Annotated in this window: 48 protein-coding genes (2 of these 48 cut by a window edge); 41 read left to right on the top strand and 7 right to left on the bottom strand. The window is 34.3% G+C overall.

Going from position 1 to position 57,671, the window contains the following annotated elements; all coding sequences use genetic code 11:
- The 27 genes from BCR21_RS17215 to BCR21_RS14655 form a co-directional block, all read left to right on the top strand.
- Positions 1-156, top strand: the 3' portion of a protein-coding gene (locus tag BCR21_RS17215) for a hypothetical protein (RefSeq protein ID WP_139125672.1). 48 nt of this gene lie to the left of the window's left edge; only the last 156 of its 204 coding nucleotides appear in the window; its start codon lies off the left edge, out of view; its stop codon occupies positions 154-156.
- A 277-nt stretch (positions 157-433) separates the two neighbouring features.
- Positions 434-2,356: a BglG family transcription antiterminator gene (locus BCR21_RS14780; protein ID WP_069647229.1), complete on the top strand. Its 1,923-nt coding sequence runs from the start codon at positions 434-436 to the stop codon at positions 2,354-2,356.
- A complete protein-coding gene (locus tag BCR21_RS14775; RefSeq protein ID WP_069647228.1) occupies positions 2,353-2,799 on the top strand; it encodes a PTS sugar transporter subunit IIA in 447 nt (148 codons plus the stop codon). The genes BCR21_RS14780 and BCR21_RS14775 overlap by 4 nt, the downstream gene beginning before the upstream one ends.
- A 21-nt stretch (positions 2,800-2,820) precedes the next feature.
- Positions 2,821-3,138, top strand: a complete 318-nt coding sequence (locus tag BCR21_RS14770; protein WP_069647227.1) for a PTS fructose transporter subunit IIB — start codon at positions 2,821-2,823, stop codon at positions 3,136-3,138.
- Positions 3,139-3,163: 25 nt separating this feature from the next.
- Positions 3,164-4,207: a PTS fructose transporter subunit IIC gene (locus BCR21_RS14765; RefSeq protein ID WP_069647226.1), complete on the top strand. Its 1,044-nt coding sequence runs from the start codon at positions 3,164-3,166 to the stop codon at positions 4,205-4,207.
- Between the two features lie 6 nt (positions 4,208-4,213).
- Positions 4,214-6,823: a glycoside hydrolase family 38 N-terminal domain-containing protein gene (locus BCR21_RS14760; protein ID WP_069647225.1), complete on the top strand. Its 2,610-nt coding sequence runs from the start codon at positions 4,214-4,216 to the stop codon at positions 6,821-6,823.
- Between the two features lie 1,472 nt (positions 6,824-8,295).
- Entirely contained in the window at positions 8,296-8,541 is a 246-nt protein-coding gene (locus tag BCR21_RS14755) for a hypothetical protein (RefSeq protein ID WP_069647224.1), read from the top strand.
- Positions 8,542-8,557: 16 nt separating this feature from the next.
- The gene (locus tag BCR21_RS14750) at positions 8,558-8,821 is read left to right on the top strand and encodes a hypothetical protein (RefSeq protein WP_069647223.1); all 264 of its coding nucleotides are present in this window, start codon (positions 8,558-8,560) and stop codon (positions 8,819-8,821) included.
- A 249-nt stretch (positions 8,822-9,070) separates the two neighbouring features.
- On the top strand, positions 9,071-9,427 hold the full coding sequence (locus BCR21_RS17055) for an LPXTG cell wall anchor domain-containing protein (protein WP_069647222.1): 357 nt from the start codon (positions 9,071-9,073) through the stop codon (positions 9,425-9,427).
- A complete protein-coding gene (locus tag BCR21_RS14740; protein WP_084013337.1) occupies positions 9,428-10,237 on the top strand; it encodes a WxL domain-containing protein in 810 nt (269 codons plus the stop codon).
- A gap of 150 nt (positions 10,238-10,387) precedes the next feature.
- A complete protein-coding gene (locus BCR21_RS14735; RefSeq protein WP_069647221.1) occupies positions 10,388-13,240 on the top strand; it encodes a hypothetical protein in 2,853 nt (950 codons plus the stop codon).
- A 283-nt stretch (positions 13,241-13,523) separates the two neighbouring features.
- Positions 13,524-14,303 carry a WxL domain-containing protein gene (locus BCR21_RS14730; RefSeq protein ID WP_069647220.1) on the top strand — a complete coding sequence of 260 codons (780 nt, stop codon included), beginning with the start codon at positions 13,524-13,526 and terminating at the stop codon, positions 14,301-14,303.
- Between the two features lie 94 nt (positions 14,304-14,397).
- Positions 14,398-15,471 (top strand): WxLIP family cell surface protein, encoded by a 1,074-nt coding sequence (locus BCR21_RS14725; RefSeq protein ID WP_069647219.1) that lies wholly within the window; start codon positions 14,398-14,400, stop codon positions 15,469-15,471.
- Positions 15,472-15,487: 16 nt separating this feature from the next.
- A complete protein-coding gene (locus tag BCR21_RS14720) occupies positions 15,488-16,153 on the top strand; it encodes a hypothetical protein (RefSeq protein WP_069647218.1) in 666 nt (221 codons plus the stop codon).
- A 22-nt stretch (positions 16,154-16,175) separates the two neighbouring features.
- Positions 16,176-16,886 carry a signal peptidase I gene (gene lepB, locus BCR21_RS14715; protein WP_084013336.1) on the top strand — a complete coding sequence of 237 codons (711 nt, stop codon included), beginning with the start codon at positions 16,176-16,178 and terminating at the stop codon, positions 16,884-16,886.
- Between the two features lie 23 nt (positions 16,887-16,909).
- Positions 16,910-17,554: a signal peptidase I gene (gene lepB, locus BCR21_RS14710; RefSeq protein ID WP_069647217.1), complete on the top strand. Its 645-nt coding sequence runs from the start codon at positions 16,910-16,912 to the stop codon at positions 17,552-17,554.
- Between the two features lie 18 nt (positions 17,555-17,572).
- On the top strand, positions 17,573-20,188 hold the full coding sequence (locus tag BCR21_RS14705; RefSeq protein ID WP_069647216.1) for a YfhO family protein: 2,616 nt from the start codon (positions 17,573-17,575) through the stop codon (positions 20,186-20,188).
- Entirely contained in the window at positions 20,185-21,159 is a 975-nt protein-coding gene (locus tag BCR21_RS14700; protein WP_069647215.1) for a DUF5067 domain-containing protein, read from the top strand. The genes BCR21_RS14705 and BCR21_RS14700 overlap by 4 nt, the downstream gene beginning before the upstream one ends.
- On the top strand, positions 21,156-21,893 hold the full coding sequence (locus BCR21_RS14695; protein WP_069647214.1) for a hypothetical protein: 738 nt from the start codon (positions 21,156-21,158) through the stop codon (positions 21,891-21,893). Before BCR21_RS14700 ends, BCR21_RS14695 begins: the two co-directional genes overlap by 4 nt.
- Positions 21,894-22,154: 261 nt before the next feature.
- Positions 22,155-22,667, top strand: a complete 513-nt coding sequence (locus tag BCR21_RS14690; RefSeq protein WP_167351795.1) for an HdeD family acid-resistance protein — start codon at positions 22,155-22,157, stop codon at positions 22,665-22,667.
- A gap of 92 nt (positions 22,668-22,759) precedes the next feature.
- Positions 22,760-24,202, top strand: coding sequence for an amino acid permease (locus BCR21_RS14685; protein WP_069647212.1), 1,443 nt, complete (start codon positions 22,760-22,762; stop codon positions 24,200-24,202).
- Positions 24,199-26,619 carry a YhgE/Pip domain-containing protein gene (locus BCR21_RS14680; RefSeq protein WP_069647211.1) on the top strand — a complete coding sequence of 807 codons (2,421 nt, stop codon included), beginning with the start codon at positions 24,199-24,201 and terminating at the stop codon, positions 26,617-26,619. The genes BCR21_RS14685 and BCR21_RS14680 overlap by 4 nt, the downstream gene beginning before the upstream one ends.
- A gap of 487 nt (positions 26,620-27,106) precedes the next feature.
- Positions 27,107-28,096 (top strand): choloylglycine hydrolase family protein, encoded by a 990-nt coding sequence (locus BCR21_RS14675; RefSeq protein ID WP_069647210.1) that lies wholly within the window; start codon positions 27,107-27,109, stop codon positions 28,094-28,096.
- 94 nt (positions 28,097-28,190) lie between these two features.
- On the top strand, positions 28,191-29,573 hold the full coding sequence (gene gad, locus BCR21_RS14670) for a glutamate decarboxylase (RefSeq protein WP_069647209.1): 1,383 nt from the start codon (positions 28,191-28,193) through the stop codon (positions 29,571-29,573).
- Between the two features lie 26 nt (positions 29,574-29,599).
- The gene (locus BCR21_RS14665) at positions 29,600-29,851 is read left to right on the top strand and encodes a hypothetical protein (protein WP_069647208.1); all 252 of its coding nucleotides are present in this window, start codon (positions 29,600-29,602) and stop codon (positions 29,849-29,851) included.
- Between the two features lie 1,254 nt (positions 29,852-31,105).
- Complete coding sequence (locus BCR21_RS14660; protein ID WP_069647207.1) at positions 31,106-32,641, top strand: AcpB/EbpR/MafR family transcriptional regulator; 1,536 nt, start codon at positions 31,106-31,108, stop codon at positions 32,639-32,641.
- 383 nt (positions 32,642-33,024) lie between these two features.
- On the top strand, positions 33,025-33,741 hold the full coding sequence (locus BCR21_RS14655; protein WP_069647206.1) for a winged helix-turn-helix domain-containing protein: 717 nt from the start codon (positions 33,025-33,027) through the stop codon (positions 33,739-33,741).
- 783 nt (positions 33,742-34,524) lie between these two features.
- Here the strand turns inward: BCR21_RS14655 and BCR21_RS14650 are convergent.
- Positions 34,525-35,385, bottom strand: coding sequence for a GNAT family N-acetyltransferase (locus BCR21_RS14650; RefSeq protein WP_069647205.1), 861 nt, complete (start codon positions 35,383-35,385; stop codon positions 34,525-34,527).
- 585 nt (positions 35,386-35,970) lie between these two features.
- Between BCR21_RS14650 and BCR21_RS14645 the strand changes: the two genes are divergently transcribed.
- The 9 genes from BCR21_RS14645 to BCR21_RS14605 all read left to right on the top strand — a co-directional run bounded on the left by BCR21_RS14645 (position 35,971) and on the right by BCR21_RS14605 (position 45,320).
- Positions 35,971-36,468, top strand: coding sequence for a hypothetical protein (locus BCR21_RS14645; protein ID WP_069647204.1), 498 nt, complete (start codon positions 35,971-35,973; stop codon positions 36,466-36,468).
- A 5-nt stretch (positions 36,469-36,473) separates the two neighbouring features.
- The gene (gene celB / locus BCR21_RS14640) at positions 36,474-37,832 is read left to right on the top strand and encodes a PTS cellobiose transporter subunit IIC (RefSeq protein WP_069647203.1); all 1,359 of its coding nucleotides are present in this window, start codon (positions 36,474-36,476) and stop codon (positions 37,830-37,832) included.
- 124 nt (positions 37,833-37,956) lie between these two features.
- Positions 37,957-38,691 (top strand): GntR family transcriptional regulator, encoded by a 735-nt coding sequence (locus BCR21_RS14635; protein ID WP_069647202.1) that lies wholly within the window; start codon positions 37,957-37,959, stop codon positions 38,689-38,691.
- 644 nt (positions 38,692-39,335) lie between these two features.
- Positions 39,336-39,848, top strand: a complete 513-nt coding sequence (locus BCR21_RS14630; protein ID WP_069647201.1) for an HdeD family acid-resistance protein — start codon at positions 39,336-39,338, stop codon at positions 39,846-39,848.
- A gap of 133 nt (positions 39,849-39,981) precedes the next feature.
- The gene (locus BCR21_RS14625) at positions 39,982-40,491 is read left to right on the top strand and encodes a DinB family protein (RefSeq protein ID WP_069647200.1); all 510 of its coding nucleotides are present in this window, start codon (positions 39,982-39,984) and stop codon (positions 40,489-40,491) included.
- A 239-nt stretch (positions 40,492-40,730) separates the two neighbouring features.
- Positions 40,731-42,284, top strand: a complete 1,554-nt coding sequence (locus BCR21_RS14620; RefSeq protein WP_069647199.1) for a WG repeat-containing protein — start codon at positions 40,731-40,733, stop codon at positions 42,282-42,284.
- 180 nt (positions 42,285-42,464) lie between these two features.
- Positions 42,465-43,406, top strand: coding sequence for a serine hydrolase (locus BCR21_RS14615; protein WP_069647198.1), 942 nt, complete (start codon positions 42,465-42,467; stop codon positions 43,404-43,406).
- Between the two features lie 16 nt (positions 43,407-43,422).
- On the top strand, positions 43,423-44,328 hold the full coding sequence (locus tag BCR21_RS14610; protein WP_069647197.1) for a DUF975 family protein: 906 nt from the start codon (positions 43,423-43,425) through the stop codon (positions 44,326-44,328).
- Between the two features lie 38 nt (positions 44,329-44,366).
- Positions 44,367-45,320 carry a zinc ribbon domain-containing protein gene (locus tag BCR21_RS14605; protein ID WP_069647196.1) on the top strand — a complete coding sequence of 318 codons (954 nt, stop codon included), beginning with the start codon at positions 44,367-44,369 and terminating at the stop codon, positions 45,318-45,320.
- 222 nt (positions 45,321-45,542) lie between these two features.
- On the opposite strand, the gene BCR21_RS14600 is transcribed toward BCR21_RS14605, so the two are convergent.
- The 6 genes from BCR21_RS14600 to BCR21_RS14575 all read right to left on the bottom strand — a co-directional run bounded on the left by BCR21_RS14600 (position 45,543) and on the right by BCR21_RS14575 (position 53,388).
- Positions 45,543-46,112 carry a hypothetical protein gene (locus tag BCR21_RS14600; RefSeq protein WP_069647195.1) on the bottom strand — a complete coding sequence of 190 codons (570 nt, stop codon included), beginning with the start codon at positions 46,110-46,112 and terminating at the stop codon, positions 45,543-45,545.
- Positions 46,113-46,251: 139 nt separating this feature from the next.
- A complete protein-coding gene (locus BCR21_RS14595; protein WP_069647194.1) occupies positions 46,252-48,075 on the bottom strand; it encodes a hypothetical protein in 1,824 nt (607 codons plus the stop codon).
- Between the two features lie 32 nt (positions 48,076-48,107).
- Positions 48,108-49,106 (bottom strand): DUF916 domain-containing protein, encoded by a 999-nt coding sequence (locus BCR21_RS14590; RefSeq protein ID WP_069647193.1) that lies wholly within the window; start codon positions 49,104-49,106, stop codon positions 48,108-48,110.
- Between the two features lie 210 nt (positions 49,107-49,316).
- The gene (locus BCR21_RS14585) at positions 49,317-50,834 is read right to left on the bottom strand and encodes a helix-turn-helix domain-containing protein (protein ID WP_069647192.1); all 1,518 of its coding nucleotides are present in this window, start codon (positions 50,832-50,834) and stop codon (positions 49,317-49,319) included.
- A 226-nt stretch (positions 50,835-51,060) separates the two neighbouring features.
- Positions 51,061-51,750, bottom strand: a complete 690-nt coding sequence (locus BCR21_RS14580; RefSeq protein WP_069647191.1) for a winged helix-turn-helix domain-containing protein — start codon at positions 51,748-51,750, stop codon at positions 51,061-51,063.
- 93 nt (positions 51,751-51,843) lie between these two features.
- A complete protein-coding gene (locus BCR21_RS14575; protein WP_069647190.1) occupies positions 51,844-53,388 on the bottom strand; it encodes an AcpB/EbpR/MafR family transcriptional regulator in 1,545 nt (514 codons plus the stop codon).
- A 322-nt stretch (positions 53,389-53,710) separates the two neighbouring features.
- Between BCR21_RS14575 and BCR21_RS16720 the strand changes: the two genes are divergently transcribed.
- From BCR21_RS16720 to BCR21_RS14550, 5 genes are all read left to right on the top strand, one after another.
- Positions 53,711-54,712, top strand: a complete 1,002-nt coding sequence (locus BCR21_RS16720) for a WxL domain-containing protein (protein WP_084013335.1) — start codon at positions 53,711-53,713, stop codon at positions 54,710-54,712.
- Positions 54,713-54,737: 25 nt separating this feature from the next.
- Positions 54,738-55,421: a WxL domain-containing protein gene (locus tag BCR21_RS14565; protein WP_069647189.1), complete on the top strand. Its 684-nt coding sequence runs from the start codon at positions 54,738-54,740 to the stop codon at positions 55,419-55,421.
- Positions 55,422-55,442: 21 nt separating this feature from the next.
- Positions 55,443-56,072, top strand: coding sequence for a WxL domain-containing protein (locus BCR21_RS14560; RefSeq protein ID WP_069647188.1), 630 nt, complete (start codon positions 55,443-55,445; stop codon positions 56,070-56,072).
- A 23-nt stretch (positions 56,073-56,095) separates the two neighbouring features.
- The gene (locus BCR21_RS14555) at positions 56,096-56,809 is read left to right on the top strand and encodes a WxL domain-containing protein (RefSeq protein ID WP_069647187.1); all 714 of its coding nucleotides are present in this window, start codon (positions 56,096-56,098) and stop codon (positions 56,807-56,809) included.
- A 129-nt stretch (positions 56,810-56,938) separates the two neighbouring features.
- A protein-coding gene (locus BCR21_RS14550; RefSeq protein ID WP_069647186.1) for a WxLIP family cell surface protein crosses the window boundary here: on the top strand, positions 56,939-57,671 show its 5' portion. 374 nt of this gene lie beyond the right edge of the window; the window shows 733 of its 1,107 coding nt (coding positions 1-733); it begins with the start codon at positions 56,939-56,941; its stop codon lies off the right edge, out of view.

The raw sequence follows: 57,671 nt of genomic DNA, 5'->3' as shown, positions 1-57,671 counted from the left end.
GATTATCATACGATTGATGGGGTCAAATTTTATACGCCATCATTAAAGGCATTTTTGAAAATTTATAATTCATCAAGTAAAGATAGTTATCGGGCAAATAAGAATAATAAAAAGGATTTTGAAAAAATAAATTATTTAACTTCTTTGTTGAAATAATTTCGAATAAACTTTTGATCCAGAACGATTGGAGTGGCGTTTTGTTGTAGTTTCATTTAAAAATGGCTACGTTTTATACAGTAAATGAATAAAATCCGGCAAGAGGAATAAAAATCTTGCCGGATTTTTTAACTAATACGCCAAAAAATAATATGGATATAAATAGGCCTAATTAAAGAAGTACCTAAAAACGTTCTACATTAATACAGCGAAAGATTCAGTATGGGAAAAATAAAGAATTATATATAATGAAAACGTATTCAAATGAGGTGGTTTAATGAAACGAGCATATGAAGATAAATATATCAAAATCATAAAATTTATAGTGGATAGAGGAACAACGACCCACAAAGAAATTGGGTACATGTTAGGAGTTTCGACTAAAACTGTAAGTAAATATCTTAATGAAGTTAGCGGAATAATCGAACAAACTGATTTACAGTTGTCAGTCAAACCAAGAGTAGGTGTTTCAATTGTTGGTGAGAAAAAATCAATTGACCAGTTATTAGATCAATTGAACACAAAACATGATGAAACAATCGAAGATCGTGAAATGCTTGTCTATTCTCAATTTTTAATAAGTGAGAACTATCTTAAAATCCAAGAATTGGCAGATGAACTATACGTCAGTCGAGCGACAATGGAAAGTACCTTGAAAGAAGTGAGAAAAAAATTTAGCGAACAAGGAGTAGAGATTAAAAGTACTCGAAATGGTTTGAAATTAGCAGTAACTGAAAATCAGCGTAGAAATCTTATGTCAAATGTCATTAATTATTATTGGGGCGGTATTCATATAACTAAGGATCAAAAAACGGAATTAAAATTAAACATCATGATGTCTGCTGTTGTAGATAATATTGTGGATTTGGAAATTTTGGATAATGTAACGAATGTATTAAACCATTTTATTGAATGCTCGGAGCTTAAAATCACAGAGTACGAATATCAATCATTAGCGATTCATTTAGTCATTGCCATTGAAAGAATAAAAAAAGATTTCTATATTGACAAGCCAGTCAATACTAGTGAAATCGTCCTTGAAAATGCGACTGTCTTGGTTACTTTATTAGAACAAAAATTTTTAATAAAGATCCCACTTTACGAACAACAATATATAAATATCCATATTGCTGCGATAGAAAAAAATACACTGAATAGTATGGCTGAAACTAGTTTAGATATTTTAGACCTCAGTGAGCAATTAAAAATAATCATATCCGATGTTTTAAGCCAATACCACCCAGATGAAGAATTAGTAAAAAATTTATTGATTCATTTGAATGCGGCAATCAAACGTTTACAATTCGGTTTAAATATCTACAATCCTTACACTGATAAAATCTGTGGCACTTTTCAACGTTCATTTGAAGTAGCGGTAGCATTAACTAAAAGCTTAGAGCAAGCATTCTTTATTCAATTGAACGATGATGAAATTGCGTATATAACGCTTCATATTCAAACCTTTTTTGATAGAGAACCTCAGAAAAAAACACAAGTCGTCGTTGTCTGCAGCAGTGGTTATGGTACATCGAAATTATTAGAACAACGAATTAAAAAGATTTTTTCTAAAGAGCTTAGTATTATGCGCGTTTTATCATTAAAAGAATTGCAGTTGACTGAGGTGACAGAAGCATTGGTCATTAGTACGATTCCCATTGAGTATAGTCCTGTTCCTGTAATTGTTGTGACACCTTTGATGAATGAGGTAGATGTAGAGAGGATAAAAAGACAAATTGGACATACACGAGAACGTTGTTATGACGCGTTCATCAAGTTGATAAAGGATGATTTACTCTTTTTTTCAACAAAAGAAAAAGAAAGTCAATATTCGGTGTTAACCACGATCAACCATAAATTGATTGAAAAAGGTTATTTAGCTGAAGGGATAGTGGAAAGTGCAACGAACCGAGAAAAATTATCATCAACGGTTATCGGAAATTTTGCGATGCCTCATGCAGAAGTAGCTATGACTGATGAACCGAGTATTTCAATCTATATTAATCCAAACGGTGTCCTCTGGGGAACAGAAAAAGTCGAAATTATTTTTTTCTTTGCTTTAAATAAAAGGATAAAAGACTCGATTAACGAAGTTTATGAATTTTTCAATGAGTTAATCTCTGACTATCATGTCATACACAAATTAATTACTGCAACAACAGTTCAAGAAATCCATGAGTATTTGAAGGAGGTCAATATATGACAACAACGAATAAAGTCCATAAAGAAAACATACTGATAGGATTAGAAGCAAAAAATAAGACCGAAGTGATTGAAGAAATGGCGGCAGTACTTTATCAAAACGGCTATATCTCTGATCTTGCTACGTTTATCAACGACGTATTTATTCGGGAGGAACATATGACGACAGGTATTGGAAAAGGTCTTGCTATTCCTCACGGTAAAAGTGATGCAGTTGTTCACTCAACAGTTGCCGTCGCCAGATTAGGTAATAAGGTAGAATGGCAGTCGTTAGACGAACAACCCGTAGAGTTTGTATTTTTATTGGCAATTAAAAATCAAGATAAGAATGGAGAGCATTTAAGAATTCTGGCTGAGCTATCAGAAAAAATGATGGATGATGATTTTGTCACTCAAATTAAACAAGCAAAAGATCAAGAAATGCTTTATCAAGCATTAATATAAAAAATATTGGAGGAACGTAACATGACAAAATTTGTAGCAGTAACAGCATGTATTGCAGGAATCGCACATACGTATATGGCAAAGGCGAATTTAGAGAAATTCGCTAAGAAAAATGATATTGCGATTAAAGTAGAAACACAAGGGGCAATGGGGTTAGAAAATAGACTAAGTGCTCAGGAAATTGCTGAAGCGGATGTAGTTATTTTTGCAGTAGATACAAATGTTGCTGAAAGAGATCGTTTTGAAGGAAAGAAAATCCTTGAAGTGAGTACATCAGAAGTTGTGAAAGATGGTGCTTCAACGATTCAAGAAGCTGTTGAACTTAGTCAAGGATCGTAAAAAGCTAAAGTAGGAGGAAAAAAACATGACTATCAAAAAGTTAGGAAGAGAAATGTTAAACCATTTTCAAAGCGGCGTATCTTACATGATCCCATTGGTAACAGCAGCCGGATTATTAACGTCAATCGCTGTTGTTTGTGGTGGAACCGAGGTATGGGATCAGACGGATACATTATGGGGAGTCATTCGGATGATTGGTCAAACTGGTCTTCAGTTTATTGTACCGATGATTGCAGGTTATATTGCCTATTCTATTGCGGATCGACCAGGATTAGCGCCTGCGTTTATCTGTGGGATGATTGCAAATCAAATGGGGACAGGCTTTATTGGCGGTATGTTTGCCGGATTAACAGTTGGCTATTTGGTTAATGCATTAAAAAAAATCCCCGTTCCAACACAAATTATCAGTTTAAAATCATTGATCATCATTCCTTTTGTTGCAACTTTAGTTGTGGGACTCGTACTTTGGTATGTAATAGGTACACCGATTACTGCGGCAACAGAAGCATTGACAGCTTGGTTAAACGGGATGTCAGGAACCAATGCGGCGTTATTAGGTGCTATTTTAGGCGGTATGATGGCATTTGATATGGGAGGACCAGTGAATAAAATTGCCTATGCTTTTGGAGTAGCATCTTTTACCTCTGGAGGTTATGCAGCAAGTACTGCGATGCTATTGGCAATTGCTATTCCACCGTTTGGCATGTTTTTGGCTACACTACTAAATAAAAAATTATACACAGAAAGTGAAAGAGACAATGGCAAAACAGCTATTATTATGGGCGCTGTTGGTATTACAGAAGGAACGATTCCTTTTGCGGTAGCTGATCCGTTACGTGTTATTCCAAGTATTGTTGTCGGAACAGCAATTGGTTGTGCAATAAATGGTGCATTTGGGGTGACACAAGAAACTATGCTGGCGACTTTTATGGCGATACCATTTACCAGCAATCCAATTCTTTATTGTGCCGCGATTTTAATTGGTGGACTTGTTACGGCAATCATGGTCAACGCTTTAAAAATGCTTAAGTATAAGAAACAAGCTAAAACAGAAGAAAGTGTAGGATAAACAACGATGGTTAAATCATATATTATTCAACATACACACTGGGATCGGGAATGGTATTTTACGACTGAAGATGCAAAAGTATTAAGCGATCAAGTTTTTACAGAAGTGTTGGATGAACTAGAGACTAATCCAAAAGTTAATTTCTGTTTAGATGGACAATCATCGATTGTGGATGAATACGTTGAATTGAATCCGGACAAACTTCCGTTGATTCAAAAGTTAATGGCTGAAAAGCGGCTATTTGTGGGGCCTTGGTTTACTCAAACAGATGCCTTGCTAGTTGATGCAGAAGCGATTTTGAGAAATCTAATTATTGGGATTAATGATACCTTAAATAAATATGGAGAGCCCATGATGGTCGGTTATTTACCAGATACATTTGGTTTTAATGCTCAATTACCTACACTATTGAATCAAGTTGGTATTGATAGTTTTATGTGCTGGCGTGGGCTTAACTTTGAAAAGTTAGTACCATCTCCTTATTTTATTTGGCAAGGATTAGGTGATCGTTTTGTTTATGCGATGAACTTTCCTTTTGGCTATATGACAGGTCTAATGACTTTGGATGCCCAAGCAGATATTCCAACATTTGTAAAAAGTAAATTAGATCCAGCTATTCATTTTCTTAAAGATCATGGGGCGAATGAAGATATCTTGATTCCATCGGGGATTGATCAAAAAAATATTGTTCGGTCATTTGATCGAGTGATTGAACAAATCAATAAAGTAAGTGAATACGAAAATATGCTTAGTGATTATCCAACATATGTAAATGTGTTAAAGGGGAAAAAGGGGCTGCCTGAATATAAAGGAGAACTAAGAGAGCCAGTTTATTCAAGAGTTCATCGATCAATTGGGTCTGTTCGAAGTCAAATGAAGGTGGAAAATTTTAAGTTAGAGCAAATAATTTTAAGACGAATTGAACCATTGATGATTATCGCTAAAAAAAATAAGATTACCATCAGCCAAGGGTTGCTACAAAGACTATGGAAAAAAGTGCTTGAGAATCAGGCCCATGACAGTATTGGTGGTTGCGTATCTGATAATGTTGCAGAAGATATTTTTCATCGAATCAAAGAAGCCAAAGAGATAGCAGCCGGTTTGGAAAATTTGATTGCTAAACGAATTGCAGACTCACTTGGGTTGACACCGAACCAAGTCTTGGTATTTAATACGGACCCAACACCCTATATTGGTGAAAAAAAGGTTCATATTGTATCTAGAACAAAAAATATTTATTTTAAAGAAAGTGAACAGGCTGTTGTTGTGAAGGAAGTCTTTTATCCAGAGCGCAAAAATATAATGAAATTGGTAGCAACGGGCTATGACTATTTTGATGAACCGTCATACTATGAATTGGATATACGAGTGAATGTTGACCTACCGGCTTTTGGCTATAAAATCATAGAATTTTCTGAATCCAATCAGCCATTAGAACAAGTAAGCAAGCATAAGCAAACTCAAATTAGCAACAGTTGCTATACTCTTTCGTTTGAAAGTCAGGAATTACTCTTGGAAACAAGTGAAGGGATAAAAATAGCAGATTTTTTAACCTTTGTCGATGAAGCTAATGATGGGGATACCTATGACTATTCGCCTTTAGTTGGAGAAAGGGAACAACAATTATCATTTACAGATGCTTATGTTCTGAGTGATTCAATGAAGCAAACCTTGATTTTAAATGGAGAATTGGAGCTGCCTTATGATCTACAGGAACGAGCAGCCAAACAAGCAACTGGTAAACTAACATACCAAGTGCAATTACAATTATCTAAAGGGGATAGTCCGTTGATTGAAGGGAAATTTATCTTAGATAATCAAGCACTTTCTCATCGATTAAGAATGAAGATTCAAGTAGAGGATCCAAAAGAAATGTCCATTGCACAAATACAAAATGGTTTTTCTTGCAATCATCCAGATGATATACCAGCTAATTGGGAAGAAAGCTATGTAGAAAAACCTGTGAATCTAGAAATATTTGATAAAAGTGTTACTGTTGAAAATAATTTTGGACATGTCACTGTTTTTGCAGATGGGGTGAAGGAGTATGAGCGAATCAACGATAAATTACTCATTACTTTGATGGCAACGACAGGTGAGCTAGGCAAACCCAATTTAGCTTGGCGGCCAGGGAGAGCATCAGGTGATACAACAAATGAGGGGCACATCATGATGCCAACACCACTGGCACAAGAGCTTGGAGAAAACGAATGGACATTTGCATTTAAGATATCTACGGGTACTTTTGATGAAATGAAGACGGCTAAGTATGCATATGAACGATTGACACCGTCCATTTCTTATCAAAAACAGGCGTTAAATGTATTTATTAATCGTTTGGACAATAAGATTTGGCCTTTAGAAGAGAAGTTTGACTTAGAAAAAGAGTTTTCTATGTTAGGCTTACCAAGAGAGCTACTAGTCTCTGCTATTTATCCATCTTATCGTAAAAAGGATGCTTTTGTTGTCAGGTTGGCTAATCCGACAAAGAAAAGTGTTACGATTGATAAAAAAATCTTGACCGATGTGAAAATCGTCAATGCATTAGAAGAAGAAATTGTTTATACAGAAGAAATCCAACCATATGACTATATTACGCTTCAAATGACTCTTTAATAAATGGAGCGACTGGACAAAGGAGAATTAGGTTTCTAATTTAAACGATCCGCAAAAAAAAAGACTGAAAATCGGGAAAAAGATTTTCAGTCTTTTTTTTTTTGTAATTTTGATATAAAGCCAAAGCACAATCTTGTTTTTCTTTAATCGAAGGTCGAAATAACGATAGAACCGTTGAATCTATTTAGCTTCAAGGACGGTTTGATTTCAAAAGAAAGTCCAACTATGTATAAGAAATAGCTTTCTTGCAAATGAAATATATCGAAAAGTATGTGATTTGTTTTAAAATTTGGGATATATAAATTAATAATAGGATTAACATGAACGTTGAAAGATAAATAGGAACGAATCATACCCTGATACTGGTTTTATTACTCTTGTCATATATTAAGAGAAATTAAAGAAGCGTTTATAAGGAGACTTTTAGTGCTCTTATATCTTAGCTAAACACAATATTTTTTTTCAAATTTTTGTTAAAATAAACGATTGTTTGATCAAATGAAATTTTTATTGATAAAAAAATGAGAATTTTTTAGAGTAAAGTGATTTATTTCAGTGAAAAACTAATCATACTCTTATTTAAAAACATTTTCTAAGAAAGATAATTTACCTGAAAAAATTTTTATGACGTATTTATTTATTGAATAATATAGAATATATATTTTTGAAATGCCGGTTTGACAATGTTTTTTTGTGATTTAGAACAATGAGCGAAGTTATACATCAAATGAAATAGTATCTAGATAAGTGAATTTTCTCAATAAAAACAAAAAAACTTTTTATTTTTGAAAAATTACGACTTTCTTTGGATATTTAAAAACGGAAAACACTTTTTTTATATAGATTTTATTTAATTTTTATACTATCCTTAGAAAACAGCAAGAGCGCTATTGAATAAATAAGCTGATAGATACTAGTTGTTCTCTTATTTCTTAGATGACACTTTTCTTATAAAAGTTTAATTAAAGATTGAAAGAAAATGATAAAAAAGAAATAGTTGTATTTTTTGATTTAATGAATGTTGAATAAAAAAAACAATTATTTGATTACTGTACATATAGAAAAAGACGTTAATCATTTGTTCACAGTTTATCTATTTAAAGAGCTTTGCTGAAAGAATAGTTTTCTGTTTCTACTATATAAATAGTAAAAATAGACCTTATCAAAATAGATAAGGTGATCAAGTTGTATCAATTAGACTGATATCGCTTGTCAAACAATCAAAAGTCCCCATGCCTATTCTTGACTTTAGTGTTGATTTAAGACACGAGTCAAAGGAGGTGATGTTAAAAGTAGTACTGAGAGTACCTATAGTGGAAATATAAAATAAGGAGGATAAAATGTAGAGGCAGAAAATAAGGAGGCTGTGGAGTGATGCGGGATTAATTTTTATATTAACTCTTGCATTAGGCGTAACATTAAGTCGCACAGCGCCGATCCAAGCTTAACCGGGGACAGCTGATGCTCTAGAAATGGGAAGTAAAACAATTTCTATAAAAACTGTTGGTACTTACAAAGCAACACTTGAAGCTGATTTAGGCATAGGAAAAGCAACAGCAGAAAAAGCGTTAGTAGTTTTTGGTGCTGATCTGTTAGCTTTTGTAACAATCGTACGAAACGGAACATTAGCACTAAGTAGAACACTAACGAATCTATTCACTAAAATTTCAAACAGTTACGAATACAATTACTATCAATGCAACAGAATCAAAATCTAATTTAAGTGCTTGGAATATGAATACAGGAGAAGTACTTCTAACTTCGGATACAAGCACAAGTACAGTCAATAATTCTGAAGGATCATATACTTCAGCGATTACTGTAGATTTCAATGGAACAAAAACATCAACCAATCGAGCAGTTACTGTATTTGGTGCCGATTTAAGAGCTCCTTTTTATTTAACCATTGAAAAAAATAAAAAATTTGCACTGGGAACTAATTATGCAACGGTCTTTTCAAAATATCAAACAACGTATCTACTGTCGCAACGAGTGTAGCCTATCAATGGGTAATCGATGAGTAAGTTTGTTTCTGATAAAGTTGGTTTTCAATATAGGTATATCAAAATGACCGACAAAAACATTACGGCTATTTCAAGGGTTTTGGAAATACCAATGAATATTTTTGCAAATAATCGAACAGTAGATTTAGGGTGTATGACAGGATTAAATTATCAATCATTTATTCCTAATTACGATTGTTCCTATTTCTTATGCAAATGTGAAATAGGTGAATGGAGGAAAATGATGAAAAAAAGAGTTAGTTTAATAAAAATCGCGCTTTCTTCTATCTTAGCACTCGCTTTTCTAGGGCTATACGCAGGAAATGTCATTGCTGAAGAAAATCCAGAAGTTTCTGTCAAAGGTGAAATTACACTGTTTGAAGAAGCGCCTATAGATAGCAGTGAACCACCAATTACCAAACCTTCAGATACTACACCAGATGAGACGGTAAAGCCAAAAGGCAAACTTCCTTCAACTGGTGAGTTGGTCAAATATGGTTCTATGATAAGCGGTGGTTTATTACTGATCGTAGTCACACTCTTTTACTTCATAAAAAGAAGCAAAGAGCGGACTGAAGCAAAAGAAGGGAGCGATGAATAAGTGAAAACAATTCATTGGATTTCTTCACTGTGTCTGCTTGCTACTGGAATGCTAGGTATTTCTATCCCGGCTGAAGCACAAGAATCAATACAAGCAAACGGAGAGATGGGGATTACTTTTGACGGACTGGTCGATCCAAACTTTGGCATTCGAGATCCAGAAGCACCAGAAAATGAATTGACGACAGATGAGATGTACGGCAAAACGAACGGTCCTTTACGAATTGATTTCGTTTCGAATCTTAACTTTAATAGTAACAAAATCGTAAAAGGAGATATGGATTTCTCTGCAGATGCTTTACTATTCAAAGACGTCATTGCGCCTAGAGGTTATTTTATTCAAGTTTCAGACTATAGAGAAGACCGAACAGGTTGGGGCTTACAAGTTCGACAAGAAACACAATTTACCAATCAAAGTAAAGCAAACAGTGAGCTAAAAGGTGCTGTCCTTTCATTTGACAAATCGTGGACCAACACACCAAATGGCGGCAGCAAACATCCAGTTGTTTCAAAAGAAGTCATACGCTTAAACAATATAGGTGAAACCTATACACTGGCGAAAGCGGACAAAGGAACTGGCGGTGGCACATGGAGCATTAGTTTTGGCGCATCACAAGATAATCAAAAAGATATCACGCCAACATTCAGCCCACGATTAGATGGAAATGCGAAACCAATTATTGATCCTGCTAACGGTAACCAAGCGGTTTATATGAATGATGCAGTTCGCTTATCCATACCAGGAGGAACGGAGAAAGAACCAGGCACCTATTCAACCGTGTTGACTTGGATTATTTCAGAATTACCCTAAAAACACGAATTAATAAAGAGGAAACACAAATGAAATTCACACACACAATTTATGCAGTGAAGCAGCCTGATTTTTCTAAAAGACAGATCAAAAAACAAGTGTCTTCTTTTGAGAGGACAGATTACTTTTATAGTGGAAGGAGGTATAGTCGTGACAAAGAAAATGAAAAATTTTATAGGGATAGTCCTGTTTGTTGCTTTTAGTTGCTTTTTTGTATTCACGAAAGCTGAAGTCGTTGAAGCATACTCTTGGAGTAAAACGCTTGGCAACTCTCCTAAAGTCGTTAAAATGGATCCTGAAAATCCAAACATAGGTGATATAGACCCGAACGCAATTAATATAGGGCTAGTTGGGGTAGATAACACGATATCTATCTACAATACAAATGGGGTATTAACTAAAACTATACCTATGTACCCAGCCTCAATGGCTTATCATAATAATTTCATGCCGAATGAAACGGCTAGGGTGTCAAAAGCTGGGATTTACAAAGGTCGATATGTAGATCTAATGTTTAAAAATACTGGAGTGTATAGCGGCGATATAAACATAAGTCCAAACGGTACAGTAACCTTTTATCGTACCAATACCTATGAAGCATATGCAAAATACTTGACGATGAAGATAGTTGATCATGAAACGAGTGAAGAATTCAAGGATAACACTTTTTATATGCCAACATATCTCACAAGTATTGGCTATTCGCTTGGGCAGTACGTTAAAGGCTATGATAAAAGTTTGACTAAGGCTTACTATATCCCATCGGCAGATGCGTTTTTAAAGAGCAGTGCATACCTTGATACTACATCTAATGCAGCGTTTGATTTCATGTCAGCTCAAGGAAACAGTAAAACTGGTGAAGGCTATTTTACAATTTATGGACAAACTAGCGCAGCTGGTTATTCATTTGGAAGTATTACCAGTGGTGGCTCTGCAACGGCACTTCCTTTTTTCTCACCAGGGCTGAAATCTCCTTTACCAGTGGACTATCTTCCATTAGCGATTCCAAAGACGGCAAGTCCATCTGCGGATCAAAAGAAAATGGAACTGACGATGAAACAAGAGTTAAGCAAACAAACTATAGATAAGTATGTTCCCGATAATGATAGTTTTAAATTAACTATTACCGAAGAAAATACCACTTTTCTAGATATCCAAAAAAATGATTTCTCACTCTTTATGAATAATCAAGAGGTTGTAAATGATGGCACAGCCTATACATTAGATGTAGGTAAGTCAGGAGATAAGACAACAATCACGGTTAATTTAAAAACGAGTTATCTTAAAGAGCAAAATGGAATTGCACAAGCGAAAGCAATAGAAATCAGACAAAGTTCAGCAATAAAACAGAATGAATCTGACATGAAAGCGGCTATGAATGAACAAAAATTTACAGTACCAATAGCTGCGAAACTTTCATATGATCTGAAGTTTGATGAGGCTAGCACGCTTAAGAAAGAGATAGATACGCCAAATCAAGATGTTACGTTGGCGTTGACACCACCATTGACTGCAGATGTTACTACAGGCTATATGGTTACCTCAGGAACAAAAGTAAGTGATATTCCGATAGATAACTTAGTTAAAAATTTTAGAAATACGATGTACGATTGGGATCAAGTCACAGCTTCATACGCTAGTCCAACAACGATCTTGAGTGGTACTGGAAATCAAATTATTGTGGTCAATCTGATTAGTGACACATTTGGAAACACAGTACCAGTGAATGTGACAGTCAGAGTTCAGAATAACTATATTTTGAGCTACAATCTCAATGGTGGACAAGGGACGCTACCTGCACAAACAGCATTTACTTCATCAACTAGTGTGATAGTAGCTAGTGGAGCAACCTTATCTAAAGAAGGTGCAACGTTTATGGGGTGGAGCTTAGTAGCAGAGCCAAAAGATCAAGATAAAATTTACAAGCCAGGAGACAGCTATGGAAACATAGCCGCTGAAAAAAAGAGTGCAACACTCTATGCGGTTTGGAAATTAGATGCTGTCTTGTATACCTCTTGGGATGATAAAACTCCAACTAAAGAGTTAAGTAAAACCATTTATAGGAATACGACTGAAACTGTGCTTCCGTTTTATTGGAAAACCACAGATAAAGTAAAGTATAAAGTCGTTGTGAAATCAGGTAGCGAAATTATCCTAACTAAAATGATTGAAAATCAAGAAGATGGTCAAGAGTTAACAGAAGCAGAACTAGCTATTTTATTAGAAAAAGTACCAGATAATGGCAGCAATGCTGTAACTGTAGACTTTTATGAGCTAGACAGTGACGATGACGTGATTAATCCGTCGAAACCAAGTGATACGTTGAATCTGACGCTTATCATAGAGGTACCACCAACAGCGGAATATACGGTGAACTTTGTTGATGAAAAAGGCAACGCATTACATGAGCCCTATGTTGGATCAGGATTAACCGGTTCAAAGGTGAAACTTAGTGATTTACAAGAAATCGAAACGATTGTTGAAGGATTGAAAGCTGATAATTATGACTTAATTGAAAGTCCCGCAGATGAATTTCTAATCAAGCCGACTGGAAATAATATGAACTATAAATTTACTGGTCTACTAACACTAGTTTCAGCACCAAGCTCTTTAGATTTTGATATCAAAAAAGTAGCCATTAAAGCTGAGAAATTCACGAATCCAGAAATTAAGGGGAATCCATTAGTCGTTTCTGATACAAGAGCCGACAAGGTGAAATGGAATCTTAAAGCAAAAGTAGATCAGCCGTTAACTAGTTTAGACAACAGCAGTGTGATTATTCCTGATTCGATCAAGTACAGTAATCAAGAAGAAGAAATCGCATTAACAGATGAAGATGTCGTGATCTTTAGTCACACAAATACAGAATCTGGGCAATATAATGTTACCCAAGAACGTTGGTCTAAAGGGGAGGGGTTCTTATTGGACTTAGAACCTGGAGCAATTAAAGTACTTGGCAAATATCAAGCAAAAATGACGATTACGTTGGAAAATGCCAAGTAATCAGAAAAAAACAGGGGTCAATTCAGCCTATGGAGCTGGGGTACTTAGCATGTGATTTTCAATGTAGCACAAAATGCAAAGGAAATATCATCATGCCTAAACTTATGAATGCTCTGGTGAGTTGACCCGCCCGACGAGATTGCTGTTTCATATTGGAGAAGCAGTTCGTCAATCCTTATCTGGAGGGATTTAAAACAACCAGAAACATATTCAACGGTGCTAACTTGGATTAACTCCAAGCTAACATAAATAAAAAAAACACACATCATAGGAGGAAACACAAATGAAATTAACACACAAATTAACTGGAGCAGTATTATTGGCAACTTTAGGCGTAGCGGTAGCAGTACCAGGGATTACAAAGGCAGAAGACGCGTCTCACTCTAAAAAAGGTGACATGGATATCCAATTCACTCGTAATACAGATGACGATACAAATACAACTCGTCCAGTTTTCACTGACTCAGATGGTGAATCAGATACAAGCGTTATCTCAGGAACTATTACTCGTCCTTTAGAATCAGTTATCTTCGGTGTTCAAGATGTAACGCCACTATCTTTTGGCGGACATGCAGTAGTCAATGACGGAAGCGATCGTACATTCTTTGCTAAAAACTATGTTGAAGAAGATGGTGTAGCAGCAAACCACGTGATGATTAAAGATACACGTAGTACATTAGATCACACGTACAAAGTAGAAGCGAAAATCACAAAACCAATGACTGCAACAATTGCGGGTGAAGGTGATTATGAACTTTCAGGTGCGACATTAACATACACAAATATTGGTATTAAATCAAACCAAGCAGCAAACTTAGCTTTGAGCGCAGATTCAATCGCAAGTCCTTCTATTGACGTAACAGAAGAGGGTGTAACCTTCATTGACAACCAAGAAGCAACTAAAGGAATCGGGCAATCAATGATCTACTTTGGTACATTAACAGATGCAGACACTGAAAAGAAATCAGATAAATCAGTGAAATTAACTGTTGGAAGTGACAAAGAAATCGTTGAAGGTAACTATAAAGGCGAAATTACTTGGACGATGTCTAACACTCTATAATTAAAATTTTTAATACCTATCAGTATTAATCGCGAGTACCGATCCAGGTGGATCGGTACCGCACTTAAAAAAAATGACTTGAAAGGAATCGACGATGAAACAATATTTTAAACAAGCACTATTTTTATTACTATACATAAGCTGTCTGTTATTAATAATCCCACAAACTACATATGCACAAGACGGAGACGGGGAAATTGGCTACAGCTATAAAATCATAAAGCCAGAAAATCAAATTGGTAATGCTGGTTATTTTGATCTACGAATGACACCAGAGCAAAAACAAACCGTCGAAATCGAGCTATATAACATGACAGATGGTGAATTAAGTGTTGATTTATCTGTTCATAGCGCGAAAACAAATAGTAACGGTGTAATTGAATATGGTCCTACTAAAATTGAACAGGATCCATCATTGAAATATGACATAGGAGATATTGTAAAAGTCCCTGAAACCGTTACTCTTGCACCGAAAGAAACCAAAAAAGTCCCTGTTGACATTTCTATGCCAAAAGAGAGCTTTGATGGTCAATTGTCTGGTGGAATCTATCTGCAAAAATCTGAAACAGAGGCAGAGAAAAAAGCAAGTGAATCAGCTAATGGTGTAGTAAACAAATATGCCTTCATAATAGGGATGTTACTAAGCGAAACAGATACAAAAATCCAACCAGAACTAGCATTAAACAAAGTGTATGCAGGTTCTTCAAACTATCGTAATGCCTTTTTGATCAACTTCTCCAATCTGGAACCGACTTATGTAGAAGGTATGACTGTAGATGCAAGAATTTTCAAAAAAGGATCAGATGAAATTTTATACGATTCAAAAAAAGAAAATTATCGAATGGCACCAAATACTCAGATGACCTTCCCTGTTAATTTAAATGGTGAACAATTCGCTCCAGGTGATTATGATAGCCATATCGTCGTTACTGCTGGGGATAAAAAATGGGAATGGAAAGAAAGCTTCTCCATTACACAAAAAGATGCAGATAAATACAATGCTCAAGATGTTTCACTTATCCAAGACCGAGGAATAAACTGGGTCATGATTGCGATGATCGCTGGCGGCGTTTTAGTTCTCTTATTGGTTATTTTCATTATAGTTCGTACCATATCAAAGAAGAAAAATAAAAAGAAAAAAGCAACTAAGAGAAAAAAAACTAACTAAAGAAAGGAGGTAGAATATGACTATATTAGATTGGCTGTTTATCGGTTGCTGTTCTGCCTTCCTTGTAGCTTTTGCTATTGGGTTGTTTTCATTTGCTCTTTCTTTTGTAACAACTAAGAAATTTAATGAGCTAAAGAGGAAACGACCTAAAAATAAACAAAAGAGAAAACGGTGGCAGCGTAAAAGGCAGCAACTGAAAAAGAAGAAAACAGCACAAATAAAACGAGGAATTATTTTTATCGTTTTAAGTATCCTCTTTCTTAGTGGTGGTCTGTATGCCCGTTATTATCAATTAACAAACTTATCTAAAACAGATGGGAATATCATTGTTCAAAGCTATTTTGTCACAGAAGAAGTCAACAAAACCTTAACGAGTCTTCAAAATGGTTCTGATGTGGGCGAATCAAAACAGAAATTGATGGAACTGACCTCACTATTGGCATCTTATGGTAGTGCTACCCCTTCAAATGGACTTTCAAAAGAAGGTCAACAACTATTGAAACGATATTATGTTCAACTGCGTGAATATGGATCCAATACATATTCGCTATCAGAAGAGCAATTGAACAATCAAGAAACAGTTTTAACCTATATCAACGATTTGAAACGAGTGGAGCAAACACAAAAAAAAGTTTTTAAAGAATTTAGCGTCAATGAAGCCGCATTAAAGCAAAAAAAATAAAGTGAATCAAAGGGGATTTATGATGAGTGCCAAAAAGAGAACGACTTCTCACTCACGCCCTAAAAACAGGTTGGATGAACACATTGGGAAACCTGCAAAAAAAAGCAACGCCCGAAAAAGTGATCCGACTTACATAAAAAAGAAGAGACAACGATCAAAACAGGCTAATAAAAAGAAACAACGAAAAAAGCAGACCTGGCAGACATCAATTAAACGGATCGTAATTGAATTTGGTCTGAGTTTGATTCTGTTAGGAACTGTGTTGTATCTGTTATCCTTCTTTACATTTACTTTCGCGAAGGTAGAAGGCTATTCAATGGTTCCTACATTGAATAATGATGAATGGGTTTTTGTCAGTAAATTAGCTAAGCCGAAGCGATTTAAGTTAGTTTTACATAGAGATCCAAACAGTAAAGAAACGTCAGTGAGAAGAGTGATTGGTTTACCAGGAGAAACGATCAGCTATAAAGATGACCAGCTATACGTTAATGATCGGGATGTATTTGAGCGCTTTTTAGAAGATGAAACGAAGCGAGCCCAAAGCAGTGGAGGTGTATATACCGAAGATTGGTCAACTAAAGCAGAACAGGTTCCTAAAGGAAAGTATCTGGTTTTAGGTGACAATCGGCCCTATGCCTCAGATAGTCGGGAATATGGTTATGTGGATGAACAAGACCTTGTTGGCATTGTGGAAATGAGAGTTTTACCTCTACATCAAGTGCAACAATTTTAGCAGAGTAGTATTCCAAAGAAAGGATGGTTCCTATAAAAAATAAGAATCAAAAGAAAATAAATAAGCGCATTATGAACGGCGAAATAAAAAAAAGAAACCCAGAGTACAAAAGAAAAATGCTGACTTATTTAAAAAATACATGCTTCTTGCTGCTTTTATTTTTAGGTGTTCTTTTCTTAGTGAAGGTAAAAGCTCATCAAGTTAGCGGTGAATCCATGATGCCGACATTAGAGAACGGAGATCGCCTATTTATTTTAAGAAATGAAGATCCACAGCGTTATTCTCTGATTACTTTCGAACCGAAGGAAAAGCAAGAGGAATCTTACATAAAAAGAGTGATCGGAATGCCAGGTGACCGTATTTGGCTGGATCAAAATACTGTTTATTTAAATAGTCAAATGGCTGAAACAAATCCCACACCGCCAAATGAAGAGCATCTTTCTGGTGTTGACTTGCCCGACGGAACAGTAAAAGTCCGCGTAGACTGGGCGGTTGCTGCAAAATTAGAGGGCTTATCCACAATTCCAAAGGATCACTATTTTGTTTTAGGAGATAACCGAAGACATTCAACAGATAGTCGAGCATTGGGATTAATCGATAAGGATCAGATTGAAGGCGTCGTAAAATTTAGATATTTTCCATTTAACCGAATTGGCATGATTGATTAAAGAAAAGCGAGGATAAACATGAAACAACAAGATAAAAAAACATTTTTCAAAAAAAATAGCGTAGCAATCGTTCTTAGCTTTCTTTTACCGGTTGCAATTATGGCGATCAGTTATTATCGACTAGGAATCTATCCGACGAGTGAACGTACGATTTTAGCCAGTGATGCATTTGGTCAGCTCGTCAATTTTTATTCAGGATTTAATAATATGCTTCATGGCGATCAGTCGTTCTTTTATACTTGGACTGGTTCTTTGGGACTGAATTTTGTTTCGTTAATGAGTTATTATACGAATAGTTTATTCAGTTTCCTCGTATTTTTCTTTGATAATTTATATATGCCGGATGCGATGTACCTCATACTATTAACTAAAATTGGTGCAATGGGTGTAACTTTTTGGGTATTTGCTCGTCAAACATTTAGAATACCGCAGTGGGCGAACGTTGCTTTGAGCGTGTCATATGCCTTAATGAGCTTTACGATGGCGTATTCCATTATGCTCATGTGGATGGATGCGATGGTGTATCTCCCATTAATCTTATTAGGAATTCATCGTATTATGGATAGACAACGACCGGTTCTATTATTTAGTACGTACTTTTTATTATTTATCACAAATTACTATATGGCTTTTATGGTCGGTTTGTTTAGTTTTCTCTATTTTTTCATTCGTGTGTTGACACAATGGACGATCTATAAGCGTTCGATCCTACCTTACTTGATTACATCAGTATTGGCAGGACTGGCTTCTATGGTGATCATCTTGCCGTCGGTACTTGATTTAAGAACGAACGGAGAAAAACTTGACTCGATCAATAGCTTTATGACAAATGATGTTGGACCTTGGGATTTTGTCGTGAAAAGCATGAGTGGTGTGTACGATACCTCGAAGTTTGGGAGTAGTCCCTTCATATATGTTGGCCTATTTCCGCTACTGTTTTTCATCTTTTACTTTGTGACGAAAAAAATCCCATTAAAAAACAAATTATTATTCGGTGGTTTACTGTTACTCATGGTTGCCAGTGTCTACATCCAGCCATTGAATCTATTTTGGCAGGGAATGCATTCACCGAACATGTTTTTATTCCGTTATAGTTTCCTATATTCAGCTTTAGTTTTGATATTAGCTGGTTTTGGCTTGGAGAAATTCGAGAAAAAAGATCTTAATATCCTCGGGAATATTATGTTGTCATTGGTCACTATTTTTATCAGCGTTGCCATTATTTCCAACAAAAAAAGATATGGCTACATTACGCAGGAATCCTTGATTGTCACGGTAGTTTTATTAGTGGTCTATGTGCTGTTATTGATCCTTAAAAGCAAAGTGACAAAATATAAATGGTTGATGCCGGTTTTACTGTTGACTGTACTATGTGCGGAAATGTTCTTTAATACCCAACAGATATTGCTAGGAATCGATAAAGAATGGGGCTATACAAGCAAGGAACGCTATACACAAGGACATAAAGATATTGAGCCATTAGTGAAAAAAGCTCAATCAATGAATGATACCTTCTATCGACTTGAAAACTTAGATCCAATCAGCCGAACAGATAGTTTTAATTACAATTATTCTGGTGTAACAATGTTTTCATCCATACGTAATCGTAATTCTTCTCAATATCTGGATCGTTTAGGCTACCGTTCAGAAGGAACCAATCTAACGATTCAGTATGAAAATAATACAATTTTAATGGATGATTTATTGGGCGTAAAATATAATTTAGCCAAAAATGATCCTCAAAAATATGGTTTTAAAGAAATTGAGACACATGGCGAGTACAGTCTTTATGAAAACGAACATGCCTTGCCATTAGGAATATTAACAGATAAAGGCATTTATGAAACGAAAAACAATAACAATCAAACAGCGTTGATTCAATATTTGTCAGAAATAAAGGAACCACTTTTCCAATTTACTGGTTTAACAGAAGTTTCCCGAACCAACATGTATGTGCAGGAATCTGGCGATTTCACCCTCTTTTCTGAAGAAAGTAACACAGGAGAAGAAAAAAGTATTACCTGGGAAGTCAATGTACCAGCACAGACGCAAGCGTATTTATCTTTAGATACTAGATCATCGAGAGGAATCGATAATGGCTCGGTAGAAGTAAGTGTCGATGGACATAAAAAAACCAGCGGACTCTCTTCAACAGGTACGTATTTTAATCTAGGTCATTATGATCAAGCAACGAAAGTCAAAGTTACAGCTAAATTTATTGGCAGCTCCGTTGTACAAGTTGTTCGTCCGTCTGTATTAGTTCTAAAAACGGATATACTAGACCAAGCAATAACTGATATCAGAGAAAAAGAGGTCGCTTTTCAGGTTAAAGGCAATCATGTGAAAGCCGAAGTTTCGACAGAAGAAGAACAGGTTATTTTTACGACAATTCCTTATGATTCAGGCTGGAAAGCATCTGTTGATGGAAAACCAGCAGAAATTAAAGCGGTTCAAGATGCCTTGATTACAGTTAAGGTACCTAAAGGAAAGCATACAGTTGAACTCACTTATTACCCAGAAGGAATGAAACTTGGCGGATTATTATTTATCAGTAGTCTACTGTTATTTATCGTTTATGTTTATTGGTACCAGAAAAAAAATAAAAAAATAAACCAAAAGGAGTTAATCCATTGAAAATAAACGGAACAATTATTTTGTCTTTAGTAGCCGTATTGCTTTTTTTTACCGGATGTTCAAAAGAGCTGGAAGATACCGAGCAAAAATTTAGTGCTAGGGGAACTTCCTATGAAATGCAACTACCAGTTGGCTGGAAAGCAGATAAAGAAGTTAGAAGTGATTATGGACTTCAAACAACTTTTAGTGCAGAAGATACAAAAAGTAATTCCTATCTATTCATTACAACGACACCAGCAACAGAAGTAGCGCAAGAAGGATTTGGAGAAAAGACAAGAGAAAAATTAAAAGAGCGTTATAATTATAAAAACCTTGAGGGGATTTATATGAAAAAAATAAAGGTAGGAGAGTATCCAGCTTATAAATATACCTTGAACACTGTCTATAAAGAAAAAAGTGTCTGGGCACATTTCTACTATATTTGGACAGAGAACAGTTTTGTTCAGATGACCTTTTACTCGGCAGACGATAATTCCTATGAGAAGCGTTCAGAGAGAATCGATGCCGCGGTAGCGACTCTTAAAGAAGTCAGTTTTGATGAGAAAGAAGCTGAAAAATCGGAAGAATCACAAGAAAAAGCAGAAGGTGATATCATTACGATTGAAAATGACGAGTTAAAAATGGAAACGACAGGTGTAAGACAAGTGAGAGGAACAGACCAACAGAAACTACTAGCCATTCGCTATAATTTTACGAACCTAGGTGCAGATCCTGTTCAGCCTTCTATTTGGCAAGAGCTTGTTACAGCTTCGCAAAATGGGCGAGCGCTGCCAGTAGCAAAACTGCCAGAAGATTCAGCTTTTCTGGATGTAAAAGATCTTGCGGACGCTCAGACTAAAATGGTTTCTCAAGGAGAAACAGTTGAATGTGTTGTTCTTTATGATCTTTCTGATCAAAGCACGATTGAATTGAGTTTCTCACAAGAAGCTTTTCCAGGTCGCCAAGCAGCACGGGTGGTGATTCCTAAATGAGTAAAAGAAAATCAATGATGGGAATTCTCACGTTAATGCTCCTATTTGTTTTTTCTGGATGTAGCAAAGCAGGCAGATACGATGATTTTACCAAGGAAGAACAGGCGCTGAGCTTTCAGACCAAACGCAAGCAAACCTTTGGTAATTCTGATTATTCAAAGATAGCAACGGAAAAAGAGGCTTTTCAGCTTGTCGAAGAAAAATATAAGCTAGGTATTCCAGCTTATTATGAAGAAACGAAAGAACTTATTGCCAATGAAATACCCTCAGATACAGTAAAACCAGGGGAAACGTTATATGCCGTTTTCGCTAGAAATAAAGAGCTGAACTTTCAAACCAGATATACTTTTTATAAGGAAGAGGAGTTACAGGTTGTTTCAGAAGTAAGCTTGAATTATGAGTATTCAGAAGAAAACAACCTAGCATATTTACGTTCACAGACTGTTTCGATTAAAATTGCGCCAGTCAATGGTGGACTGCCTAATGATAATCTTAATAGACTTGTCGAAAAAATAGGCACAAATATGAATATTTCTAATGAAAAAATCATGTCTGGCTTAGCTGGCTATGAGAAACAAGTAAAAGAATCAACTAGTCCAATTACAGAAGAGTTCTTACCAATCATAACAAGTCAGAAGCGTGCGAATAAAAATGAGGCATTCAACAAACTAATAGCTGTTGGCTATGACACGAATGGAACCGTAAGAGAGCTCTACGCAGAAATATCGGAATAAGTTGAGCAACTTATTCCAGCATTTATTCAAAAAAAGGTGGGACAAAAGCATATTCCCGAAGGCAGTGTTTCTGGTTTCACCATCTATTCACTCTTAGGCTATGAGACAAAAGTAATTTTTACTTTTGTCTCATAGCCTTTTTTATATTCTTTCGTTTCATGCGACACGATGTGAAAATATCAACGTCCGTTTATCTTTTATACTATGTATATCAAGTTGATACATATCAACCAAAATTAAAATTACGGAGGAATGAACGTTATGACAACAGAAAGAAAATTCAAGGGCAAGTATTTTATCATCGGACTATTATTTACATGGGCTGCTATTATCGCATTTCAAAATCCAGCAGATGATATAGCTGCACTGGTAATGTTCGCATCAGTTTTAGCAATAGTAAAAGGATCACTTGGTTTTTTTGACCGAAATAAAGATACGGACATAAAAAATAAACCAGCCCATATGCTTATCAGTATCATCGATCTTCTTATCGGAATTTTCTTTTTATTCCATTTAGCATTAGGAATGATTGTTTCACCGTTTATCTTCGCAATTTGGTTTATCTGTGATTCGGTGGGACACCTAATAAATCAAGATGTAGCAAAAAAAATTAGCGAAAGTTATTACAGATTTTCACTTGTTATCAACATTTTAGGAGTCATTATTGGTGTTATGCTATTTTTCAACCCATTGGTATCGGCTTTAACGCTAGCTTTTCTAATCGGTTTTTATCTTTTGTTAACAGGGATCAATTATCTAATAGCTGCATTTTAGAATAGAAGCAAGCGAATTGAAACAAAAGTTTAAACGAAGAAAATCATGAAATCAAAACACAATGAAAATTAAAAAATGAAGGGAAGAAAATCATGTCAGAAACTAAAAAGAAATTATCATTATTCAGCTTTTTCGCAATGACCGCTTCACTATTTATTACAGTTTACGAATATCCAACCTTTGCTATGTCGGGAATGACCCTTATCTTTTTCTTGCTTGTCTGTGGTCTATTCTGGTTTTTACCAGTCGCTTTATGTTCCGCTGAAATGGCAACGATCAAAGGCTATCAGGAAGGAGGCATCTTCGGTTGGGTTGGGAAAACACTTGGAGAGAAATATGGGTTTGCTGCTATTTTCTTCCAGTGGTTTCAAATTACCGTCGGCTTTGTCACAATGATTTACTTTATTATCGGTTCCTTGTCCTACGCAGTCGGAATTCCAGCGTTGAACAATAATCCAATGTTGAAATTTGCCAGCGTTGTACTAATATTTTGGATCGCTACGCTCCTACAATTTAAAGGAACAGAAACAACTGCCAAAGTCGCAAAAGCAGGTTTTGTCTTAGGAATTATTGTACCGGTCGGTTTAATGCTGATTTTGACAATCAAATATATTGTCATTGGCGGACATCCAGTCGCCCCTTCCTTTACAGATAAAGGCTTTATACCAAAAGGAAAAGATTTTGCGGCCCTTGCGTCATTTATGTTGGCTTACATGGGTGTTGAAGCTTCAGCTCCTCATATCAATGAATTAGAGAACCCTAAGAAAAATTACCCTTTAATTATGTTTATTTTAGTCATTGTCGGTATTATTCTAAGTACCATCGGTGGAAGCGCGGTTTCAATGGTGATTCCAGCAGATAAACTATCTTTAAACTCAGGCGTTGTTCAAACGTTTCAAACATTAATCTTAGCTGAAAATGGTCAGCTGACGTGGGTGGTAAAACTGGTTGCAGTATTGGTGGCCTTTGGTGTGTTAGCTCAAGTTTGTTCATGGATTGTTGGACCGACTGAAGGGTTAAGAACAGTGGCGGAAAAAGGACTCATTCCAGCTCGTTTCAAAAAAGTGAACAACTCTAAAGTACCAGTTCCGTTATTGATACTTCAGGGGATTGTGGTAACAATTTGGGCCGCAGTATTGACCCTTGGTGGCGGCGGTAGTAATGTCTCATTTTTAACGGCGATTTCATTAACGGTCATTATCTACTTAAGTGCGTATGCTTTATTCTTCGTGGCATACTTCGTTTTAATCTTTAAACGTTCAAACCAAAAATTAGAAAGAACGTACAATGTGCCAGGCGGAAAAATTGGAAAAGCATTGATTGGTGGTTCAGGATTGCTATTATCACTTCTAGCTATTGGTTCATCCATGATTGCCCCAAGCGAATTAAAAGGAGCAGAAATTCATACCTATCTGATTACATTAGGAATCAGCTACCTTGTTACACTGGCTATTCCATTTGTATTTTACCACTTTTATAGTCGTCATCAATCAAACAAAACTATCATTGAAAATGAAAAGGAGAAACTATCATGAAAATGGTCAAACAAGAGTTCGTTAATATATTAAAGAATAAAGTATTACTGATTTCAGTTATAGCAATCACGTTTATTCCAATTCTTTATGCAGGTTTCTTCTCAAAATCTGTTTGGGATCCTTATGGTCGCGCCAAAGATTTGCCAGTTGCAGTAGTAAACGAAGATAAACCTGTTGAAATGATGGGACAAGATATTAATGTAGGTGAACAAGTTGTTGATCAATTAAAGAAAAATCATGATTTAAAGTGGGAATTTGTCTCGGCAGAAGAAGCTAAAAAAGGAATGGAAGATCTATACTATTATATGATTGTTACGATTCCTAAGGACTTTTCAAAAGATGCAACCACACTTCTCGATAAAGATCCCAAAAAAATGGAGCTAACATATACAACAAACGGGTCGCTAAATTACATAGGTGAGGAAATTTCTCAAATAGGTGCAACCACTTTAGAAGCTCAAGTTAGAGAAAGTGTAACAGAGTCTTATGTTGAAGCTTTAAATGAAGTTGGAAAAGAAGCGGCTAAGGGAATGGATCAAGCATCAGACGGTGCTAATCAGTTAGCCAGCGGTACTGTTCAATTAGAAAATGGCTTACTTCAATATACAGACGGTGTCTCACAAGCAGCAAGTGGTTCAAGTCAATTAGCAGACGGAACCAGTGAATTAGCAAGTAATATCGGACCATTAAGCTCAGGAGTTGGACAACTGGACTCGGGAGCGTCAGAACTTAGCACAGCATTAAATACTGTCAATGGTAAAGCACAGCCCTTAAACAGCAAAGTTACAGCCTTAAGTGCTGGTCTAAACGAGTTATCAAGAGGTAGTAAAGAGCTAGAGCAAGCATTGCAAAATGTCGAAAATAACTTAGATGCAACCTCAAAAGAAACGATTCAGCATAACCTAGATCAAGCTGAAGCAGACTTGGATAAGGTAATGACAGATTCAAAAATAATGGAAAATACAGCAATTGAATCTGGTCAAATATCAAATGATTTACAACAAGTCAGTACCCAATTAAACGAATTAAATGCGAAATTAGTCATTGATTCAAGCAGTCTTCAAAGCCAAATTACCGCAAGTGTTAACCAGCATGAAGGCATCGAAGCTGCAACAAAAAGTCAACTGATCGCTGATATTAACGGTCAAATCGCTGCTTTTGAAGCTGCTCAAAATGCTAAAATTCAATCTGAAACAGCAGCATTGTCAGCAAACATTCAACAAGCAACAGCTTCAGCAGAAAAATTAGCAATTCAAGCCAAAGCATTAAGTGAATTGGCTGCAGGGATTTCAGCAAATACGAACAATCTAAAAAATGGTTTAAATGAAATTGAAGTAGGAACAAATGGTTTACTGGCAGTAGTCGACTTACCGCCATTGTCAATTAAAGCTTCTACTATCGTAAGAGATTTAGATCAAGCATCTGCTGATTTAACCCTTGTAAGTATGGAATTACCAACAGCTTTAACAGATGTTAACCAATTAGCACAAGGTGGCAATCAACTATCTGACGGCTTAGGTCAACTATCTGCTCAAATGCCGACATTATCATCAGGTGTAACGCAATTAAACAGTGGTGCAGCACAGCTGAATAGTGGTTTGACTGAATTAACCGATAACTCACCGCAACTAATGAGTGGGGTAGATCAATTAGAAGATGGTTCAACACAATTAGCCACAGCTTTAGGTGAAGCGGCAGCAATGGCTGGAAAAGCAAATTTAGGTGAAAAGAACATCGAAATGTTTGCAGCTCCAACAGATTTAGAGCTAAAAGAATACAGTCATGTATCAAATTATGGTGAAGCATTATCTCCATATATTATGTCACTTGCCTTATTTGTTGGCTGTCTAGTTTTTAACTTCGTCTTCCCAATCCGTAAAGTTTCACTAGCGGGACAATCTGCGCGTAATTGGTGGCTAAGTAAAGTTGCTATTGGATTTACTGTTTCAACAGCGATGGCTGTGATAGAAGCCACATTAATGTTAGCAATAGGTTTACACGTTGACAATATTGGTCAATTTTATCTAATGAGCTTTATCAGTGCCTGGGCATATATGTTCTTAGTAATGTTCTTTGCGATGACCTTCGACAATCCAGGACGTTTTGTATCAATGATCCTATTAGTATTACAACTAGGCGGAGCAGGGGGAACTTTCCCTATGCCATTGACCAATGGATTTTTCAATGCGATTCATCCATATCTACCAATGTCATATTCTATTTATGGATTCCGAGAAGCTATTTCCGGCGGAATCGGTGCACCAATGTTTAATAAGAGTGTCTTGATTTTAAGTATCATCTTTGTGGTTTTCGTCATACTTCTAGGTTGCTCAATGAAATGGTTACAAAAGCATCAGTTAGCAGGGAAATCAGAATTAGATAATAATCAAAAATTGCTTGCAGTAGAGAATCAATAAAGAGAGAAAGAACGATTTAATTTTGCGGTTTTGTCGAGAGAACCGACAGAATCGCAAAATAAAATAACTGAAATATCATTATAATAAGAAGTGTAAAGAAGAGAAAAAAGGATGTGATATGAATCAGATTATAAAAGCGATAGAGGGAAACGTTTTTTAACAGGATTTAGCAAAGCATAGTTTGCGAAATTGTCGAAAGAACCGACAGTATCACAAAATAAAAAAGTAAAATAATCAGTATAATAGGGAGTATAAGGAAGAACAAGAAAACGAAAATAAAAAGGATGTGGGTGAAACGTTCAAAAAAGTGACAAAGGGAAACATCTTTTAATAAGAACTAATAAAAAAAATTAAAGAGATAATACACACAAAAGACAGTTTGCAAAATTGTCGAAAGAACCGACAAAATCGAAAAATAAAATAACTGAAATGTTTAGTAGAATAAGAAGTGTAAAGAAAATAAAAAAAGAAAAGGACGTGACACATTATGTGTACAAGTATTTTTACAAAAACGATGGACGGAAAATATCTTTTATCAAGAACAATGGATTTCTCATTCCCATTAGATCCTAGCCCGATCTATATGCCTAGAAATTACACATGGACTTCACAGGCTGAAAATGTAACAAATGAAAATCAATACGGTTTTGTAGGAGCTGGACGTTTACTAGGAAGTTCATATTTTGTAGCTGACGGTGTGAATGAAAAAGGTTTATCGATCGCAGAGCTATATCTACCTGGAGAAGTTCAGTATCAAAAAGAGGCTGAAGCAGGGAAAGTCAATTTAGCGCCTCACGAATTAATCTTATTGCTTTTAGGAAATTGTGCCACAATCGAAGAGGTTGCGCAAAAAATCGAAACAATTAATCTTGTAGATCTTAAAGTACCTATGTTAAATATCGTGACCCCTTTACACTGGATTATCACAGATGAAACAGGTCGTTGTGTCATCATCGAACCAACTGAAAAAGAATTGAGCATCAAAGAAAATCCAATCGGCGTAATGACAAATTCGCCTTGCTTTGAATGGCATGTACAGAATTTACGTAACTATTTAAATGTACGACCAAAACAATATGAGCCAGCTAAATTTGGCGAATTCACAGCACTACCGTTCTCACAAGGAACTGGAACAATGGGCTTACCAGGAGGCTATACACCGCCAGAACGCTTTGTTCGTGCAGCTTTCTTTAAAGAACATATTGACCAAGCACAAGATGAAGCCGCAGGTGTGACCAATAACTACCATATTTTAGCAACTGTGCGTATCCCTAAAGGAATTGTTGTAACAGATGAAGGGACGCAAGATTACTCTCAATATGTTGGTACAATGTGTAATCAAACACGATCATACTACTTTAATCACTACGAAAATAATCAAATTGCTAAAGTAACGATTACTAAAGAATTATTAGAATCTGATGTACCTATCGAACTTGCAGCAGATAGAAACGAAACATTTAAAGAGTTGAATTGATTTTAATCAGCTCGATTCGAAATAAGTAAGGCACACATAGTAAGAATCAAAAATAGCACATATAAAAAATAAAACCCAACGGAGGCAATAAATTATGATGAATCAAAGTGATCTAGCAACCCCAATTTTTGGAACAAAAGTATCAAGTGAAGATGTGATTATGACCAGTCTACATAAAAATCCAGTAGCGCCGGAAGTGGCCTATCGTTTGATTAAAGATCAACTAATCGATGAAGGAAACGCCCGCCAAAATTTAGCAACGTTTTGTCAAACTTATATGGATCCGGAAGTGACACAATTAATGGCTGAAACAATGGAGAAAAATGCGATTGACAAATCAGAATACCCTCAAACAGCAGAATTAGAAACCAGCTGTGTCAATGTCTTGGCAGATTTATGGAATGCACCAGATCTAAAGCGCATCATGGGGACATCTACTGTGGGTTCAAGCGAAGCGTGTATGCTAGGTGGTATGGCAATGAAATTCCGTTGGCGTAACCAAGCAATCAAACGTGGGTTGGATATTAATGCTCAAAAACCGAATTTGATTATTTCTTCTGGGTATCAAGTTTGTTGGGAAAAATTCTGTGTCTATTGGGATATCGAAATGCGTGAAGTACCGATGGATAATGGACAATTAAGCATGAATATCGATAAAGTAATGGATTATGTAGATGATTATACGATTGGTGTTGTAGGCATTTTAGGTATCACTTACACTGGGAAATTTGATGATATCAAAGCATTAGACGCTTTAGCAGAAGCATACAATCAAACGCATGAACATGAACTGGTAATTCATATAGATGGCGCTAGTGGTGCGATGTTTGTCCCATTTGTAGATCCGGAATTAGAATGGGATTTCCGTTTGAAAAATGTTGTTTCAATTAATACATCAGGTCATAAATACGGGTTAGTTTACCCAGGTGTGGGTTGGGTTTTATGGCGTGATAAAGAGTATTTACCAGAAGAACTAGTCTTTGATGTTAGCTATTTGGGTGGTCATATGCCAACAATGGCGATCAACTTTTCAAGAAGTGCCAGCCAAATTATTGGACAGTATTACAATTTCTACCGTTATGGATTTGATGGCTACAAAGAGATTCATACTCGTACTAAAGAAGCTGCCGTAAGTATTGCAAATGCAGTGGAAGCAACAGGTCTGTTTGATATTTATAATGATGGTGAGAATTTACCAATCGTTTGTTATACATTGAAGGAAAATGTGGATGTAGAATGGACACTATATGATTTAGCAGATCGTCTTCAAATGAAAGGCTGGCAAGTACCGGCTTATCCATTACCGAAAGATCTAGGCAATCAAGTGATTCAACGATTTGTTTGTCGCGCAGATTTGGGTCAAAACATGGCAGATGCTTTGATTAGAGATTTTGCTCAATGTGTTCAAGACTTAAACAACGCTCGCATTTTATATCATGACAAAACAGAAGCACATGTTCAAGGCTTTACGCATTAATACTATGTTGAAAGGTGAAAGAGAAAATGACAAATGCTGAAGCGATTGAACTGATTGTAAAAACCATGGAGCTACTTGATGTAGAAATTGATTATTTAAAAGTTAACGGAAAAAATTGTAAACATCAAAGTATGAAGCTTTGGTTTGAAGAAAAAAAAGCAATTTATGAAGTGAAACGGCTTCTACATGAAATCGGTCAGTACGACAAATACAATGAAGCAGAGACTGATCAGATCATTCAAGGTTATTTAGCTCAAAGCGCAACAATTAGTGTGTGATTACCGACTTTGCACTTTACCTTTAGACAAATGTACAGGATAAGAACGCCAAGGCTGGGACAGAAGCATTTAGCTTCGAGAAATAAGAGGGAATTCACGAAATTGTTTTTCAAATTTTTGTAAATTTTAACTTGTTTCCGAAGGGGGTGCTTCTGATTCCACCACTTATTCGGAGGTAGTGTGTGAAAAAAAGTAAATATTAAAGTGAATATCTAGTAGAAAAATCTATAAATTGATTAGCGCCATTAGAATAAGAATGCAATTAATTTTAGTGGTAGCTGCATCAAGTACATATGCTACAACGATTCTTCCTAATGAGAATGATGAAGAAATCGATACATAAACAACTATCCATTTTAATTAAATGATTGTTAACAACAAACCTAACTCGTAACTACTTCTTAAAAGATTGTCATATATATTGAACAAAAATTTTGATTTTAACTCAATTTTTGTGAAATTCTTTCTGGTTTTCTATAAACTAGTGACTTAAATCTTATACAATTGATGCCAGTTCTGCGTTCAGCAGAGCAGTACTTTACTTCTTGCCGTTCAACTGGATACTCATTATATTTCTCCAAATGAGTAAAGATATCGTTGTCTAAATCATATTTAACTACAACCTCAAAAGACTCACTCTGAGCCCTTGTTAATTCATAAAAACAATTTCAAACAATTACAATAAAACTTTATTATGATTTTAAATAATTCCGAAATATTCTCTAAAATGAAGTACATATTTCTTATCTATATTAGAGAATAATGTGAGATGAAATGCTTTAAATTTATCATTATTAATCAAAAAAGTATAATTATTTGAATAATGTTAAATAATTAAATGCCATAACTAATGATAAAGTAAGAAAAGAATAAGAGCTTTTTTATTTGACAAACCTTTTTTTAAAAGAAATGTTCCTGTTTTTTAGCTCGGAAATTCTTGTGGTCAACTATTTGAAAAAGATTGTAATTGCTTGTTTAGAAAGGGGTTCCGTTGGTTAAGTAAAAAATATCTATCCTTACTTGATGATATAAAAATAAGAAAAAAACCTATAATTTAAATTTAAAAAGTTTGAATGTTTGGGAATTTTAAAACTTTAATCGGTTGAAAAAAAATTTTTTTGAATTAGAATTTATATTCTAGGGTAAATAAAATCAAAAAATAAAAACAAAAACATATAAAATGGTTTGTATGTAAATATGAATAATAAAAAATGTCGATTTGAATAAGTAACATAACAGAAAAGAGGGAGGAGCATGATTAATATATTAGATAAAATGTCATCTAGAAAAATAGAATTAGTGAAGATATTAAGTTCTGAAACAAGATACTTCAGTGTGAAGGAATTGTCGGAACAATTAAATATCAGTAATAAAACATTGGTTAGAACTGTGGAATTACTGAAAGAAGATATGCAATCTTGGACAAGCAATGTCGAAATTCTAGATAAAAATATTTTGGGCTACTGTTTATGCCAATTGGACGGTTTCTCAATTAAAGAGATCGAGGTTTATTACTACAAAGATTCAATTATCTACCAAGTTATTGATGAATTATTTCATAACAAGTTTGTAGATATCAAAACATTTGCAAACGAACGCTACCTTAGCTATACAGTCGTTTACACTAATATTGTTGAAATTAGAGAATTGATCAGTGATTTTTCGCTAGAGCTGGAACTGAACAAAAAGATTCACATCAAAGGTACTGAAATGCAGATCAGATATTTTTACTTTAGCTTTTACTGGAATATTCTAGGTGGTGTTGAATGGCCATTTAGATTTTATGATAAGCAAAACGCATTTGAATATATCGAAATTATTGAAACCTTCTATTCGAGAGAATTAAGTGTTTCAGAAACGGAGTTCTTTCTTTATTGGATCGGTACGATTTTCAACAGAGTTCACTTAATGAAAAAGAGTGTTGATTGTAGCCAATTTCATCTATACAAAGGAGCCTATAACGAATTGGAAAAAATGTTGAGGCCTAAATTGCTAAGTAAAAATTTTGCTGCAGATAGCGTAGATGAAGAAGTATTGTTCATTTATTTGATACTGTTTGGGTTTCAACCTAGAAGGACATATGGAGAACAAGATCAGACTCAAATTAGAACAGAGCTTAATAAAAACATAGAAAGCATCGTTGCAAGTTATTGGATGCGGGAATTTTATGGGAATTTTTCAGTAAATTTGACTATTTCAGAACAAATCACTTTGTACACCAACTTAGTTATTCAACACTTTAGGTTGATGGTTTTCAGAGGAGGAGGAGACTTTTTTGAAAATCAAAATCTCTTTATACCAGAATGTGATCCTTCTATGGAACTACTGCTGAAAAATGCTGTAAAAACCATTGCAAGTGAATTGTTTCAAATCGATCAGATTAAAAATCTAAACTTAGATAGAAAACTTATAGAATCATACTATAAACAAGAACTTTACGATCTATTGACATCGGATTATCGTATGGGAAGTATCAAAGTAGCGATTATTTCTCAATTTGGAGAGAAAATAAATCAACACTTAAAGAATATCGTTATTTCCAAGACTAATGTGAAAATTGAGTTTTGTTCATTCACAGACGCAGATGTCGATTTGATTATATCTAATCGGTCATATTCTGAGATTATTCAGAAAAAAAATAGTCAAGCAGAATTAATTATTTGGAATGATACTCCAACAGAATTAGATAAGAAAAAGGTAACAGAGGTTTTGAAAAAAATTTCGAACCAAAGACAGTATAGCGTTTTTTTAGAAGCACTAAATACGACTGTTGAAGAAGCGATCAATTAACACTACATAGGAGATTTGCCGTTGGTGGGACATAACTCTTAGGGTTATATATCAACCATACAAAATCATTAATCTATCGGATTAAAAATAGGTTATAGCTTGAATAAGCTGCATTAAAATTGTTAAAAAATTATCGTAAATATATAAACGATAAAAATCGATATTTTATTATTTGTTCTGTTGTCCCTTAAAAACAAGAGTCTAGATGTTACAAAGAAACTTGTAGGCAATTGGACTATCGGATCAGTATGAAAGGAAATGTAATTAGAAGCATTACATTTATATAATGAAATAAGTGATTTTGTTAGGGAAGTATCCAAGTTAAATGGTTGAATTGTAAGTATCATTTATCAGAAGATAAAATATAAGGAGGAATTTTAAAAATGTATAATGTAGCAATTCTGGCATCTGAAGAGTACTCTTTGGATGGATACATAGAAGCGTTTACGCGTGAGAAATGTAAGGTCGTATTTTTTAACATAGAAACAGTTGTGGAGGAAGAAATCAAAGGGATGGACGCTGTTATTATAGAAGAAGTGAATTCTGAGAATATTGGGCGAACATGTGAGTTGATTATTCAGGTAAGAAATAATGCTAAAGGGCTGATCTGGATTGTATCAAAAGATTCTAGAAAAAATAATCGAATTATTTATTTACAATTAGGAGCAACTGGTATTTTTGATGCAGGAATAGATCTCGATGAATTTTCATTAGTAATCAGAACGACGCTTGATCGTAGTGGAGCTAAAAATGAAGCTATTTTGATGAATAAACATGCAAAGCATTCAGTTATGAAAACAGAATCAGAAAAGCCGTCAATTGTATTACAACCAAATATTATGGGCGTTAGCATTGCTGGTAAAACGGCGGTTTTATTGACGCGATTGGAATACAAAGTGTTATTGGTATTGAGTGAGCAACCTAACCAGGTAGTCCCTTATGATGAAATACTTCGTCGTGTTTGGAAAAGTGAAATAAACTACAGCACGTTCCGTCTCGCAAATTTAATCTCTCATCTAAGAAAGAAAGTTGAGGAATATCCTGATAAGCCCAAATATATTAAGACTATTCGTTCCAAGGGATATATGCTGACGATTTAACTTTTCTAGAATACCTATTTAGACTATAAGCGTATTTTTAGAATAATATAAAATACTTTGGAGCGAACAATCCCGAAGATCAGTTATCTTAATTGGTGATTGGTCTATTTTTGTGTTTTAAGTAGGAAATGGAAAGCTGATAACAAAGAGACATGAATATCACGAGATGAGTGGATGAACAAGTACCAAAATAGCTGTAATATAATAGTTAGAATTTGATTGATAAAAATGAAGGAAAGAAAACTGCTGAATCTGGATTTTCATAATTTGGAGAACAAAGAAGCAGATTTTTGAAGAAGACAAAAATGCTAAAGAAGATAGACTTTTTGCCAATAACTAATAAAATTCAGTTTTATTTATTGTCAGAAATTAAAAAGATTGTTGAATTAATAGGAAGAAAATTCAACAAAGTAAAGTAATTAAAATGATATCAGTATATGATACGTTTTGATATCGTTTTTTGTATCAAAAAATGAAACAATGGCAAGAAGTTCATTTTTAACAGCGTAAATAGTGAAGGGGCCGCAACACCTAAAACATCGGTTTATAGATTGAATGATTTTTTCTGAATTGAATTTTTGGATTATAAAAAGTGATCTTGTGCCTATGCAACGAGATCACTCTTTTTGTTTAGCTATATGTGTAAATGATCAGGACCAGAGGTAAGCAAAAAGTTGTTTTGACAAAGCAAAAGGGATCTATAAATTCTACGAGCTTATTTCTGTTATAAACATTTAATTTCTATTTTCTTAACATAAATCATATGATGCTAAGTTAAAGTATTTAAACTAAATAGCTTCTAGTTCTTCCTAAATCAGAAAAATTGTTCTTCAAATAATATCGTTGTGCTCTAAAATTAGAATCTGCTGTATCAGTATGAAGCTCGGTACAATTTTTTTGATAGAGGTATTTACAAAGTAATTTCATAGATTGACTGCTATATCCTTTATTTTGAAACTCATCTGCTAGAAAAATCCATCGAAGATATACACGTTTTCCATCAGGAAGATAGAAAATATTACATTTGCCAATGGGCTCGGTCTCTAAGAAAAATGTAATGTTCTCTGTACATTCATTGAGGTTACAATCGTGTTTTAATATTACTTTATTTTTTGTTACAAACTCATTTTGTAGAATTTTTCTGTAATATACATTTTCATGTTCAATTTTAAAGCCATTATTCAAAAGTAAATTTTCTATATAGTCAAAATTTTTAGATAACTTTCCGTGTGATGAAGTAAAACTCATTCCTAATGCATGAAAAAAGGCATAATATTGAGAAAAATTATTTTGCTTAAAATAATTCAATGCTTCATTAATCAACTTTTGACCAATAGTTTCTTTTCTTTCTGAAAAATAAATTTGGCGAATAACAGCAATTGGTTTTAAAAAATCTTTCTCAACATTTTCGTCATAACCATAACTAGATAAGCCAAATTGTATAAAACCTTCAATTTGCTCATCCTCTCGAGCAACTACCGTAAACAACTCTTTAAATTTTTGTTCTCCTTCAAAATCAGTATCTTCAAAACAAGATTTCTTCCAAGTTTGTTTAGTTGTTAAATGAAAATAAGGTGCTAATTCTGCCAAATTGTTTATATAATAATCGAATAAATTTTTTTTGTCGTTTGTTAGTGTTATCATTTATTTCCTCCATATTTTTTTAGAATGAAATATAAGATACTCTATTCATTGGAAAGCCCCTTTCTTAAAATTATTAAAACAATTGTACCATATTTAATTAACTTCTTGCTTAACAAAATCTAGAATTAATAGAAGTTAACACTATTAATACCGTAAAGATGAACTTAATGTATTCAGCCCAAAAACAACTATATATGGCTTCTTTGTCAATGAATGTTGCTGAAGAAAATCTGAAGAATTGGATCAATTAGTTTGCTTTCTACAGGAAAATTCCTCTCAAACTTGTTGATTTTAATTTCTAACCAAAGTACTCTACAATAAAATTATCTTATAAGATTCTTAGATTATTTCCATTTATTTATCTGAATCATCTAGAAAGTTTCGTTTTTTTTAAAAAGCTAAATTCAACGACGCTTATTAAGCTAAATGAAAAGAAAGAATGCGTTTACACTGTTGCTGTAATGTGTTATCCTTAACTTGTTCGAACAAGTTGAAATTGATTACTAATAATTTTAAAGGACGTGATGATGCAAAAAAAGTTTAATTCAGGAGGACTTCATTAAATGTAAAAGGAAGGAACGGAAAATGAAAAATACATCAGCTGAAACAGAATTAATTAAACAATCTAAGCTAAGAAGTATTTATTTTAATCGCTTTTTACTATTTCGCTACACTACAGCATTATTTTTCTTTGTCAATTTATATTGGAGTATATTGTCTTTTTCAGCTTTGAGTATCTGGATTATTCTACCGTTGTTGCTAATTGTAATTGACATCGCTATCATAATTGAACAGACCACTAAATATTGGCATCCATCTAATCGTTTGTTCATTACTAAAACTGGATATGCTATACAGATCTTTAGTAATTTGTTAGGAATCATAACAATATTGATAGGGCATCAACCATTACTCTTTCCGTTTATCAATAGTGAAGGGCGTGGGTTGTTGCTTACATGTCTTGTCGTGGGGTGTCTTGTTAGCATAGTTGTTGAAGGTCGTGTTTGGAAAATCGAACATGACAAAGATGCTTATTTAAGACATATGGAAATTTTTGAAAATAATGTAAAAAAAGAAAGGTGATAATCATGGATTCAGAAAACAAACTATTTACATTTTTGAATAACTATTTAATGGGACCTATGGGGAAAATTTCCCAGTTTAGAATTGTTCGTGGCGTTATGGCTGCGGGGATGGCCTCAATTCCTTTTACAATTGTAGGCTCAATGTTTCTAATTATTGCTGTTTTACCTCAGAGTTTTCCTGTGCTGCAAGGAATATGGGAAATTTCGTTTGAGCGAGTTGAGAGCTTATATATGCTTGGTAATATGGCAACTATGGGGATTTTAGCACTTTATTTTTGTATTGTTTTTGGTTATGAGTATACAAAAATTCAAGCTCAAGAAGAAAAAATTAATCTAAATCCCATGAACGGCGCATTATTATCTATGATGGCTTACTTCATGTGTTTACCAGAATTGATTTTTGATGGCGGAATTGCTACTTTAGTAAATGTGGTGACAGATGATAAAAAAATTATTGATGGTTGGGAAATGTCAGGTGGCGTTACTCGACTAGGTACAACAGGTATTTTTACTGCAATCATTATGTCTATAGTTGCTGTTAAAATCTATGCTTTATGTGTGAAACGTAAATGGGTGATCAAGATGCCTGAAACTGTACCAACAGGTGTTTCAAATTCTTTTACAGCACTTATCCCAACTGTCTTGATTGCATTGACGGTTATTATTATTAATGGCGTACTAGTTGCTCTTGGAACAGATATATTTAAAATGATCGCTATTCCATTTAGTTTTGTAACGAATTTAACCAACACATGGATTGGTTTATTGGTTATTTATTTCTTGATGCATGCACTTTGGATAGTCGGAATTCATGGTGCAACAATCGTCACTTCATTTTTAACACCAATTGTTTTATCAAATATGGTTCAAAATCAAAATGGTGCGAATCTTCCTTTTGCGGGTGAATTTAATAATAGTTTTGTAACGATTGGTGGTTCAGGGGCAACACTTGGTATGGTTATCTTCATCACATTTTTTGCAAAATCAGCTCAGTTAGGCGCTTTAGGTAAGGCGGCAGTTGTACCGTCGTTGTTTAATATCAATGAGCCGATTTTATTTGGGATGCCAGTTGTATACAATCCGTATACAGCGATTCCGTTTTTCTTAGCGCCAATGAGCTCAATGTCAGTAGCGTATTTTGCAATCAAATTCGGCATGGTCAATCCACCGATAGCACAAGTTGCGTGGCCAACCCCGCTTGGCTTGTCAGGGTTTATTGGTTCAGGCGGTGACTGGAGAGCTTTTGTATTAGCGATCGTCTGTGCAGCTGTGGCATTTGTAATTTGGTTCCCATTTATTAAATTTTATGATGGAAAATTGTATCAAGATGAACAAGCGAAAGCTACTGCAACAAGCGTATAGTAACTGAGGGAACAAAGAAGTAATTGAACGCATAATAAAAAGGAATGTATTATTTTAATGAGCTGGTATAAGGTAGAGTAATAGGATAATATTCACTAGACCTAACAAAAAGGAGTGTCTAAAGATGCAAAGCAAGAATCCACTTGATATTAAAACATTAGTCAAAGAGATGATTAATGAAATACAAGATGGTAAATTGGCAGATGAAAATGGGAAGTTACCGAGTGAACAAAAATTAATGACCTATTATAGTGTGTCACGTTATGCATTACGTCAAGCTTTGGCGCAGCTTGGTGATATGGGAGTTATTTATCAAGCGCAAGGTGTGGGTTCTTTTATCCGTCCAGAACGCCATGAAAAAGTGCTGAACTTACAAAATAACATTGGAATAACAGAAGAAATGGCACGACCTGGCCGAACGATTAAAACTATAGACGCTAGTCATCGGATCGTGAGCGTGGCAGAAGCTGATTTTTTACCAAAAAATAATGAATTGGCCCAAGAGGTGCAATTGATTGAAATTAATCGCTTGAGGACACTTGATGACGAGCCGTATCTATCTGAAAAGTCCTATTTTTTACAGTCAGTTATCCAAGAAATTCCAGAAGAATCAATGTATGATTCCGTCTTTAACTATTTTGAAGAAAACAAAAATATAAAGATAGGCTTTATTGACAAAGTTATTAGTAGTGAACCTCTTTCTGAGCCTGGTGCAAGTTTTTTCAAATTGGCTATAGGTGCTCCTACATTGGTGGTACGAGATGATACATTTTTAAGTTCAGGAAAGTTGTTAGCATTTTCCAAAATTTGTTATGATTATCGCAAAGCTGAGTTATTTATGTTTAAAAAAACATACTGATTAAAAAGGTTCGATTGAACTGACTTTTCTATAAGTGAGATAAAGCTGATTTTGAGCAATTTAAGCTCAAAGTCAGCTTTTTAGCAAGGGAAAAAACGTTTGATTATCCTGTTGTAATCTAACAATAGAATGTTCTTCAAAACGAGTAGAGCTACATTCTTAAGCTGAAATTTTCAAATAGTGTTCATCCATGTATTCTTTCGCAGTTTGAATTTAGTACTTCAGATATTTTAGTTCTTGTTTAGAGAGCGATCATCAAGTGAAATAACTACAATATATCGATCGTGATTTTTGGGCAAACCCAATCAGCGAAGAATGTATTTTTTATTCGATACGTACAAGATGGTGAGGGATCTATTTTTGGCATTTCAAGAAGGAGATAAAATTAGATTACCTATAAATCTTCGAATTTGATCACGATCCCTTATTAGAAGAACAGCCTTTTTTTTAGAGTAAAAACACAGAAAGCTAAACAAAAATTGAGAGTATTTCGACAGTAATTCAAAAGGTTGAAGGTCTCGTTCATATTTTGTTTCGTTTCATACGACAACATATGAAAATATAAACACCAATGTATCTTTTATACTACGTTTATCATGTTGATAAACATCAACTGAAATTAAAATAACGGAGGAATAAAAGTTATGACAACAGAAAGAAAATTTAGCGCCAAGTATTTTATCATCGGACTATTATTTACAGGAATTTCTATCATCGCATTTCAAAATCCAGCAGATGATATAGCTGCGTTGGTCATATTCGCTTCAATTTTGACCATAGGGAAAGGACTATTTGGCTTGTTTACCCGGAATCAAAATACAGAAATAAAAAACAAGTTTGCGCATATGCTGATTAGTATCGTTGATCTTCTTATTGGAATTTTCTTTTTATCCCATCTTGCATTAGGCATGGTTGTTTCGCCATTTGTTTTTGCAATCTGGTTTATCTGTGACTCAGTAGGATACTTAGCAAACAAAGACGTTGCAAAACAAATCAGCGAAAGCTACTATTGGTTTTCACTTGTTATCAATATTTTAGGAATCATTATTGGTATTATGTTATTCTTTAACCCATTAGTTTCAGTGTTGACATTAGCTTTTTTAGTTGGTTTTTATCTTTTGTTAACAGGAATCAATTATTTAATTGCTGCATTTTAAATAGAGAATAGGCTGATTGAAATAGTAAAGTTTGGAAAATTTGATGTTACATAACCACTGTAGTAAAGTGTTTAATAGATACCTAGTACATGACAGGCTGTTTCTATCTCAAACACAAAAGGAGAGATCTACGATGAAAGTTACACAATTTTCTATGGATACTTTAAAACGAGCGCAGGAACGTTTTGAAGAGACACTTGGTCAAATGAAGGTAGACGAAGCAAATACTATGCCGGCACCCTTGATCAAATCAGTTACTTGGCTAATTTGGCACACTGCTCGAGAACTTGATTATCAAATTTCAGAACTTAACAATACGAAACCACTATGGCTGGATTCTGGTTGGAGTACCAAATTTGCTTTGGATTTGCCAGATGATACGCAAGATTGGTGTCATACGCCCGAACAAGCAGCTAAAGTCATAGTGAAAGATAAAGAATTATTACGTGATTATTTAACAGCTAGCGTTGATTTTACGAATACCTATTTAGAAACGCTTGATGAAGCCAGTCTTAGCGATGTGGTAGATACAAACTGGACACCAGTTGTTACACGTCAGGATCGGTTAGTTTCTGCTATTGATGATGCAGTGATGCATTCGGGGCAAGCAGTTTATACAAGAAGATTGGTTATTGGGAAATAGTAGCTAAGCCTCTGCAATATAATATACTAAGATTTGAGGAGAAACTTATCGACGGATGAGTTTCCCCTCTATTTTTGTGCGTCCAAGAGAAAACAAAATATTTGAGACTAGAAAAAAAGATAGATTATAAAGAGTGAGAATGAACATAGATCAAAAGAAAGCCTATCTTGTAAACAAGCTCATTTTTTTGTTAGAATAAGAGAGTTAGTTGTTTTTTAATAATGATAATGGAGGGTGAAATGAATAAAAAAAGTTGGGTTTTAGGTATATTTCTTTTGTTAAGTGTTTTTGTCAGTGGCTGTACGAATAAGGAAGAAGCAGAGCAATCTGAAAATAAAGAAAAACTGATAAAAAAAGCTGAAAAATCAATAGTTGAGCGTCCAATTATTTATACGTCCAACAATTTTATGGGATTAATGGATGCTGAGGGAACTATTTTAATGGATGGAGAAAAAGAGCGTGTAAAAGAACTAGATGCGTTTTCTAATAGTACGTTGTTGGAATATACGACAACTAGGTACGATGTGTTTTATTTTAATACAGACAGTTATCAAATTTTTCCAGAAAATCCAAAATTTAGAATCCAAAATAGGACGTTTGAAAATAGTAAATATGGTCAGTATGAGGATACTGATCTGAATAAATTTGGGCTTATTTTGAATGATGGAACACTTGTAAAAGAAGCCAAAGATATGCCAGATAGTATAAAAGGTTTTAGTTTTAGAAACGCCAATTTCGCTCATGTTCATTTCAAAGACGATACTGAGGGATTAATGAATAATGAAGGGAAGATGCTATTAAAAGGTATTGAAAGTTTTGACTATCAGGAAGAAGAAGGTGTCGATACGGCGTTAGCAGTTGTTAAAATCGATGGAGGTTATGGAATTGTCCACGATAAAAAAGGATTAATTTTTTCGCCAGAAGAAGCAAAGAAAATGGGAATAACAGAGATTTTTCCTTATGCACAACGTTCAGCAGCGATTTATAAAACAGAAGAAGATAAGTATGGCCTAATTAATCAACAAGGTAAAGTAATCTATGAGGATGAAGAACCTTTATTGTTTAAACATATTTCATCTTTTTCTGAAAAAGGTCTTGCTTTAGCCATATCATATGGTGATGACCTTGTTATTAATGAAGCTGGTGAAGTGGTGACAGTAGTTGCTGATGAAGTAGACGATGATGTTTCTATTGTTAACGGCTTTTTGCAAGATGATACTATTTTAGTTAGAATTGGAAAACTTCATGATGAAAAATATGGCTTGATGAACGAAAAATTCGAGTTGGTCGAAAAATTTTCAGGCAGTTATGAAAACTCTCCTTTTTATCTTGGCAATGGGTTGTTTTCTATTCAAAAACTGGGTGAAGATGCTTTTCCAGCCATTATAACTAGTTCTGGAAAAAAGATTTTTTCTGAAACACAGAGCCAAACAAAAAAGATTTATACATTTAGTAAGTTTACAGATTCTGGATTATCTATTTTTAGGACAAAGGATCATAATGAGGGGCTATTAAATAAAAAAGGAAAGATTCTTATTGAAGCAACGGCTAGATCAGATATCGAGATAGAAAAAATCCAAAATATTTATCAAGTAACTCGGAATTCATCAGGAGGAAAGTATAAAAAATATTATTATGACAAGGATGGACAGTTATTTTATCAAACAAAAGAAAATGAGCAGATATTTTTATCTAAAGGGTTAATTATGATTGTAAAACCGGGTGGAATAACTGCGGTCTATGATGAAAATGGCTATTTAATTAAAACAGTCAAAGCAAAATTTGCTAAATAGTTAGACAAAAAGATTGTTTATTAAACAAGCACTTTTATGATAAGGGAATAAAACGAATTACGTTAAAAGGACGTTATGATAATAATTCGAAATAAATAGTCTGGCCATGTAATCCTCTATATAAATATTTTTAATTTATGGTAAAATATTTATATACTAAATAGGATCAAGGAGCTTATTTTGAAACAAAAAAAAGCAAATAGAAAGTACGTTGTTCTCTTTTTAAGTTCAATCATTGTAACAGTTGTTGTTTTAATTTCATTGTCTATTAAAAACAAGGAATCAACGAGTCAAGATTTTGAATATCAATCTAACACTATCAATACCAAAACTACTAAAAAATCGGTGAATCAAAGCAATGGTTCTTCAACAGCAAATCAACTAGATTCGACAGCAGAAAACTCAAGCAAACCAATTAAATCTCAAGCTAATGTGCACCCTAAACTAGATGCATCTCAATTATTTTCGAATGCAGGAAAAGTTGGATATGGTGTTTATTCCTTCAATGAGGACGAGTATATAACAAATCAAAATACAGAGCCCTTTATCGCAGCTAGCGTCATCAAAGTATTTATAATGTCATATATTTACGAAAATGAACTTGCTTTAGACGAAAAAATTGACGGAGAAACAACCCAAGAATTGGTGCGGCGAATGATTCAAATAAGTGATAATCAGGCGACGAACAGACTGATTGAATTTTTGGGCATGAGTCATTTAAATCAATATTTTGAAGATCAGGGCTATAAAGAGACTAAATTGGAAAGAAAGATGCTGGATGAGCAAGCTAGGATAAATGGCATAGAAAACTACACATCAGTGGCAGATTGTATGGGATTTTTAAAGAAAATAGTTGCTCATCAAAATGAATTGCCCTATTCAGAGATGTTAACAATCATGAGTGGGCAAACAGTTAGAACCAAGATTCCTAGCCAATTACCTTCTGAGGTCAAAGTAGCGAATAAAACTGGGGAGCTAGACACTGTTGAAAATGATATCGGACTAGTTCTTGATTCAACAAAACCATTTGCTATCGTTGTTTTAACAAATGACGTTTATGATAGTTCAGCAATACGAGAAGCAATTGGGGCATTTGCTTTACAAGCATTTGAAAAATTTTAAAAAATGGAGGGAAAAAATGAAATATTGTTCATCATGTGGTTCTGAATTGGGAGAAAACGTTAAATTTTGTCCCAAGTGTGGAGCAGATTTAACACAAAAAAGCGTAGAACAACTGCCACTGTCTAAAGTAATCAAAGAGCAATTTGGGAATGTGAATGTTGATGCAGCGGGACGATTGCAGCTTCCGTATGCTAAAGGAACCAATATTACTCGCTATGAGTTAAAAATGGAAGCTCAAAAAAAGCTGGCAGGTCGCTATGGAGAGTGGTTTAAAAGTATTATTAGTTATTTTCTGATTAGTATGATCTTATTTTTTATCTTTTCTTTTTCAATGGTAAAAATGAACCTCGCTTATTATCAAGTCGTTATGTATCAAAATGGCTATGGAGGAAGTGCTTTTTCAGGGATTTCTCGCATTTTTTGGGTCTTTATTTTTATACTGGCGTTCATAATGTTACTTGTTATTGGAATTTTATTTGAAGCGGTTATGAAGTGGTGTGCTATTTTCAGTTTGAGAGGACAAAAAGCTGATGGAATCAAAATAATCGTTTACTTTTTGAACTATCAAAAAAACCGAATAGTTAAAGCGAATATTTTAATGCTATTTTATCAGTTCTGCTGGTCGTTATTGTTTTTAATTCCTGGGATCGTGAAGTTAGCATCTTATTCTATGACGAATTATTTATTAGAAAAGCAGCCTAATTTGACTGCATCAGAAGCGATTACACTTAGTAGAAGAATTATGCATGGCTACAAACTTGAATGGTTCTATCTAAGATTTTCATTTTATTTTTGGACCATTCTAACGATCATGACATTCAATTTAGCTAGTTTTTATGTTCTTCCATATCAAAATGTGGTCGAAGTGAAGTTTTTTGAAGTCGTTTATGAGAATTATCAACAATCCATCAAAAACGGATAAATGAACAATGTTGAATGTTATAAGAAAGGATGTTACTTATGAAAGAATGCAAATACTGTCATACTCAAAACAGTGATAGTTCTAATTTTTGTGAACAATGTGGGACGCCGCTTGATGCGATCGGTTCTCAAAAAACCACTCCTGCTGATGGAAATACAGCAACAAACGAGAGTTATCAAATGAATCAACCTAAAGCTAATTCAAAAAATATACAGCCTCTATTAATTGGGGCAATAGTAGCACTTTTAGGTATTATAATTGGAATAATTTTATTTATCTATTTAAAACCGAATAATAATACTGAGATTTCTGCGGGAAGTAGTCAAACAGAAACTCGTTCAACCACGAAAGATAGTAGTCAAACAGAAACAACATCGTCGAAAAAAGATTTGGAAAATTATGATGAAATCATCAAAGCAGCAAAAGAGTTAAATATCGAAGGAAAGTATAAGGAATCTGAATTGAAATTAGCGTCAATTCCTGTAAGTGCCTTGGGTAAACCTGAATGGAAAACAATCAAAGAAGCAGTAGAGAAATTAGCAAATTTAAATAATAAAGGTCTTCAGGAGCAAAAAAATTCAACTGAGAAAGTACAAGCAAATGACGATCCTTCAACCTTTACTGGTGATTTGGCTAAATGGGCGAATACGTATACGTTTTACTATTCACAAAATAACCAAAGACAAAGCCGCTTAACGATTGCTACAAATGGAGGAGTCACTCAAAGTAATTATGATGGTACACAATATTTTGGACGAGCAACAATTGCAAACGCCTCAGGAGATATTTTAAGTTATAATACGGATACTTTATATCCAATGCGGATGCCAAGTACGAAGACAATCAATCCTAACGTTAAAATAACTATTCAGTGGGATAACAATGGAGGAAGTCAAAACTTGTATGGTTATCTGTCTTATTCTTCTCGTTTGGCCTTAACGGATGGTCAAAACAAAGGCGGCGGGGTGAATGAGGTTTGGATCACCTACTAATTATTAATTTCTAATAAAGAGATTCCGCTAAAAAAGATCGAAAATCGTGAATGAGATTTTCGATCTTTTTTTATTTGAATGCATACCCAAACGAGTAGTTTTGAATAGTTGCTGTTCCATAATCACTATAGTAGAGTATTTAGTAGACTGTACACATCAGGACCGAATTGTTTCTGCTATTGATGATGCATTCGGGCAAGCAGCTTATACAAGAAGATTGGTTTACGGTTGTTCACCAATTAAGGTCCATTTCAAAGTCGTTAGCTCACCTTTTAATGCTTTGGTTTTTTCATTAATACCTAATTCACCGTTTAATAACAATGAATGGGTTCCACGTGCAGCATCGTTTTCTGATGAGGCTACTTTGATTGCAGAGCTAGTAATGTTTTTTTGTCCAGTGGATGTAGTATTTTCACCTTGAAGATTGACAGCTAGTTTCATATAATTCTTATCAAGACCGTATGAAATACCTTGTTTATCCGTTGGAATTTCCTCTTGAACGCTAAGTTCCCACGAACCATCATTCAAACCACGGAAATCATTTACAGTAACTTTAGTGGTATCTTTATTTGCATCAGTTAACGTCTTATTTGCTCCGTCTATAGTCCCTGAAAAACTCATATCAGCTACACCAGTTGATAAATCACCAAGGGATAGAGTACCACCAATCAATTCAGCATTTACTTTGGAATTTTTATTCACACTTTCAGTCGCATGCATTGTTAGCGGGGAAAAAAACAGCCCACTTAAAATAGTTAAGGCTACACTTGTAATTTTTTTATTATTGTTCATAAATCATCTCTCCAATTCAATTAATTTTTTTAAAACGATACATTCTTCTTATCTCGAATCGTATCGTGAATAAACAGAACATTAAACATCGTAAAGGTATCAAGTTTGTTTTATCTCATCTATTTCAGGCAAAATCATATCAAGGTTCTGCCGAGATGAGAGTCCATTTTATTGTTCCTTCATACATTCCAGTTTGCCCAGCTTCTGGAATGGTCAAGCGTAAATTTTTGATTAATTGATCAGTCAAATCAAAAGTATCTCCCTCATTTTCTTTTATAATTCCTTCATAGAAAACATATTCTCCTAAAGGATTAGACGCTCTTTCATCTAAGTAAAGGCCCCCAATCAGTTCTTTGTTCCCATCCAATTCTTCTAGTGGTACTGACAAATCAACTAATAATTTAATGTTGCTTTTTTGCTTTCTATTGTCTGTGATAGAAAGGCTTTCAGGTGAAACAGAGGCTAAAGTGGCTGGTGTATTTTTTCCAATCTCTATTTTTCCAAAATCTAAGGTTTCAGGAACTGTCAACGTTAATGTGCTTTCAGGTTCTTGAATTTTAGTTAGTGTTTTTACTGTATCATTTTCATTATTTTGAGGGCTATAGTTTGTTTCAAATACACAATAAGCTTCTCTAGTAAGTCTGGTATGTTTTTTTAAGTCGTAATGAATAATCAGTTCTTCTTGAGCATAGAACATTTCAATTCGCTTAGAAAGATTTGTCAGAGAAAAGGTGTTTCCAGCTGTCGCGAGAGAGTATTCGTCTTTGCCAATAGGGATTTTCTGATGGGTGTCTTTCGCTATGGCTTCTAGACTGATTGACTCAGCGAGTAATGAAAACTCACCAGGAAAAGAAAAACGCATATAGTTTAGCTGTGCAGGAATGGAATGTAAGATTGTATTAACGTCTGCATCTAATTTATTGTCGACACGTATTCCTTGGATACCATTCTCAAATTGAATATCGATATAAGAAATTTCAGTCGTTAAAGAGGTTAAATATTCTGGAGGATCATCAACGACCTTAAAATAAATAGTGACGGAACTTTGGCCATTCACAGTCCAATATTGATCAAATTTATCTCTAATACCGAGTTCAGCAGTGAACGCAATTTCTTTAGTAAAATCTGGTCGAACATGCCACTCGATCGTTGGTTCATAGCCACTTGATATTACACGGAAATAGTCATTGGGATCATCGCTAACAGGGGTGCCTTTTTCGATTAAGATGGGATTGTCTTTGCTAGTACCCCTTGGCGCGTCAACAAGTAGTGGCGGAACATCCACATTCAAAACGAGTGAAGTGGATAATGGGTATTCCCAAGTATTATCAACTTGATCAATAGTAATATTAGATCGTTTTTCACCGTTAAAGGATTTTGTACCAATAAAACGCCATCGTGCAGAAACCGTTTCATAAAACTTTTTGTCTAAAGCTTCTCGTTCTCGAGTAATCTTTAAAGATTGTTCAATGAATTCAGTTTTTGTACTTGGAAAGTTTTGATAATTTGGCTTTTCAAACGAAAGCATGCCATCATAAGTAACGACTGATTGATCAGAAAGAGTATAGCTTAAATGAATATTTCCATCGATTGGAATAGTGAGCTCGTCTCCTATGTAGATGCCTATTCCTTTTGATTGTTCTAACTGATTTTTTAAACCTTGTAGCTTTTCAATTGCCTTTTTCGTTATATCGGAATGTAAGATTCCATTGTCGATGTCGTTATTAGCAGAATTAAGACTATCTATTTGCTGGGAACTGTCTTTTGTTATCGTTTCTTGTGTCTCTATTGTGTTTGGACGACTATCTTGTTTGTCTGATATACTTCGATTATTTGGACTTTGTGTAGTCATTTTAGGTTCAGGGAACGAAGAATCAACTATAGTAGCATCAACTTTACTACATGATATAAACGGAATAAATAAAAAACTAAATAGTATGTTTGATAAAATTCTTTTTTTCATAATATGCACCTCGCGATAGAAGAAATGGCGATCTATGTTCTGGTCTTGCGGCTTTTATACAATAAGGCTGCGATAATAACGATTAGAATAATGATAATTAATGGGTAGATAAGATTTTTGTTTTTATTGCTTATAATATTGGATGTTGTATCTGCTCGTCCAACAGGGGTATCAAGCTTAAAGGAGTCTGTTGTTTCCCATTTTTGGTCACCAAATTGAACGATTGTTTTGGCTGTATAAGTTCCTGCGGATAAAGGGATGTCTTGCACAGAGATATCAAAATCCATAGAAGAATTTGGAGCAAAATTGACATCATCATTGGTTTCTTTGTATAAAATGTCAGTGGTATTTTGTTTACGAATTTCGGTTACAATAGATCCTTTTTTAGCAAGCGTAGGAGTTGAATTATAAATTGTTTGTGTCAGTAGTTGTTTATCTGATAATTTACTTGAATTTAGCGTATCAAAAGCAAGAGAAAGAGGTACTTCTTGAGTCGTTTGTCGTAATAAAATCGGAATATCGTAAGCAACAATATTTTGAATTATTTGGGTATCTGACTTTTCATTTTTTTGTTCAAACTCAATACCTCCTAAAAGGATTCCTTCAAATTCATCATTAGGAGCTTTTAAACGCAAAACTAAATCGGTTGTGGCATTTGCAGGAACGTTAGTCTCTGTGGGGCCGTCAATTAATTCAGCTAGATTGTGTTTAGCTGAAGAGCGCCCTGAATTTTTAGATGGCCCATAAATAATTTGACCATTTTTATTTGTTGTAGCTGGACTTATTGTGTTGGTGATAATAATGGCTTTATCAGATGGGTTTCTAAGTGAAAAACGTAGAGTCAACTCATCCCCTTTTTTTACGTTAAGATCATAATATCCGTTGACATCAATCGCTTGTTGGCTTGGATAATGAGGTATGACGCTGAAGCTAGATTGAGTGGACTGAGCAGTAGCTTCAATAGGAACAAAAAGAAAAAAAAAGACGAATAAAGCTAGTATAAAAGGATAAATTTTTATTTTTACTTGCATAGGTTTCCTCCATTGGTTTTTTATCTATAATAAAAATAAGAGAGTGTTTTTTTGTGACTTGAAGCTTATCATACAATAATAATTCAAAAAAATATGCATTTTCATTTTTCAATAAGTGACGTTATTTTTTACATCATTTGAAATAGAAGATAAAAAAGAATACCTTATCCTCCGCATTACTAAACAGAGGATAAGGTATTCAATTACTAGCTAATCTTTTGTAGATCGGGATTGGACTTTGTATTTTTTTGTATAAACCATATTTAAGTAAGAAATTAGTCTGTTGAGTTTATCTCGTTCAATAGTTGAATTCCAGACAAATGTAGGTATTTCTTTATGAAGAAATCCAGACAAACTAACATCGGTTATCAAAAAGTCAATTTCTTTTGCAGTGTAAGAAACGAAATTGATTGGAAATGAAAGGTGCTTGATCAATATCGTTTCAAAAAAATCTTTTTGAAACACACTTGAGTGTGCAAAAATGGCAATATGCAATACAGGACGTTTATTATTCATTAACTCTGAAATAAGTAATAAATAAAAGTTGATCAACGATTGTTTCTGCGACTCTAAAGGTGCGATGATTGGATCAGAAAAAAGATCATTCAAAAAAGTTGTAACAAGCTCATGATCGATAAACAAATCCATATTTGCATAAGAAGTATCGTTGAAGATGTTGATAATTTCAACAGGACCTGGTAAATATAGATATCTGTTGTGAAGTGAGAGTAAATTATAATAAAGATAAAAATATTCATTAATATCCAGTGAAATATCAAATTTAGCCATAAATTGCTTGATCCAATGTTCAGTAATCAGATTTGAATTGTTCATTTTGACGCCTACAAAATTTGTTAATTTCAACGTTGGAATCAGTTTTAAAGGGTATATTTGACTTGTCAAAAGTGTAAAATACAAAAAGTTCGCTTCATAGTTCCAATTGGCTTCGTCTAATATTTCTAGCTTAGGATAATTTTTAGTGAAATTAGAAAAAAATTTCAAAAATTTTTCTCTAGAGAGCATAGGAAATGTAGAGTCGGTATAGTCATATTCTTCATTAATAATGTAGCCATTTGTTATACGAGTAATTGTGACAGCAAACCAGATAAATACCATATTGGGTTTTATTAAAAATTGTAGCATTTCAGGATTACGTTCTTCTAGTATTTTTTTAAGTTCATTATACTCAATATCCTTAAAAGGCCACTTTAAAACTTTGTAAGACTCCCAAAACAAAGTGAAAAAGAAGAAGCGAATATTTTGTTCTCTTCCTATAATATAAGTTGTGGTATTTAAATCTAAAATCAAATCATATTGTTGTAATAAATGATTTAACTCTTTTGCTTTTCTGTAGACAGTGGAATAACTGTAAAAATGTTGCGTAGCAAAACTTTGTAAATCGACAAAATTGCCATTGAATATTTCGATACAAAGGTTAAATAGAACCGATTGTTCTAGATAATAAAGAAGAAAGTAGTTTGTGTCAAAATCTGGTGTAATATCAACAAAAACGGTACTTTCATCAGTTGAAATGATCGTAATGTATTTTTCACAGCCTAAATGCGTAATGTCGTTTTTTAAAGCTTCTATGTTTTTAAGAATAGTTCTTCTATCTTTAGAAAGCAGACTAGCATAATCAGAAATAGATGTACTATTTTTACGTTCTCTAGAAAGGTTATTTAATACTTCTAAGCGAAATACGAATTCTCTATTGAGTAATGCCTTCATTAACGATCACTCCTTATTTCATGTAGATAAATCAATACAATAATCATAAGATAGTAAGGCTAAAAAGTCTAATTTAAAAAATATTTATCACTAAAGTAAAAAAAAGACTGGGACAAACTCAACGAATTGTGTCCCAGTCACATAGAATTTGAATAAAAAAGGAATCAGAAACCCGCGTTATAAATTCTCAAGATTAAATACTTCTTTTAGGCTCTTTTTATATCACCTAAAGCACAAGCATGTATCCCCTAGATCGAATAGTCTTAATAAAAACTGGGTTTTTAGTGTTTTTCTCGATTTTTTTTCTTAAATGAAAAACCAAATTATTCACTCTATACTGTTTATCTTCATTAAGATCCCCCCAAATAGCGTGAAAAAGTGTTTCGTAAGTCAATAATTCCCCTTCATGTTTTTTTAAAATAGCTAATGTTGAAAATTCTAAAGGAGTGAGTTGGATATTTTTTTGATCACCTATACTTACTCTAAGGCAATCTGGATATAATTCCAATTTAGAATTACTTTTTTGTTCTGTGCATTCAGCAGCATCTATTAAAGGTTCGTTTTTTTGTAATCTATTTAATGTATTTTTGAGTTGTAAGATAAAACATTCTGTTTTTTCTTGTTCAAGATCTATAACAAGATCTGCGCCCAATTGTAAATAAATGACACGATTTATTTGATTAAAATTAGTAGATAGAACCCAAATAAGCGCATTTGTTTCAGCTTTGAGTATCAAAATTTGTTCACATATGTCTTTCAACTCTTTACTGGTATTTTCTTGAATCAAAATAATATCTAGATCCTGAACCAACTGTTTATTTGCAAGATCGATAATTGAGTAATCAGTACTTTCCAAGACATTTATATATGAAGCAAACTCTTTTTTTAATTTAAAGTCTATTCCTATGTTATACATTATGTTCCTCCTGTTTTTTGTTAAATGAATGACAATATTTATGTTGCTTATTTAGAGATGGCAATAGTTTGAGAATGGTTTATGCAAAAAATGCTAAACATCGAAAGGGAGTTTGTCTTTGCAAATAAGTATCAACAATTTTTTTAAATCTTCATAGTTCTTTTTTGTAGGAAATTCCTGCCATAAAACGTATTTTGTTTGTTCTGTAACTGAATAAGAAAAGTTTTTTTTCGAAATGGGACGGTCTGATATCACAACATCGACAGTCTCTTTTTCACCTTCAATTAATGATAAATTAAAATTATTAAATAAATCTCCGTAATTCAAAATGTATCTTTTCATCGTTTGACCAAGCCTAGAAAAGAGTACTAAATGAATCGGCGGCATAAACTTTGTCACATCAACGCACGAAAACAACGTTTCAATATAATGGAACTTCAAATGATGTTCATTGATTTTTAAAAGGATCGTTGTTTTTGTAATATCTGAAAGAATTCCTCGTAATAAATCTATTTGAAACTTAAATGTATTATCTAAAGTTGATTCTTCGATCCAATTTTTATCAGCAGATAAATTAAACTGCTTGAACAATTTTAATCGGTAATACAAGATACATGTTGCATAAATCAAATCATTTTCTTCTTCTAGCGACAGAGGCACATAAAGATATTTTTCTATCTCATTGACCCAAAGTAAGACATTGGCAAAAAAGTTGGATTTTGCGAGCTCGGGATTTTTGATAAAAAAATGGGAAATCGATTTAGAATTTGAATAAGGGCCATAAGATAGAACTAGACTATGCATAAACGCTAACTCAATTTGAAGTTGGGTAACAGGAATCATTGGACATAAAAGTTTAATAAATTCAACTTCCTTAAGAAAATGCTGATGCTCGGTCTCATTTTGATAAGTAAAAAAGAGCATTCTATTTTCGATTTTTTCTTTTTTTCGAATTCTTAAAATTGAAATGGCTAGAAATAATTGAAAATAAGTTCGTTTTGCGTATTTAACTGGACTGTATATGTCTTGAGGGAAATGATCTAGCAAATCATTGACCTCTTTTTGTGAGATGAAAGAAAACGGCCATTGTTCTCCTTCATATACCTCAAAAAAAAGAGAGGTATAAAATAGTCGAATAGTTGCCTCATCCCCAGTAATAGTCAGCTCCTTTTTGATAGATAATTTCAAATTGAAAGGGTGTAATTCCTTGTCGATTTTCTTTAGATATCTTCTTAACGTTGAATTTGTAACAAAATATTTGTCAATGGCTTTTTTTATTGAGAATGAAGAGTCAAAAAACAAATCTTTGATAATTAAGAAAAAAATCGAATTTTTGAGATACTCCCTCAACATATAATGCATTGAAAAAGTAAGTTGATAATGAAGAGAACAGTAGAGTTTACTATTATTGCCTATATAGAGATTTAGGCTAATGTTGTCTTTGAAACCAAATGTTTCAATATCAGATTGAATATCTATAATGGTTCTTTTGATGGTTCGTTCAGACAATCCTAATTTGAGCGAAATTTTTTCAACTGAGAGTGAATTTTTATGTTCTTGTTCAAAAAGTTTTAAAATCGAAAATCGTCTAGATTCTATTCTGGTTAGAAAAGATTCTAACGTTAACTCCTTTTCCAAAAAATACACCTCCTTTTTATACGATTTTAATTTGATGGAAAAATATATTAAAAAAGTATGCTTTAGATATTATATTAAATATTTTAGATATATATTACCATCTTTTTCACTTATCATTTCCAAAATATAGCAAAATAAGAGAATAAAAAATAAAAAAAGAGCCTTAAATAGCGTTTTGACCATTTTTTGTTGCGGAGGTCTGAAAAAAATGAAACTAAATGATTGGAAATTAAAGCTATAATAGTTTTCGTCCACCGACTGAGAATGAAATGAAAAATAATTCATAAAATTTTCAGTTTTATTTGAAAAGGGAGGTGAAAAAATGAAAAAGAGTAGATTGTTTGTATTTTTGATACTTTTTATGGGCCTTGTCCCATTTCAACAAGCGCATGCTGTTGAAAGTCAAGCAAACAGTCAAGTAGGGATCAAATTTATAGAAGGCGACAAAGAAACAAAGACTTCTGAAACAAATGGGAGCAAAATTTCTCCAACTACTGGAGGAAATGATAACTCGATAAGCAAATCGCTAAAAGATAATATATTCCCGAAAACAGGTGAAAGTAGCACGAATCTTTACTTATGTATAGGAGGATTGTTATTAATTGCCTTAGTGATAATTATCTATAGTAGAAAAGGAGGAAAAAAAGTGAAAACAAAAGAAAAAGTAATTGCAGGTTTGATTTTATGCGGTGGTATGGGACTTCTTGCACCAAGCATGGCTAGTGCAACAGCAGCAGAAGGGATTCAAGGTACAGAAGATGGCAAAGGAGCTACTTCATATGGCTCTTTGAAACTTGATTCAAATACTGAAGGAACAGTTCCACCGATCCAACCTTCTGTCCCTAGTGGTGAAACAGGGAATACAGGTGCATTGACGATTGATAATGTAAGTCCATTACTATTCGGTGAACACAAAATCGATGGTGGCGAAGCGATTTTTGAAACAATAACAACTACTCCTAACGTTCAAGTATCTGACAGACGTGGTGAGGGCCAAGGCTGGAATTTACAAGTTCGTATGTCTGAGTTTGCAGACAAAGAAGAAAAGACAAAGATTTTAAAAGGAGCAGAAGTCACATTACCTGCCGGGACAGTTGGTAAAAGTGAAGGCAATATCGCACTTCCTCCTGAAACCAAAGAAGTAGTGATTGCAGGTAGCGTAGAGAGTGCACAAACGCTCTTTTCTGCAAAAGAAAAAACAGGTTTAGGAACTTGGACAGACGAATTCGATGCGTCACAAGTAAAACTAAAAGTTCCTGCCGGGAACTTAAAAGGTGACTACCAAGCAACATTGACTTGGTCACTATTAGATGCACCAAAATAATAACATAGACAGGGAGAAATGAAAAATGAAAACACTAAAATTAACAGTAGTAGCAGCGACACTTTTTTCAACAGCATTATTAGGAATGACAACTTATGCAGCAGAGGAAGAAACAGTAGCGCCAGAAGAACCAGCGGCTGTAAATAAAGATGTATCAAGAAAAGCACAATTTGTTTTAGAACCAGGTAGTGACGATAACGGACCAGTAGATCCAATCGTACCAATCAAACCACCAACCAATCAAAAAGGAAACTTAACGATCGATGCTGTTTCAAATTTTGACTTTGGTACAAAAAAAATCGATAAAATCACAAGCACATATGATGCTGTACTATCAGATGGAGAAGTTTTAGGTGCGCAAGTAACCGACGTTCGTGGTACAGGTGCAGGCTGGAATTTAACAGCTAAAATCAGCGCCTTTGAAAATGCAGATAAAACAAGAATCCTAAAAGGGGCTGAAGTAACGATCCCAACAGGAAAAGTTAGCACAAACAGCATAGACGATTCAAAACCAGCAGTAGCGCAAGCACTGACATTAAACGAAAAAGCAGAAACCGTCTTTTCAGCAGCAAAAGAGAGTGGTATGGGAACATGGGCGAATGAATTTGAAGGCTTAGGCGAAAAAGTTCAATTAAAAGTTCCAACAGGAAACTATGCAGATACATACACTGCAGAAATCACTTGGTCACTAGCTGACGCACCTAAATAATAGAGAGAGTAGGAAAAAAGAATGAAAGCAATTAAAACAACCGCATGTCTAGCACTTATGGTAAGCGCAACAGCAATAGCAACACCAGCATTTGCAGAACAAGCAAGTACAGCTGCATCAAAAGCGAATGTTGAAATCATAGCAGGGGATGATACAAATGAAATCATCGACCCAATTGATCCTCCAACTGGGAATAAAGGACCATTAGTAATCGATGCTGCATCATCATTTCAGTTTGGCAAAATCAAATTAGGAACACTTAAAAAAGATGCCGAAGTACCAGAAGGAAAACAGTTAGGTATTCAAGTAACAGACAAACGTGGTACAGGTGCTGGTTGGACCCTTTTAGCAAGCATCACTGAATTTGAAAATGCCGATAAAACAAAAACATTAAAAGGAAGCGTTAAAATCCCAGCAGGTAAAGTTAATACATCTGCTTCGGATAGTTCAAAAGCAGCAGTTGCAAGTGAAATCACATTGAATAGCACTGCTGGAACTGTTTTTAGTGCAACAAAAGACAACGGAATGGGTTCATGGTCTGATTTATTTGAAGGCAATGGCCAAAAAGTAGAATTGTCCGTACCATCTGATGCTTATGTTGCAGCTTATGAAGCAACAATCAACTGGTCATTACAAGACGCACCAAAATAATTTAATAAGAGGAGAAATTAAAAATGAAAAAAACAACAGAATTATTAACAGTCGCATTAATTACAGGGGCGGTTTTATATGCACCACAAGCAATGTTTGCAGAAGAAACAGGAATCAAAGCTGTAGATTCAAAGAATACAGTCAACTTCAAATCTGGAGAAGGCGAAATAACAACGCCGGTTGATCCAACAGATCCAACAAACCCAATCGTGCCATCACCGATCGATATTACCGATCCAGATAACCAAGGGACAGGCAACCAAGGACCGTTATCTATTGACTATGCATCAAATATTAAATTTGGCGAGCAAAAAATTGCAGGTAAAGATATGGTTTATTCAGCAGTCAATAAAGATCCGTTCATCCAAGTAACGGATACAAGAGGAACAGGCGCTGGTTGGCATGTCTCTGCAACAGCAACACCATTCCAAAATGAAGATAAAACAAAAACCCTAAAAGGTGCAGAACTATCTTTTAAAGCTGGACAAGTAAAAGCAACAAGCGACAATTCAGTATCAACAGCACCAACCGCTTCTGACGTTGTCTTTTCTAATACAGACGCAAAACTTGTATTAAATGCTAAAGCTGGTGAAGGCCGTGGTACATGGTTAAATGTTTGGAGTGCAACAGGTGAAAAAAATGAGAATGTTCAGTTGAAAGTGTTAGCTGGTTCAGCAGATGCCAATACAGAATACCAAGCAACAATTAGTTGGGAATTAGCAGACGCACCAAAATAAGGGGTTGATTTTAGTACTATTCCCTAAATAATTTAGTCCAACCAGTAAAGCGATAGAAAAATGAAGTAGGTCATGGGTATGTAGGGTTGATCGTAACTATTTAATAAAGTAATGGAGGCATAAATTAATATGAAGTACAAGGTAACGGCTCTAGTAGCTTTAATAGTTGGATGTTTCTTTTTCAGCCATTCAGCATCTGCTGATACAATGGCCTATTCAGTTAAAGCAAATATTCCAGAGAATCAAATAGATAAGAGTAAAACGTATTTTGATTTAAAAATGACACCAGGACAGAAGCAAGATGTGTCATTAACTATCAGCAACAGTTCCAAAGAAAAAGTAACAATCATCATAACGCCTAATATTGCTGTAACCAATCAAAATGGTGTGATTGATTACAACCAAGAAAAAGCAAAACCAGATGCATCATTAAAAACACCAATTACGGATATCATTTCTGACAAGCAAAAAGTCACACTAGAACCACAAGAAACCAAAGATGTTGTTTTTACCCTACAAATGCCGGAAACGCCTTTTGATGGGACGATTTTGGGTGGATTTTACGTCACCAAGGAAGCGACAGAAAAAGAAGAAAAAGATAGTGAAAGTGTTCAAATCAAAAATCGTTATTCTTATGTTATTGGGATTCAATTACGGGAAAATGAGCAGGCTGTAAAACCTGTACTTCAGTTAAATGATGTCAAACCAACGCTTCAAAACTATCGCACGGCTATTTCAGCAAATCTACAAAATACGCAAGCCACAATCATCAATGATTTGGAGGTAGAAGCGAAAATCAGCAAAAAAGGCAGTACAGAAGTCTTATACGAAACAACGAAAAAAGACATGTCGATGGCGCCGA

Origin of the sequence: Enterococcus ureasiticus, from assembly GCF_001730285.1 — a bacterium.
In the GTDB taxonomy this organism is placed as follows: domain Bacteria; phylum Bacillota; class Bacilli; order Lactobacillales; family Enterococcaceae; genus Enterococcus_L; species Enterococcus_L ureasiticus.
This window is presented reverse-complemented; position numbering and strand designations above follow the sequence as displayed.

Coding starts and splice junctions, on each gene's coding strand:
- BCR21_RS14620 (WP_069647199.1), top strand. CDS start 40,731: ATGAATAAAAAAAGTTGGGTTTTAGGTATATTTCTTTTGTTAAGTGTT.
- BCR21_RS14665 (WP_069647208.1), top strand. CDS start 29,600: ATGACAAATGCTGAAGCGATTGAACTGATTGTAAAAACCATGGAGCTA.
- BCR21_RS14595 (WP_069647194.1), bottom strand. CDS start 48,075: ATGAAAAAAAGAATTTTATCAAACATACTATTTAGTTTTTTATTTATT.
- BCR21_RS14770 (WP_069647227.1), top strand. CDS start 2,821: ATGACAAAATTTGTAGCAGTAACAGCATGTATTGCAGGAATCGCACAT.
- BCR21_RS14580 (WP_069647191.1), bottom strand. CDS start 51,750: ATGTATAACATAGGAATAGACTTTAAATTAAAAAAAGAGTTTGCTTCA.
- BCR21_RS14675 (WP_069647210.1), top strand. CDS start 27,107: ATGTGTACAAGTATTTTTACAAAAACGATGGACGGAAAATATCTTTTA.
- BCR21_RS14590 (WP_069647193.1), bottom strand. CDS start 49,106: ATGCAAGTAAAAATAAAAATTTATCCTTTTATACTAGCTTTATTCGTC.
- BCR21_RS14610 (WP_069647197.1), top strand. CDS start 43,423: ATGAAATATTGTTCATCATGTGGTTCTGAATTGGGAGAAAACGTTAAA.
- BCR21_RS14725 (WP_069647219.1), top strand. CDS start 14,398: ATGAAACAATATTTTAAACAAGCACTATTTTTATTACTATACATAAGC.
- BCR21_RS14655 (WP_069647206.1), top strand. CDS start 33,025: ATGTATAATGTAGCAATTCTGGCATCTGAAGAGTACTCTTTGGATGGA.
- lepB (WP_069647217.1), top strand. CDS start 16,910: ATGGTTCCTATAAAAAATAAGAATCAAAAGAAAATAAATAAGCGCATT.
- BCR21_RS14680 (WP_069647211.1), top strand. CDS start 24,199: ATGAAAATGGTCAAACAAGAGTTCGTTAATATATTAAAGAATAAAGTA.
- BCR21_RS14760 (WP_069647225.1), top strand. CDS start 4,214: ATGGTTAAATCATATATTATTCAACATACACACTGGGATCGGGAATGG.
- gad (WP_069647209.1), top strand. CDS start 28,191: ATGATGAATCAAAGTGATCTAGCAACCCCAATTTTTGGAACAAAAGTA.
- BCR21_RS14765 (WP_069647226.1), top strand. CDS start 3,164: ATGACTATCAAAAAGTTAGGAAGAGAAATGTTAAACCATTTTCAAAGC.
- BCR21_RS14560 (WP_069647188.1), top strand. CDS start 55,443: ATGAAAGCAATTAAAACAACCGCATGTCTAGCACTTATGGTAAGCGCA.
- BCR21_RS14750 (WP_069647223.1), top strand. CDS start 8,558: ATGAATACAGGAGAAGTACTTCTAACTTCGGATACAAGCACAAGTACA.
- BCR21_RS14650 (WP_069647205.1), bottom strand. CDS start 35,385: ATGATAACACTAACAAACGACAAAAAAAATTTATTCGATTATTATATA.
- celB (WP_069647203.1), top strand. CDS start 36,474: ATGGATTCAGAAAACAAACTATTTACATTTTTGAATAACTATTTAATG.
- BCR21_RS14625 (WP_069647200.1), top strand. CDS start 39,982: ATGAAAGTTACACAATTTTCTATGGATACTTTAAAACGAGCGCAGGAA.
- BCR21_RS14600 (WP_069647195.1), bottom strand. CDS start 46,112: ATGAACAATAATAAAAAAATTACAAGTGTAGCCTTAACTATTTTAAGT.
- BCR21_RS14705 (WP_069647216.1), top strand. CDS start 17,573: ATGAAACAACAAGATAAAAAAACATTTTTCAAAAAAAATAGCGTAGCA.
- BCR21_RS16720 (WP_084013335.1), top strand. CDS start 53,711: ATGAAAAAGAGTAGATTGTTTGTATTTTTGATACTTTTTATGGGCCTT.
- BCR21_RS14565 (WP_069647189.1), top strand. CDS start 54,738: ATGAAAACACTAAAATTAACAGTAGTAGCAGCGACACTTTTTTCAACA.
- BCR21_RS14755 (WP_069647224.1), top strand. CDS start 8,296: ATGGGAAGTAAAACAATTTCTATAAAAACTGTTGGTACTTACAAAGCA.
- BCR21_RS14635 (WP_069647202.1), top strand. CDS start 37,957: ATGCAAAGCAAGAATCCACTTGATATTAAAACATTAGTCAAAGAGATG.
- BCR21_RS14720 (WP_069647218.1), top strand. CDS start 15,488: ATGACTATATTAGATTGGCTGTTTATCGGTTGCTGTTCTGCCTTCCTT.
- BCR21_RS14685 (WP_069647212.1), top strand. CDS start 22,760: ATGTCAGAAACTAAAAAGAAATTATCATTATTCAGCTTTTTCGCAATG.
- BCR21_RS14555 (WP_069647187.1), top strand. CDS start 56,096: ATGAAAAAAACAACAGAATTATTAACAGTCGCATTAATTACAGGGGCG.
- BCR21_RS14695 (WP_069647214.1), top strand. CDS start 21,156: ATGAGTAAAAGAAAATCAATGATGGGAATTCTCACGTTAATGCTCCTA.
- BCR21_RS14780 (WP_069647229.1), top strand. CDS start 434: ATGAAACGAGCATATGAAGATAAATATATCAAAATCATAAAATTTATA.
- BCR21_RS17055 (WP_069647222.1), top strand. CDS start 9,071: ATGAAAAAAAGAGTTAGTTTAATAAAAATCGCGCTTTCTTCTATCTTA.
- BCR21_RS14630 (WP_069647201.1), top strand. CDS start 39,336: ATGACAACAGAAAGAAAATTTAGCGCCAAGTATTTTATCATCGGACTA.
- BCR21_RS14645 (WP_069647204.1), top strand. CDS start 35,971: ATGAAAAATACATCAGCTGAAACAGAATTAATTAAACAATCTAAGCTA.
- BCR21_RS14585 (WP_069647192.1), bottom strand. CDS start 50,834: ATGAAGGCATTACTCAATAGAGAATTCGTATTTCGCTTAGAAGTATTA.
- lepB (WP_084013336.1), top strand. CDS start 16,176: ATGAGTGCCAAAAAGAGAACGACTTCTCACTCACGCCCTAAAAACAGG.
- BCR21_RS14605 (WP_069647196.1), top strand. CDS start 44,367: ATGAAAGAATGCAAATACTGTCATACTCAAAACAGTGATAGTTCTAAT.
- BCR21_RS14775 (WP_069647228.1), top strand. CDS start 2,353: ATGACAACAACGAATAAAGTCCATAAAGAAAACATACTGATAGGATTA.
- BCR21_RS14690 (WP_167351795.1), top strand. CDS start 22,155: ATGACAACAGAAAGAAAATTCAAGGGCAAGTATTTTATCATCGGACTA.
- BCR21_RS14660 (WP_069647207.1), top strand. CDS start 31,106: ATGATTAATATATTAGATAAAATGTCATCTAGAAAAATAGAATTAGTG.
- BCR21_RS14730 (WP_069647220.1), top strand. CDS start 13,524: ATGAAATTAACACACAAATTAACTGGAGCAGTATTATTGGCAACTTTA.